This is a genomic window from Bacillus cereus group sp. BfR-BA-01381 (assembly GCF_022663555.1).
In the GTDB taxonomy this organism is placed as follows: domain Bacteria; phylum Bacillota; class Bacilli; order Bacillales; family Bacillaceae_G; genus Bacillus_A; species Bacillus_A pacificus.
Window position 1 is genome coordinate 1 of record NZ_JAKUFR010000024.1, and the last position, 57671, is coordinate 57671.

The window sequence follows — 57671 nt, forward strand, 5'->3', positions numbered from 1 at the left end:
TGATTATGGATTTATTCAAAATCGTTGTACCTGGCTCAACATTCATTTATATCGCAGTTGTTTTAATTGTTCTATACTTAACAATTAAAGAAGTTCCAAAGCCGAACGAAAAAAATGCCTAAATAGGCATTTTTTTTTTGGACAAGCATATATTCCTAGCAAAGGAGTGAAGAATATGAAGAGATTAGGTATATTCTTATTCGTGCTTGTGCTTGGTTATATATTTTATTACGATATAAAAATCGGCACTTTACCGATGTTAAGTTCATATAAAAAGACAAATGCGGCCGAAACGATAAAACAAGAAAGTACAAATACAAAACAAAAGAAAGAAAACAAAGCGGAAAAAGAAACAGATGTCACTTATAAAACAATTGAAGTCAAAACAGGTGATACGGTTCTTTCCATTACAGAAGCGATCAATAAGAAGAAAATTCCTTCTATCGAAAAAGTAATTGATGATTTTAAACAATTAAATAAAAATACACCTGCTACAAAAATACAACTTGGAAAGTCTTATAAATTCCCGTTATATCAATAAGCAATCACTTAATCCTTGTCAATTACATAAAGGCGCTGATACAATAGTAAAAGTGAAACCGAGCACTTCGGTTTCTATAGCCCTGTATCACGTATACTATCATTGATATAAGGGACTAAATAAGAAACTTCTTTTATAAGGAGAGCGATCTATTCGTGAATGAAATGACTCATCGTACAAAAACACGTCCAGTTAAAGTCGGTAATTTAACAATTGGCGGTAATAATGAATTAATTATACAAAGTATGACAACAACAAAAACACATGATGTTGAAGCAACAGTTGCTGAAATTAAACGTTTAGAAGAAGCTGGCTGTCAAGTCGTGCGTGTTGCTGTTCCAGACGAACGCGCAGCAAATGCTATTGCTGATATTAAAAAACAAATCAACATTCCACTTGTTGCTGATATTCATTTTGATTATCGCCTTGCTTTAAAAGCAATTGAAGGCGGCATTGATAAAGTACGTATCAATCCAGGTAACATTGGTCGTCGCCATAAAGTAGAAGCTGTTGTAAATGCAGCAAAAGAACGTGGTATTCCAATCCGTATCGGTGTAAACGCAGGTTCATTAGAGCGTCACATTTTAGAAAAGTACGGATACCCAACTGCAGATGGTATGGTTGAGAGCGCCCTACATCACATTAAAATTTTAGAGGACTTAGATTTCCATGATATTATCGTATCTATGAAAGCCTCTGATGTTAACTTGGCAATTGAAGCATACGAAAAAGCTGCACGTGCTTTTGATTATCCACTACATTTAGGTATCACAGAATCTGGAACGTTATTTGCCGGAACTGTAAAAAGTGCCGCTGGTCTTGGAGCAATCTTAAGTAAAGGTATCGGAAATACACTACGTATTTCATTAAGTGCTGACCCAGTTGAAGAAGTAAAAGTTGCGCGTGAACTATTAAAGTCATTCGGCCTTGCATCTAATGCAGCAACACTTATTTCTTGTCCAACTTGCGGTCGTATTGAAATTGATTTAATTAGTATCGCTAACGAAGTGGAAGAATATATTTCTACACTACAAGTACCAATTAAAGTTGCAGTACTTGGCTGCGCTGTAAATGGTCCTGGTGAAGCTCGTGAAGCTGATATCGGTATTGCCGGCGCACGCGGAGAAGGACTATTATTCCGTAAAGGGCAAGTCGTTCGTAAAGTACCAGAAGAAATAATGGTAGAAGAACTGAAAAAAGAAATCGACGTAATTGCTGCTGAAATGGCTGCTGAACGAGAAAAAGAAAAAGAAACACAAGAACAATAAAAAGAAGGTTGCCCACTATATTTGTGAGCAACCTTCTTTTCTACGTAAAAAAGCTCGTCAGTTATAGAACTGACGAGCTTTTACTTTGCACATTTTGGACAACGGCCGTATATTTCAAACTTATGACCAGTTACTTCATAACCGTTAAAATCTTTATTCATAAAATCCATCGGGCAAGAAGTAATCTCTTTCGTCCCTCCGCAATCTAAACAAATGAAATGATGATGATGTTCCATAATAGAACATGTAAAACGAAAATGTTTTTCACCGTTTAATTCCGTTTGTTCTAAAACACCGATTTCAGCAAACACCGTTAAGTTACGATAAATCGTGTCAAAACTAAGACCTGGATAATCATCCTTCATATGCTCTAAAACGTCCTTCGCCGTTAAATAACGATTGTGAGCTGCAAATAACCTGAGCATTTCTTCCCTTTTCCCAGTATGTTTGTATCCTTTATCTTTCATTAGGCGTAAAGCTTCTGTTAGATTCATATCTATCCCTACTTTATGCAGTTTTTTTCTTTTTCCATAAAATCGCACCAATTAAAATAAGAACCGCTATCATAACAATTGTACCACCTGGTGCTAAATCAAGTTGATACGAAGCAAACATTCCACCAATTACTGCAATTTCACCAAATAAAATGGAGAAGAAAATTGTTTGTTTAAATCCATTCGCAATACGAATACTTGCTGCAACTGGTAACGTCATTAATGATGATACGAGAAGAACCCCTACTACACGCATTGATACCGCAATGACAAGCGCAACCAATATAATGAAAATAAAGTGAATCCACTTTGCACTCAAACCGGTTGATACAGCGTATTCCTCATCGAACGATAGTAAAAACAGCTCTTTGTATAATAAAGTAATCGTTACAATAACAACAATTGCTACAATGCCAATGATTATTAAATCCGTACTTGTTACAGCACTTACACTACCAAATAAATAACTAAATAAATCTGTGTTAAATCCATTTGCAAGTGAAATAAAAATAACGCCAATCCCCATTCCTGCTGAAAGAATAATTGGAATTGCTAATTCTTGATAATGTTTATATACAGTACGTAGTTTTTCAATAAGTAACGCCCCACCCATAGAAAAAATCATACCCATATATAACGGATTTAAAAATCCTCCTGTGAAAATTGTTTTTTCTAGTAATAAACTTGCAGCAATACCCGATAATGTCACGTGACTTAACGCATCTGCAATAAGCGACATACGACGAATGACAACAAATACACCGATAAGCGGCGCAACAAGTCCTATTAAAATCCCTGCATATAAAGAGTTACGTAAAAAGTCATATTGTAAAAAATCTTGTATCATTATATCCTCCCGTGATGCTCATGCTCGTGTTCTAAACGATGAACATGATGTCCATATAAGACGGACATTTCTGCATCTTCTAACTCTCGGAACTTTTCTACATTTCCATGGAAATGTAAATGTTGGTTTAAGCATGCAACATGTGTTACCTTCTCGGTAACAGCCCCCATATCATGCGTAACGAGAATTAATGTAATTCCTAGCCTTTTGTTTAAATCCTCTAATATCTCATAAAAACTTTCTACATTCTTCACATCGATTCCAACAGTGGGCTCGTCCAAAATAAGTAATTCAGGATCACTAACGAGCGCACGGGCAATAAATACGCGCTGTTGTTGTCCACCAGAAAGTTCTCCAATATTACGTCCTTGAAACTCACTCATTCCTACATCAGCAATCGCTTTTTCTACCTTTTTCTTATCGTTTTTCGTAAAAAAGCGGAACAACCCTTTTTTCGAAACGAGTCCCATTGACACAACTTCAAACACAGTTGCCGGAAAACCAGAATTAAAGCTATTTGCCTTTTGCGACACATAACCAACTTTGTTCCATTCTTTAAACTTCTTACTATCAACACCAAACAAACGAATGCTTCCCTGTTTTGGCTTTAAAACGCCTAATAAACATTTTAGCAAAGTTGATTTCCCTGAACCATTTGGCCCAACTAAACCTAAAAAAGCTCCCTTCGGAACTTGCAAATTTATATCTTCTAACACATTTCGATCTTCATATCGAAATGACAATCCTTCTATTTCTAATATATTGTTCATAGCATCTCACCTATTTTAATTCAGAATGATTCCGATTTATATCTATTTGAATTATAGTACAGCTTATTATAGTTGTAAACCAATCTGCCTAAAATATATCTACTTTTTCAAGAAACCTTACTATTATAACAAAAAGCAGAGAAAAATTCTCTGCTTTCAAAAGATATTATAATTAATTTTTTAGTGAATAGCTGATTTAAACTTACCACCATTTGTCTCTTGTGTACTCATAATCGTAACAAACGCATTCGCATCAATTTCATACACAATTGATTTTAACTTTGTCACTTCTAGACGTGTTACAACTGCATAAATCACTTCTTTTTCTTTATCCGTGTAACCGCCTTTCGCTACAAGCTTTGTAGTTCCACGACCAAGACGATGCAAAATCGCATTTGATACTTCCTCATATTGATCTGATACAATTAAAACAGCTTTCGTTTCATCTAAACCTTGAATGACTGTATCAATTGTTTTGAATGCAATGTAGTACGTCATAACAGAATACATCGCTTGTTCAACACCAAATACAAATGCTGCCCATGCAAAAATAAATAAGTTCACAAACATTACAAATTCGCCAACGGAGAAAGGTAATTTCTTCGTTAATAAAATACCCATAATTTCTGTTCCGTCCATTGATCCACCATGACGAATAACGAGCCCTACACCAAGACCTAAAATAAGACCACCAAACACTGTAGCTAAAATTGGCTCTGTTGTAAATGGCGGCACAGCATGTAACGTTGATTCAATAAACGCTAAAGCTACAATACCGAACGCCGAAGATAGCATGAACGTTTTTCCGATTTGCTTATAACCCGAATACATAAATGGGATATTGAGAATAACGACCAAAGTAGAAAAACTTAACCACCAAATGTTAGGAGTAAGATAATCTAATATAAGAGAAATACCAATAATTCCACCATCAATAATTTTATTTGGCATTAAAAACAATTCAATTGCTACCGCTGCGCATGCTGCCCCAAAAATAATCATAACTAAACGATAAATAAGATGGATAACACTTTCTTTTCGATGTTGCTTTTGCTCCATAAGTCCTCCCTATACTCTTTTTCTATAGTTTTGTCCTTATATTATAACATACGCTTCTTTTTCTCATGAAAAAAGAAACTCTATACGAATATGTACAAGCTACGTACTCATATATTTCGATAGAAGAACGTGTGAAGGAGGATACCTCGATGAACCTCATTAAACAACTTGTAAATAAAAAATTAAATCATATTTCTACAAAGGAATTATTGAAATATAGTAAAGAATATGACGTTCCAATTACGACTGCACAAGCTGATCAAATTGTTGGACTTATGAAAGGAAAGAATATTAACATTTACGATAATGACGAACGACTAGCGCTCTTAAAACAAATAGCTCAAGTAACCTCGCCCGCTACTGCCCAACAAGTAAATACTTTATTTCAGCAACTACTAAAATAAGGAGGGGATATTCCCCTCCTTATTGCGCTTTAATTTTTTCAAGAAGTCCTTCATCAAAAGTACCATTTTTCAGCATTTCGATTTCTAATTTATACGGTGGCTTCTTATCTTTTTTATCTTCACCTACATATGGCGTTTCCAGAATTTTTGGTACGTGCGTTAATTGCGGATGATGCACAATATGATGCAACGCTTTATAGCCGATATGACCGAAACCAATATTTTCATGACGGTCTTTTCCTGCGCCGCGTACATTTTTACTATCATTAATATGAAGTACTTGTAAACGATCGATACCAACAATCTTATCAAATTCGTTTAATACACCGTCAAAGTCATTTACAATGTCATATCCTGCATCGTGCGTATGGCATGTATCAAAGCATACTGATAGTTTTTCATTATATTTTACACCATCAATAATTTTTGCAATTTCTTCAAAGCTACGGCCGCATTCTGTTCCTTTTCCTGCCATCGTTTCTAACGCAATGTTCACCGTCTGATCTGGCGTTAATACTTCATTAAGTCCTTTAATAATTTGTTGAATACCAGCGTCTGCCCCTGCACCAACGTGCGCACCTGGGTGAAGAACGATTTGTTTTGCCACACCTAATGCTGATGTTCTCTCAATTTCCATCCGAAGGAAATCTACACCTAATTGGAATGTTTCTGGCTTCGTCGTATTTCCAACATTAATAATATATGGCGCATGTACGATAATCTCTTCGATACCGTTTTGTTCCATATGTTTTCTTCCTGCTTCTATGTTCAATTCTTCAATTGGTTTTCTTCTTGTATTTTGCGGTGCACCTGTATAAATCATAAACGTCGTTGCACCGTATGAAACAGCCTCTTCACTTGCTGCTAATAACATTTTCTTACCACTCATAGAAACATGAGATCCAATCTTTAACATACAATCACCTCTTCAATATACAATAGATATAATGATAGCATAATTTGTAGAAATATGTAGTGAATTGTTTGTTCACAAAAAACGCACTACACAAATTTATATGACTATTTAAACAGACTATACTCTTCATTTACATTATCTAGATGAAGCGAAACTTTAATCAATATTTTCTATCCATATTGATTACGGCTCTCACAAATAGCTGAATAAAAAAAGATAAGGGAAATCCCTTATCTTTTTTTATTGCTATATTTTCTCTTCACTTTGTCACGTTCAGTTGCAAGTTTACGTTTATAGTTTGGTTTTACTTTTTTCGGCTTTTTAATAACTTTCGTTGCCATAACGTCAAGTTCATCATTTGGTTTTTTACGGCTCTTACGACGACGGCGTTCACCTAAATCCGCCCACTCATCTCCGCGTAAATCTACATGTTTAAACTCAATATGACGTTGTTTTTCTAAACTATCTAGCGCTTCTTCGTTTGCTGGATCATAAATCGTCACTGCAATACCTGAATGCCCTGCACGTGCTGTTCTTCCAACGCGGTGAACGAAGAAATCTAAATCTGATGGAAGCTCATAGTTAATAACATGACTAATTCCTTCAATATCGATACCACGTGCCGCTAAATCAGTTGCAATAATATATTGGAATTCTAGGTCACGAATTTGTTTCATCATTTTTTTACGATCACGCGGTGATAAATCTCCGTGAATTCGTCCAACTTTTAAGCCGCGCTCCATTAATCCGTCAGCAACCTGATCCGCCATCTTCTTCGTATTCGTAAAAACAACTGCTAAATACGGTTTAAATTGTAGCAACATTTTATTCACTAAATCGATTTTGTTACGATGTTTAGACGGAACTAAATAATGTTCAATATTTCCAGCTGCAACTTGTTTTGGATTGATATGAATATGCTCTGGATTCTCCATATATTTCTTCAGAAACGGTTTTAGTTTTTGAGGAATTGTTGCAGAGAAAACTAGCATTTGCAAGTTTTTAGGCATGCGTGCTGCAATTTTATCTACATCATGAATGAATCCCATATCAAGCATTAAGTCTGCTTCATCGACAATAATCGTATTTGCTTTATGAACAAACAGTGCTTGTTCTTCTACTAAGTCTTTAATACGTCCTGGTGTTCCAACTACAATATGAGGTTGTTTTTTCAACTTTTCAATTGATCGTTGTTTATCAGTTCCACCAATTAAACAACGCGCTGTAATCATTTGATCTTCCGCACAGAACTTTGTTAATTTCACGATTTCTTCGTAAATTTGTTGTGCTAACTCACGAGTAGGCGCTGTAATAACAAGTTGTACTTCTTCACGACCTGGGTTAATTCTGTTCAATGTAGGAAGTAAGTATGCATGTGTTTTCCCAGAACCTGTTTGGGATTGTCCAATTACACTTACACCTTTTTTCACGACCGGGAAAATTTTCTGTTGAATTCCTGTCGGCTCTGTAAAGCGTAGTTCACGAACTGCATCTATTAAAAATGGTTTAAAATCATACTGTGTAAAAGTTTGTTGTGTCATAAGTTACACCTTCTTTCTAAATTTCTACTGCGCGCACAAATCAGTCAAGTCTACATTATATCGAAATCTACAAGTAAAATCCATCTTTAGTTTAGGTTTTTACTTCAAAAACTAACCTTCTTCCCACTTATTGCATATTGTATGTGTATATACCTAACTGAAGAAAGGAGGATTCCTCACATGTTTCCAAAATCCCCCATGAGGCAAATGTATCCGAATCCAGGGCAGCAACCTTATACCCCATATCCAATCCCACAACTACCACCAATGGCACAAAAAAAGAAAGGGTTTCTTGCTAAACTCTTTAAAAAACACGATCCAACCGAACCTTTCATGCAAATGGTTCCGCCTTATCGACAAATGGAAGGACCGCCGCCAATGATGCACCAGCAATCGCCACCCCAATATCGACAGCAATATCAACAGCAATATCAGCAACAATATCAGCAACAATACCCGCAGCAATATCAACAGCAACAGCAATATCAACCATACATGCAGCAGCATCCCGAGCAAATGATCCCTCCTCAAATGTATGAATCAAACGAAACGCGCGGCGGTGCAGCAACTCCAGCCGCATCAAGTAGCGGCATCGGTAGTTTTTTTTCGAATTTAATTTCGAATCCAACTAATATGATAAATAATATCGAAAAGGTATCACAAGTCGTTCAATCTGTAAGCCCTGTCGTCGAACAGTACGGTCCTATTATGCGTAACCTACCAACCATTGTTAAAATCCTCACCTCTGGAAAAAGTACGGAAGAAAATCCAACCGAAAATCAAACTGAAGATTTAACAGAAAAGGTTGAGGTAGCAACTCCACCTCCTCCACAAAAAAAAAGAAAAAGAAAAAAAATGGTGATTGAGCCAGTCATAGAAAAAGAAGTACGAGAGGAGCCTGTTCAAAAAATAGCAACAAAACCAAAACTATATGTGTAACAATCCTTTGTTTTCTATCCACTCCTCCTTTATAATGTAAAGGACTATGCACAAAAGTATCCCTTGTTTAGAAGGAGAGGATTACTCATATGAAAATTGTTAAAATTTCCCCTCGTGGTTATTGCTACGGTGTTGTGGACGCGATGGTTATTGCACGTAACGCCGCATTAGATACATCATTACCAAGACCTATTTATATTTTAGGTATGATTGTTCACAACAAACATGTAACAGATGCATTCGAAGAAGATGGCATCATTACATTAGATGGTCCAAGTCGATTAGACATTTTAGATAAAATCGATTCTGGTACTGTTATTTTCACTGCACACGGTGTTTCTCCAGAAGTTAAACAACGTGCAAAAGAAAAAGGTTTAACAACAATTGATGCCACTTGCCCAGATGTTACAAAAACACATGACCTTATTGAAGCAAAGAAAGCTGAAGGTTACCATGTCATTTATATCGGCAAAAAAAATCATCCAGAACCAGAAGGCGCAGTTGGTATCGCACCTGATATCGTTCATCTTATCGAAAGAGCCGATGATTTAAAAACATTAGAAATTCCAACCGATAAAATTTTAGTTACAAATCAAACAACGATGAGTCAATGGGATGTTCAACATTTAATGGAGGACATTCAGAAGAAATTCCCAACAGCAGAATTCCATAAGGAAATTTGTTTAGCAACTCAAGTTCGCCAAGAAGCGGTTGCCAAACAAGCTGATGTTGCAGACTTAACAATTGTTGTTGGTGATCCGAAAAGTAATAACTCAAACCGTTTAGCACAAGTATCACAAGAAATCGCTGGTACGAAAGCATACCGCGTTGCAGACGTAAGTGAAATCAAATTAGAATGGCTACAAGGTGTCGAGAACGTAGCTGTTACAGCAGGTGCTTCTACTCCAACACCAATTACAAAAGAGGTTATCGCTTTCTTAGAGCAATATGACCCAATGAATCCTGCTACATGGGAAAGGGTTCGAAAAGTACCATTACAAAAAATATTACCTCGTGTAAAAGTGAAAAAAGAACAATAATAAAAACCGTTGCCTATATGAGCAACGGTTTTTATTTTTCTTATACAAATGTAAATGGATCTGTATGTAACTGCGAAGCATGAATATGTACATTCAGTTTCTTTGCATCTGCTTTTTCTTGTAATTGCTTTTGTACACCTTGCTTCATTACCTTTTCAACGTTATGTCCTGGGTCGACGATATTTAAACCGAGCATCATCGCATCATGAGCCACGTGATAATACATGTCACCTGTTACATATACATCCGCACCTTTAAATTTAGCTTGATTGATGTATTTGTTACCATCGCCACCAAGTACAGCTACTTTGCGCACTTTATCATCTAATTTCCCAACAACTCGCGCACCCTTTACATCTAACGATTGCTTTACATGTTCCGCAAACTGTCCAAGTGTCATTTCTTCTTGTAAATACCCTATTTTTCCAAGCCCTAACGTTTCACCTTTGTTATCAAGTGGATACACATCATATGCTACTTCTTCATATGGATGTGCCGTTACCATTGCTTTAATCACTTTTCGCTGGAATGAAGCTGGAATAATCGTTTCGATTCGCACTTCTTCTACGCGTTCTAACTGCCCAGTTTCCCCGATATAAGGATTTGTTCCCTCTTGAGGCATAAACATGCCTGTACCCTCACTGCTAAACGTACAGTGGCTATAATTGCCGATATGACCAGCACCTGCATCTCCTAATGCTTTTCTTACTTCTTCTGCATGAGTTTCAGGCACAAACACTACGATTTTTTTCATTTCTTCTGCGTATGTCGGTGCCAAAACTTCTGTATTTTGCAATCCTAACGCCTCAGCAAGTAAATCATTTACCCCGCCCTTAGCAACATCCACATTTGTATGCGCTGCATAGATTGCAATATCATTTTTCATACACTTTTCAATAATTTTCCCATACGCCTTATCTGTATGAATCGCTTTTAGTGGGTTAAAAATTAAAGGGTGATGCGCAATAATGACATTCGCTCCTAATTGAATTGCTTCATCCACAACTTCTTCCGTTACATCTAACGCAATTAATACGTGCTGCACGGGTTTATTAAGCGCCCCAATTTGCAGGCCAATCTTATCTCCTTCCATCGCCAAATGCTTCGGATACATACTTTCAAATAACGAAATAATTTCATGGCCATTTGGAATTTTACTCATGATAAAACCTCCCCTATCATTTTCATTTTCGCTTCTACTTCCGCACGCTTCGCTTTTGTTTCTTCAGAATCAGCCGCACGTTCTAACTGCTTTAAAATATTTTGGAAGTTTTTTAATTCTCCTTCCCACTTTTCAACGAAAGCTTCACTTTTTTCTTTCATTAAAAATGGTCCCATAAATAATTCAGCCTGTTTATTTTCAGAGTAAGGAACCATGATATTTCCTCGCTCCCCTACTAAAATCTCGTAAATTTTCCCATCTTCTTTTACGATTTTTTCATGGATAAGCTCCCATCCATTCTCAATAAACCATTCACGAATGTGATGCGCTGCAATATTCGGCTGTAAAATTAAACGTGTTACACCTTCTAATTTTTCTTTACCACTTTCTAAAATATCACGAATTAACGCTCCGCCCATTCCGGCAACCGTAATTACATCTACTTCTCCTGGCGCGATAACAGCTAATCCATTCCCTTTACGCACATCTACTTTATCTTGTAAGCCACTTTCAGCTACAGTTGCCTGCGCAGAACGAAATGGTCCATCTACAACCTCTCCAGCAACTGCTTTAGTAGCAATATTATTTATAATTGTATAACACGGTAAATACGCATGATCCGATCCAATATCAGCAACTGTAGATCCTACTGGTATTTCACGCACAACCTCTTCTAATCGTTTCGAAAGTTTTACTTCATTCATGTATTTCCATTACTCCTTCTCTTGTCAGTCTGTCTCCATGATAATGAATTTATAGTAGTTGTTGCAAGCCCATAACAACAATTCACTTCTCTATCATTCATCGTATTTTAGAAAATATAGAAAAACAAGCCTTTTGCTTAAGCAAAAGGCTTGTCATACGGAACTTTATTTTTTCTTCGATAACCAATCAGCTACTTTAGCAGCTTGATCAGCTGGAACTATATTGGCAGGCATATTGCCTTTTCCTTTCGAAAGAATTTCTTTAATTTCATCCTTTGAAAGTTTCCCACCAATTTTTTGTAAATTAGGTCCTACCGCCCCTTGTAATTGATCACCGTGGCAGCTCGTACAGCTTTGCTTCACAATATCCTCTGGCTTGGATGCTGTTTGTGCTGGTTTCCCGCCATTTTTTGCATCAGCTAACTCTTTAGATTTATTTAGCCCCTGAAATGAAAATACAAACATAACGATAATACCCAATGCTGCAATAAGAGCGAACGGAATCAGCGGATTACGTTTCATATCTCTTCTCCCCCCTCTATACCCCTAAATAGTTAGATGATTCAGTCATTTCCATTGTACTTGAAAACGCTCTATCAGAAAAGAGTAAACTACTAATCGTTAAAAATATTCCATAAATTCAGTTTATTGTTTTTTATTGTTATATCGCTTATTATTTCGATAATTACTAACGTTTCTCATCATATTTTTCACTTTTCTACATATATTTTTGTATAGAATAAACAAAATTAATCGAAAAATCGAAAAATGAGCATTTGCAAATCAAAAGACAATTCTGTAAAATAAATTACAAGAAATTGTAATCGTTGCTGACAGTTAAAGTTTAACAAAAATTAACAAAATAAAAAAGTTTACTTCACAAAGGTGAAGTAAACTTAAAGGTAGCCTATTCTAAGAAATCCTTAAGGCGCTTACTACGGCTTGGATGTCTCAATTTACGTAATGCTTTTGCTTCAATTTGACGGATACGTTCTCTCGTTACGCCGAATACTTTCCCAACTTCTTCAAGCGTACGAGTTCGTCCATCATCTAAACCAAAACGAAGACGTAGAACATTTTCTTCACGATCTGTTAGTGTATCTAACACATCTTCTAATTGTTCTTTTAGCAATTCATACGCTGCATGGTCCGCAGGTGATGTTGCTTCTTGGTCTTCAATGAAATCACCTAAATGGGAGTCATCTTCTTCACCAATCGGTGTTTCAAGAGAAACTGGCTCCTGTGCAATTTTTAAGATTTCACGTACTTTTTCTGGAGCAAGATCCATTTCTTCACCAATCTCTTCAGGAGATGGTTCACGTCCTAAATCTTGTAATAATTGACGTTGTACACGAATTAACTTATTAATCGTTTCAACCATATGAACTGGGATACGAATTGTTCTTGCTTGGTCTGCAATCGCACGTGTAATTGCTTGGCGAATCCACCAAGTTGCATACGTACTAAATTTGAAACCTTTACGATAATCGAACTTTTCAACCGCTTTAATTAGACCCATATTCCCTTCTTGGATTAAGTCTAAGAAAAGCATGCCACGGCCCACGTAGCGCTTTGCAATACTTACTACAAGACGTAAGTTTGCTTCTGCAAGACGACGTTTCGCTTCTTCATCGCCTTCTTCAATGCGCGTTGCAAGTCGAATTTCTTCTTCTGCAGATAGTAAATCTACACGACCAATTTCTTTTAAATACATACGAACAGGATCGTTGATTTTAACCCCTGGTGGTACGCTTAAATCATTGAGGTCGAATTCTTCTTCCGATTTTGCTATTTGGCGATTATTAGGGCCTTCGTCGTTGTCATTGTCACCAACTAAGTCAATCCCTTGTTCACCTAAATATTCATAGTATTCATCCATTTGATCGGATTCAATTTCAAATCCATTCATGCGTTCTGCAATCTCTTCATATGTAAGAACGCCACGTTTTTTTCCGAGCTCAGTGAGTTGTTCTTTCACTTGCTCAAGGGTCATTTCAGTTTCAATTTGTTTAGAACGAGCTGGTTTGTCAGCCATCTGTTCCCCTCCTTACGCGAGATACAAACATTCATTATACTAAAAATTTATCAAAAAAGCTATTTTCTCGCTTTTTGATTTTGTAAATATGCTACATAATATTTAGCAGCCTCTACAGGATCTGTCTTTTCCATTTGTTTTATCTTGAAGATGATTTCCATCTTTTCAAGTTTTTCTTGATGACGTCTAAGCGTCTCCAAATGGCCTTGTAACACTTCTTCTGTGTATTCTGGATTAATAAATTCATCCGTCGAAATATCAGTAATAATATTTTTCAACTTTTCATCAGAGAGCCAACTTAAAAATGTTCCGACTGAAGGTTCATTTCCCTTTTCATAATATGCGTATAGTTCATATAAAATCCCTTTATGTTCTTCTGTATGAAAATCTTCTATGTGGGATTCCATACGAACGGCCACTTCTGGACTTTGCAACATATGGTAAATAATTTCTCTTTCAGCCCTTTCAAAACCTGTTAACTTCGGTTTTGTTTGAACAATTTGAGACGGCTTAGAAACCTGCTTTACTTGTTTTTGTTGTACCTTTTGTTCTTTGCGATATTGGTGCAATTGATTCAAAAGTGTTTCCATTGAATACGAAAATTCTTGCGATAATGACTTCAAATATGATTCTGCCTGCATCGCATCCTGTAACAACGATAACTCTTTTAAAACACTTTTCACATACTCTTCTTTGCCCGACTCATCTTGCAAATTTTTCCCTAAACGCAAATGATTTATTTTAAAACCAACAAAACTTATACTTGATTTCACAAGATTTTCAAAAGCAGTTGTCCCATATTGTTGCACATATTCATCAGGATCAAGCTTATCTGGCAAGGATGTAACTTTCACTTGGCAACCAACTTGCAACAATAATTGCCCTGCTTTCATCGTCGCTTCTCGCCCTGCTTTATCACCATCATAGCAAAGAACAACAGTTTCAACGTTACGTCGCAGAAGTTTTGCTTGTTCTTCAGTTAAAGCTGTTCCCATTGTCGCAACAGCTTCTTCCACACCACTTTTTACCGCAGCTAGTACGTCGGCATACCCTTCAAAAAGGACCACTTGCCCACGTTTTCTAATAAACGGCCTTGCTTGATGGAAGTTATACAACAATTTACTTTTGTGAAAAATTGGTGTTTCTGGACTATTTAAATATTTCGGAGTGTCATCTCCTAACGCCCTTCCACTAAACGCTATCACTTTACCTTGTAACGTATAGATTGGGAACATAACTCGTCCACGGAAGCGATCATAATGACTACCATCCTTCTCGCTTCTTATGAGAAGACCAGCTTGTTCCATACTAGACAACGATAAACCTCTTTTTTGTAAAATTTTCGTTGCTGCATCCCAAGCAGGTGACGCATAACCAATTTCAAACTTCTCAATCATCTCTTTTGTAATACCACGTTTTAACAAATACGAAAGTGCTTCATTTCCTTCTTCTGTATTTACTAATAAATGATGATAATACTTTTTTAAAAGTTCATGAGCCTGTTGCATGATGACAGTGTCATCAGATATGTCTTCTTGTTGTCCTTGCCCTGATGTATACTCTGCAACCGCAATTCCATTTCTTTCACCTAGCTTTTGAACAGCTTCGGTAAAAGCCAGTCCTTCCATTTTCATTAGAAAGGAAAATACATTTCCACCTTCTCCACATCCGAAGCAATGAAAAATTTGCTTATCAGATGAAACAGAGAATGAAGGAGAATTCTCACCATGAAACGGACAAAGGCCGAAATAGTTACGTCCCTGTTTTCTAAGTTGAACGTATTCACCAATCACTTCGACAATATCGGATGACGTCCGAATTTGTTCAACAACTTCTTCAGGAATTCTGTTCCCCATAACTCCATCTCCGTGTCGTATTTTGTATTCGATATAAATTAAAAAATTCCTTTATAATTCGACAATATTTTTTCTAAACTTATTAGAAAATGTTGTCGATCACGTTATCCAGCGATTTTGCAGACTCTTTTCTGCGTAATTTCGCAGATACGTACCTAATTATATAAAATTGTATCCATTTGCTCATCTATTACAAATGTACCTCATGGAGACAATACATATGCACTTTTTCACAAGAAGACTAGCAAGCACCATATCCTATGTGATCACGAGATCTGTTTTTTTGCATGTTGATACATATAAAGAAATCAACTTTTGCTTATTCAGCATCTACATAGATCCAAATTCCCTCGCTGCTTCCTTAAACGATGAGCATACGATGTGACAAACAACATTTTGACATGAAAATTCGTTCCAACTCGCACAATTGTCAGCTTTCACAGTATATGCATCTGCATCAACTCATACCATATTGATGTTTTGCATATTTCTGTATTCTACATCCCTTCTGCGAATCCTTCCATAATGTGCGTTTTCTTGTATAGATTTTGTCGATTTAACGTAATTACATGTCATTTCTTAAATCATATCCCTAGTTTATTCTGAAAAATTAAAGTCTAAACGTAAAATATAGGTTTTTATCACAATTTTTTATTATAATATATTTTCTTCAACTACGCTACATATCCCTTTATTTTTTCATCTTCTATTTCAGGATAGCGAAACCCTACTTTTAACATAATAAAAAGACAGAAGAATATAAGTATAACCACTTCACTATCATCTATTACGAAATCAGCAGGCACTGTGTTTCTCACGAGCGAAAAAAGCACATTCACCTTTGGCAAATGTGCTAAAACATTTTTTGGTTTTGCACTGCATTCACAATAATGTTAGCTGTTTCTTCAATCGCTTTGTTCGATACATCAATTACTTGACAATTTATTTTACTAACTACATTCTCAAAGTGATCAATCTCTTCTTTAATACGATTAATATTGGCATATGTTGCTCCGTCACTTAGTCCAAGTGATTTCAATCGCTCTTTTCGAATATGATTTAACTTCTCTGGCGTAATTTTCAAACCGAAGCATTTTTCTTTAGCCACTTGATATAATTCTTCAGGCGGATCTACTTCTGGTACTAGTGGTACGTTGGCAACTTTCAAACGTTTGTTATGAGCTAAATATTGAGAAAGTGGTGTTTTTGATGTGCGCGAAATCCCAATTAACACGATATCTGCTTTTAAAATACCACGTGCATCTCTACCATCATCATACTTCACAGCAAACTCAATCGCTTCAATCTTTTTAAAGTATTCTTCATCTAATCTACGAACAACACCAGGCTCATATCTAGGCACTTGCCCTGTAATTTCTTCAATTTGATCGATTAGAGGGCCGATAATATCATATGCCTCTACACCTTCTTTTGCAGCCTCTGTCACTAAATATTGGCGCATGTCAGGCTTTACTAACGTAAAACAAATAAGTGCTTGATTGCTCTTAGCAATCGAAATCACTTCTTTTAATGTCCCTGTATCTTCTACATACGGCACACGTCTAATATCAGGAGCAAATGGGAATTGCCCCATTGCTGCTCGAACAACCAAATCAGCCGTTTCTCCTACAGAGTCAGATACGACATATACGATTTTATTATCCATTACATTACCTCACTTTAAACAAATTACACTTATTCGTTATTTACTAAGTTTACAAACGCACGTGTAATATTTGTTTTTGTAATTCGTCCAACCACTTCTAAACCTTGTTTCGTATCTTTTACAACTGGCATCGCATCAATCTGTCTTTCTATTAATTCCATCGCAATATCATATAAAGAATCTTCTCTACGACACATCGCAATGTTTGGCATCCTTGTCATGATAATATTAACCGGAAGTGAGGTTAAATCCTGCTTCCCTAAGCTAGCTCGTAATAAATCTTTACGAGATACAACGCCTACTAATAGAGTCGATTGATCTACAACGAATAATGTACCTACATCCTCTAAAAACATAGTACAAATCGCATCGTATACTGATACATTTTTATCAATTACAACCGGTCTAGATTGATAATCTTGTACTTTAATTTTCTTAACAGCTTCAGATAATAACTGCCCCCCAGTTTTACCCGTATAAAAATAACCTACGCGCGGACGTGCTTCTAAATAACCAGCCATCGTTAAAATTGCTAAGTCTGGTCTTAGCGTTGCACGTGTTAATCCCAATTGCGCAGCAATTGACTCCCCTGTAATAGGACCGTGATCTTTTACAATCTGAATGATATGTTCTTGCCGTTTATTCAGCTCTATGATAATCACCACCTTTAATGCACAACGAAAAAAGTTATACTATCTCTTAAATATTATATACTAAATATGCTATTCGAAAAAGAAAGGATGTAAAAAGGACCGTATACGGCCCCAAATTATATTTGAAACTTATCAAGTTGTTCTAAGAAACGTCTTGATTTCAAATAAATCCCGCAATATTCATCATAATATGTATTCAATACTAAACGCATTTGTTTTTTTGTGCTATCCTTCACTGATACATTGCCAAGTCTATGTAAATCGAAGTGGTAGAAAAGACGTAATAATTTATGAACGGCTTCCCCCACTGGTATACGATACTGATCTTGCTCAGCATGACGTGAGCACAGAAAACCGCCCTCCCTAACAGAGAAGGCGACAAAATCTGTTTCTTGATGACAAATCGCACATGTATCAAAGTACGGGCGCATCCCTAATACCGGAAGCATTTTCGTTTGATAAATTAATGATAATACTTCTGGATCAACACCCTCACACATATAATGCAACGTTTGATATAACATTTCAAATAAATATGGATTATGTTTTTTATCTTCTGTTGCTTTATCAGTTAACTCAACAATAAATGATGCATAAGCAGTTAAAAATATATCCTCGCGAATTTCTTTCATAGTTGAAATAATCTCGCCTTGTTGCAAAGTTCCAAGTCCAGATCCCATTTGAATAAGAAAATGACCATGTGTCATAAGTTGCGAAACAGATGCTAACCGGCTTTTCGGTTTTTTCGCTCCTCTTGCCATTGCACTTACCTTACCCAATTCTCTTGAGAATATTGTAACAATCTTGTTCGTTTCTCCGTAATCTGTCGTACGGATAACGATGCCCTCAACTTTTTGAAACATGTTCGTCACCATCCAAGGTTTGAACAAAACGGGTCAAGAAATTGGAGAGTCTAGATGCGCTAGCTCCTCTTCATGTTGATCCATCTCATCGTTTACGTCTTTTTCCATTTCTTTCAAAAGCAAATACGTCTCAATGCTTCCTGTTTTGGAGAAAAACTTCCAGGTAAAATCTAGCATAAGAATCCACCTTTCTCAATAAGCGTAGCCTATAAACCAATTTCTTTTGTTGTTATTAAATTGACCCATTTTGTCCATTTTCATGTGAGAAAAATTTTTCCTAATTTATCAAAACTCATAAAAACCAATAATCAGCGGATGAACAAAACATCCGCTGATTACAGCTTTACTCTATTTTAATACTCGTCTTCGCGGAAACCAAGGTCACGAAGCTGAGACATTTTATTTCGCCAATCTTTTTGCACTTTTACCCATACTTCTAAAAATACTTTAGAACCAAGTAATGCTTCAATATCAAAACGAGCTCGCTTACCGACTTCTTTTAACATCTTCCCTTGTTTTCCGATAATAATCCCTTTTTGCGACGGACGTTCAACAACAATAGTTGCATTAATATAAACCGCCCCGCCCTCGCGTTTTTGAATTGCATCGATAACAACAGCCACAGAATGCGGCACTTCTTCACGTGTTAAATGTAGTACTTTCTCACGAATAAGCTCTGCAATAATAAATCTCTCCGGATGATCCGTTACTTGATTATCTGGGTAGTATTGTGGTCCTTCCGGTAAATACTTTTTAATTGTTCCAATTAGAGCTTCCACATTATTACCGTCTAATGCAGAAATTGGTACGATTTCTGCAAAGTCATGTAATTTGCGATATTGATCAATTAGCTCTAATAATTGTTCTGGGTGAACTTGGTCAATTTTATTAATAACTAAAAATACTGGTTGTTTCGTTTCTTTTAACTTCTCGATGATGAATTCTTCACCACGACCAAAGCCTTCAACAGCATTAACCATAAACAGAACAATATCAACTTCTTTTAATGTCGTTTGCGCCATCTTCACCATGAAGTCGCCTAGTTTATGTTTAGGTTTATGTATTCCTGGTGTATCAATGAAAATTACTTGTGAATCATTTTCTGTATATACGCCTTGAATTTTATTACGAGTTGTTTGTGGCTTGTCACTCATAATAGCAATTTTTTGACCAATAATACGATTTAAAAATGTAGATTTCCCAACATTCGGTCTGCCAATAATAGAGACAAAACCTGATTTATAACCTTTTCTATTCATGTAAATCCTCCGCTAAAAATGCTCCTGGTAACAATTCTCCGACTGTTGTCTCTTGAACGTCACCATGTAAATTTGATAGGTATACTTTCGTATCCTGTTTACATAATTCTACCATAACTTGTCGACATGCTCCACAAGGAGGTACTGGACGCTTCGTATCCGCCACAATTGCGATAGCTACAAACTCTTTACCTCCTTCAGAAACCGCCTTAAATAAAGCTGTTCTTTCTGCACAGTTACATAAACCATATGATGCATTCTCAACATTACATCCACGATATACTTTTCCATCCTGTGTTAATAATGCTGCACCTACTTGAAATTTAGAATATGGTACGTACGCTTGTTTACGCGCTTCGATTGCTTCTTGAATTAATTGTTTACTATTCATATTCCCGCATCCTTCCTGTTCCCAGCTGTGAATAGATACACTCTCTTATTAAAGGCCTTTACGGCACCTTCAAAGCTTAATAAAAGCTTTGGAATGCAACTATACCACATACGGTAAAAAGATAATAGCACCAATTATAACGGCTATTATCGCAAACAACAAAACCGCTCCTGCTGCGACATCCTTTGCGACTTTCGCAAACGGATGTATATCAGCAGTCGCTAAATCTACTGTTTTTTCCACAGCCGTATTTACCATCTCTAAGCTCATTACAATTCCTATTACAATAAGTAATATCATCCACTCTACCTTCGTAATATGGAAATAAAAGCCGCAGCATATAACAATGACTGCGGCTACATAATGAATTTTCATATTTCGTTCATGACGAAGACAAAAGAATACACCTGCTATAGCATATCCAAAACTATCTATAAGTTTTCCTTTTTTCATCGTCCTAATCCAAATGCTTCTAAAATTTCTTTTTGTCTTCCAAACATTTCTTTTTCATCCTCTTCTGTCATGTGGTCATAACCAAGCAAATGTAAAAAGCCATGTAACGCTAAAAAGCCAAGTTCACGATCAAAAGAATGTCCATACTCTTCAGCTTGTTCTTTCGCTCTCGGAATAGAAATAATAAGGTCACCTAACATACGCGGCATTTCTGCGCCCACAATTTCCATTTCCCCTTCTCCCATTTCTTCCATGGCAAAGGAAATGACATCAGTAGGCTGATCTTTATCTCGGTAATCACGATTAATCTCGCGAATGCGTTCATTATCTACAAATGTCACTGATAACTCCGCACCATCCTCTATTTTTTCCATTTGAGCTGCTTTTCCTAATATCTCACGAATTAAATTCACATATTCTTCTTTCACTTCTTCTGTTTCATCAATGAAATCAATTAATAAACTCATTCTTTCTCCTTTTCTTCCGGTGGTTCCGGATATGTAATACGCGAATGGAAAATACCATTTAACGTTTCACATAACGTTTTTCCAACGATTTGTAGTTCCTTAAATGTCAAATCACATTCACTAAATTGCCCATCTTGCAGGCGATCTTTAATAATACTTTGTACTAAATTATTAATTTGCTCTGGCGTTGGGTGATTCATAGAACGTACCGCCGCCTCAACACTATCCGCAATACCAACGATTGCCGATTCTTTAGAAGTTGCTTTTGATCCCGGATATCGGAACATCTCTTCTGTATATTTTTCTTTATCTTCTTTAATCGCCTTATAATAAAAATATTTAAGAAGCGTTGTACCATGGTGTTGCCCAGCAATATCAATAATTTCTTGCGGAATATGGTATTCTTCGAGCATCTTTACTCCATCGGTTACATGAGCAATGATAATGTCTTTACTCGTCACAGGATCTAATTTATCATGTGGATTCTCAATTCCCATCTGGTTTTCAATAAAGAATTGCGGTTGTACTGTTTTTCCTACATCATGATAATACGCCCCTACACGCGCTAATACACCATTTGCTCCAACTGCTTCACAAGCTGCCTCAGAGAGATTCGCTACCATTACACTGTGATGATATGTTCCTGGCGCTTCTAATAAAATTCTACGCAAAAGCGGATGATTCGGACTTGATAATTCCATAAGCTTCATACTTGATACAATTCCAAGTCCACTTTCTAAATATGGTAATATCCCCATAGCCAAAACGGATGAGATAATTCCTGAAAGGGAAGCCATTAATAATTGCGTACCAATTTCAAGAGGTGAAAAATTCCCATTACGTAATAATAATAACGCCGCCAAGACGACTACATTTAAGATAGATACGAGTATACCAGCTTGTAAAATCATCGTACGACGATTTTTTTCTCTTAAGAAAATACTCACTGATAATGAACTTAATAACACATAAATACCCACACTATAATTCAGTGTACTTGTTACTCCTTCATTAAACATAATACTTCCGCACACAGAAAAAATCATACTTGTTAAAAATACAAATCGATCGCCAATCATTAGTTTTACAAGTATCGTTCCCATCGCAACTGGGACAACATACGCAATTCCTGCATATTCAAGCTTTTGAAACAAACTAATAATTTTCATTAAAACAATCGTGATAGACAAAATTGTAATATACGCTAAAATGTACGGTTTGTCTTCTCTTTTCCGCTGTAAAAATACTTCAAACTGTTTATGCATAAAGTATAGTAACACACCAATGAGCACCGCTAATCCAACATAAGGCTGAAAACTATTACCTTTTTCTAATAAACCGACTAATTTCAACTGATTATACATATCACTTGAAATTGTTTCACCTTCTCTAACAATAACTTGTCCTTGGAGAATATAAACAGGTGGAACTAAATCTTCTTCTGCTTTCTTCTTCTCTTTCGTTACAGCCGGATCATAGAAATAATTTGCTGTAATCGCATATGATCCTAGCGCATTCACAGCTTCTTTCAATCCGCTATTCACATTCAGGCTTTTCATTTCATTAACAAATCGCTCTTTCGCTGCCATTTCTTCGGACATTTTAATATTTCCACCCATGATAACGCTAACAGACGTTAAAGCCGCATTCTTCGCTAATTCTAATTGATCCGGTTCTGCATTAATAAAGTATAATAAATTCTCATCCGATAATTCCTTCGTTAAATTAGATGGCAACTTCTTCTTCAACTTTTCTAATTTATTCGCATCGGTCATCTTTTTTTGCTCTTCAGGTCCAGCAGCTTTCATCTCCTGAATTACTTCATTCACCTTAGCAAAAACATCATTTACAATATCTACTCTATTTTGTTTATATTCACTTCTATATGTATATTGATCCCCGACTTTTTGAGCGGCCTCTTGTTTTTTTCTTTCCGTTATAACCTTATCTTCAATTTTAATAGGAGAATGAATTGTTTTTTTCGCAATAGAATACATATCAACATCTAATTGCTCTGGTTTCACATTATTCATAAGTGCAAAAAACAGCACTGCCCCTAATAAAACGTAAGAAATCCAACTTAGTTTTTTCGAATGTTGTAAATTACGAAACCACTTAGAAATTTCTTGAGATCTTAACATGATTTCAATACCTTCTCCTCTCTAGAAATAAAGTGAAACTATTTATAGCTTTCATTTCTTCTAGCCAACGATACTTTTAGGTAACATTTTTATACACCAGTACCTATAGTTTATTTCTCTTATCTTTTATGATAGTAAAAAATATGCCGTTCGCCAACCTTAATACAAAAAGAAATGATCCTGACAAATAGGATCATTCCATTTTATCATATGCCTCAATAATACGTTGTACCAGTGGATGCCTTACAACGTCCGTTTGTTCTAACGTAATGAATGAAAGACCTGATACACCAGATAAAATGTTAGAGGCTAGCGTAAGCCCTGATTTTACCCCTTTTGGTAAGTCTACTTGTGAGGGATCCCCCGTAATAACCATTTTAGAACTAAAACCTAATCTTGTTAAAAACATTTTTATTTGTGCACCCGTTGTATTTTGCGCTTCATCTAAAATAACAAATGAATCATCGAGCGTACGTCCTCTCATATAAGCAAGAGGCGCGATTTCAATTACACCTCTCTCCATCATACGCTGCGTATATTCTTGTCCAAGAATATCGTGCAGAGCATCATACAATGGACGTAAATACGGATCTACCTTCTCTTTCAAATCACCTGGTAAAAATCCTAAACTTTCTCCAGCTTCTACAGCCGGTCTCGTTAAAATGATTTTCTTTACATACCCTTGTTTTAAAGCTCTTACAGCCATTACTACAGCTAAGTATGTTTTCCCAGTCCCGGCAGGTCCTATTCCAAATACAATATCATTTTTCTTCATTGCATGAATATATCTTCTTTGTCCCATCGTTTTTACACGAATGGATTTACCTTTTGCCGTTTTAAAGATTTCTTCTTCATATAACTCTTCAAATTGAGCAATTTTTCCTTGTTGTGCGAGCTGAATTGCATACGCAACATCTCTTTCTGTAATTGACACACCTTTTCGAATAACAACAAGTAATTGCTGTAAGATTTTTTCTACGAGTGTCACAGTTTCAACTGCTCCAGATACATGAACAGTTTCACCTCTAGTTACAATCGATACATTCAGTTCCCGTTCAATTACTTTCAAATGAGCATCATTAACTCCAAAAAGAGCGATTGCTTCGTTAGTATTTTCCAATTGTTGGTTCATTTCTACTAATTGTTCTGCCATTACTCAGTCTCCTTGAATATCGGATTCGGATATTGGTTGTGGCTCTGCAATATTTTCAATCACAGTATAATGCAAAGTGACTTTTAGTTGATCCGCCTCAACCTCTTTACTCAAAATCTTATCACTTACAATCATAGCATGTTCATCCAATTTTTTCTTTAGTTCTTTTTCAGCCATTTCTTTCGCTACTTTCATTGCCTGTTTTTCTGTATATTCTCGGTTCGCCTCTTCCTCTTCTCGCACTATATCTTTTTCATATGCAATCGGCAGTGTAAAACCAAATAATTTCACATCATGTTTTACACTTTCCGTACGGGAGCGTTTATACTTATCATGCTGAAATCCCCATATTTTTATTTTCGTACTCCCAAATGTAAGATAATGCTCATTATACGTATTACCAGTATATACTTGAAATTGCGTCTTGAGTGGTACATTCACCTCAGATGTGTACCACGTTTCTCCATATACGATACCTTTCGCCGAAACAATCGTTGGACTCTCCTCATTACCGTATATCCCTGATACGAGAAGCTGCCCTTTTTCTACATGATCATTTTTTAAAACGACTGGTTTTCCAACTTCAACAAATGTTTTTGTAACAATCGCTTCTTTTTTTGCCACTAAATTTTGCGGCCTTTGTTCTTTTTCTTTTTTTGGCTCATTTTTTTCAACAATTTTAAAATGGTACGTCGTTCCCCTTACTTCTAGTCCTGCCCAAGTAATCGCATTAATATTGTCCGTCAAATGACGTTGTACATCTTCTACACTAGGCATTTGGAATTGTAATTTTCCTTTTTTAATACCCATTTTGTCCAATTCTTTCATCAATATATATTCTGTTTCAGGTTTCGCTCCTGTAATTTCAATTTTCCAAACCATATTCGATAATGCAATCATACCAAAAAAGAAAATTAAAAACCCAATTAAGAATCCACTATTTTTAATTAGGCGCTTATTCCAAAAAGGAAAACCGTAACGCCCAATAAAATATAGTTTACACTCATTTTTTCTATAAATCGGCTTTATTTTTTTCACATCTCGTAATAGCATACAGAAGACTAACGTTTCATCGGCAATTTTCTTAACATCCCAAACTAATAATTTCCTACGCACACATTCATTAACGAACCGTTCCGCTCCTCTACCTTCAATTCGTACCTTTACATATCCAAGCCACTTTATAAACCATTTATTTTTCATCTACTACCTTCACTACCTTTCCAAAAGTAGACACACTACTTTTCACTTTAATTAGTAAAATAGCTCGTACGAAAATGAAATAAAGAGTTTTATTTTCCATAAATAGCGGGATAAACTACATAGTAGGGGTGAATCATTAGAATAAAGAAGAAAAACTTCACATACGGAAGTTTCCCTTACTTCTCTTTCTGTTCGTCTTCTAAAAATGTCACTTGCTCAATTATCCCTTCAAGCAAAAGTTCTTCCGGAAGGATTGTTTTAATAACAAAGGACTGCCCCTTAATTAATAACTGACCATGCTTTAACAACAATCTTACTTCTTTATCTGAAAACACTAATAAACCTCGATGATTTTCTATATAGATATGCACTTGCCCAACAAGCGTGATCCGAGGTAGATCCATTAGCACATCCACTGGCAGGTCTATTTGCTTCGTTAACCAATTCTTCATTTGTTCTAATTTTTTCATCCCAAAAGACCCCCTCTCATCCCATATGTATGAAAAAAGAGCTTGTAATATCACGTCCAAACTGAAAAAAAGCATAAAAAAACGTCTCATACGAAATGAGACGTTTTTTTATGCTAATAGCTGGATAACCAACTTATTCACAAGCGATCCATCTGTTTTACCTTTTACTTTCGGCATAACAGCAGTCATCACCTTACCCATATCCGCTTTAGAAGTCGCACCAACTTCAGAAATAACTTGCTTGATTATATCAACTAGCTCTTCTTCCGTTAGTTGCTTCGGCAAATATGCGCTTAAAATCTGAATTTCACTTTGCAGTTTATTAACAAGGTCTTCACGACCAGCTTTTTTAAATTCAAGGAGGGAGTCCTTATGCTGTTTTACTTCACGAGCTAAAACTGTTAGTTCCTCTTCTTCAGTAAGAGTATGCTGTAGTTTAATACCTTCATTTTGTAAAGCAGCCTTAACCATACGAATGACGGTTAATTTTTCTTTTTGTTTATTCTTCATCGCTTGTTTCATATCATCGTTTAAACGACCGAGAAGACTCATAACTTACACCCTCTCTTAGAATTTACGCTTTCTTGCCGCTTCAGATTTCTTCTTACGTTTTACACTTGGTTTTTCATAAAACTCGCGCTTTCTTGCTTCAGCAAGTGTACCAGTTTTAGAAACCGATCTTTTAAAACGGCGAAGTGCATCCTCCAAAGACTCGTTTTTACGAACGACTGTTTTTGACATTCTCTTTCCCTCCCTCCGAAACATCACACTTACATACTAACTTCAGCATGCAAAAAGAAACACTTCTTCAGCATGTCTTTTACGATTATAATACATTTTATCACTTCAGGTCAACTATTTGGCAGAATAAAAGAAGAATAGATGCTCTTCCTTTTTCAAAAACTATGCAGATAGCTGTTATCCTTTCCCCTGAAGGCAACTATATTTTTGTCATTACACCTTTTTTCATGCAGGAACGTACGAAACAACTACTCATTTCATACATTTTCAGTACTTAACTTCTCCACTAAAAAAGAAAGCATGCAAATCGTTTCCGTTTGCATGCTTTCTTATCCCGATTGGTGCGGGCTAATAATGAACGGGGAATGAATCCCACGCTCATTAAAGTTTCACTTTATGCGCTTGCTGATTCCTTTTTCACATCATCTTCAAGGACACGAACAAATTGCGCTTCGTTATATGGATAACCAGCTTTTGTGATTTTTACTTTCACTAGTTTACCAATTAATTCTTCTGATCCTTCAAATACAATTTTCAAGTAGTTATCTGTATAACCTACATATAGGCCTTCACGGTCGCCCTCTTTAAATTGTTCTTCTGGAATAATTTCAAGTACTTCTCCTTCAAACTGTGATGCATACTCTTTCGCTAATTGATTTGATAGTTCAATTAAACGGTGAACACGATCATTCTTCACATCTTCAGGAACTTGATCTTCCATACGCGCTGCAGGTGTTCCTGTACGTTTTGAGTACGGGAATACGTGCAACTCAGAGAAGCGATTCTCTTTAATGAAATTGTATGTTTCCATGAATTCTTCTTCTGTTTCACCTGGGAAACCAACGATTACGTCTGATGTAATCGCAAGACCTGGTAACGCTTCTTTCAAACGATCTAAGCGCTCTTGGAAAAATTCCATCGTATACTTACGACGCATACGCTTTAATACAGTATTAGATCCAGATTGCAATGGAATGTGTAAGTGACGTACAACTACTTCAGACTTATCTAACACTTCAATTACTTCATCTGAAATCTGACTCGCTTCAATAGAAGAAATACGAAGACGTTTTAATCCATCTACTTCCGCTTCCATATCACGAAGTAATCCAGCTAAGTTATAATCTTTAATATCTTCACCGTACCCACCTGTATGAATACCCGTTAATACGATTTCCTTATAGCCTGCATCTACTAATTGCTGCGCTTGTTTAATAACTTCTTTCCCATCGCGAGAGCGCATTAAACCACGCGCCCAAGGAATAATACAGAATGTACAGAAGTTATTACAACCTTCTTGTATTTTTAAAGATGCACGTGTACGGTCCGTGAAGTAAGGTACATCAAGTTCTTCATATACACGTGTTTTCATAATGTTACGCACAGCATTAATTGGCTGACGCTCTTTACGGAATTCTTCGATGTATCCTAACATCTTTTCACGATCTTGTGTACCAACTACAATATCTACACCTGGAATCGCCATAATTTCCGCTGGAGATGTTTGTGCATAACATCCTGTTACACAAATAACCGCATCTGGGTTTTGACGAACAGCACGTCTAATAACTTGACGACTTTTCTTATCCCCCGTATTCGTTACTGTACATGTATTAATAACATATACATCAGCTTTTTTTTCATATTCAGTTCTTTCATATCCACCTTGTTTAAACAATTGCCAAATGGCTTCTGTTTCATAGTGGTTTACTTTACAACCTAACGTATGGAACGCAACAGTTGACATTGATCATCACCCCATCAATTCAAAATGATACGAAGCAGCACTTAACGCGTATAACGGCGCCGTTTCTGTTCTTAAAATTCTTGGTCCTAAACTACATGGTACAAATTTATGTTCACGAAGCGCTGTAATCTCTTCCTCAGCCAAACCGCCTTCTGGGCCAAATACAATCAATAACTTTTGACCTGGTTTCATCATCGTTAAAGCTTTCGCAAAATTAGATTTCTCGCCTTGTTTCGCTTCCTCTTCGTAAGCAACAAGGCAAACATCATACTCACCACTCATTGACAGCAATTGTTTAAACGATGCTGGGGCGTGTACTTCTGGAATTTCACTTCTATGTGATTGTTCCGCAGCTTCTTTCACAATTTTTCTTAAACGCTCAACTTTTTTATCAGCTTTTTTTGCATCCCATTTTACGATAGAGCGAGATGCTTGAAATGGTAAGAATGCAGCTGCCCCAAGCTCAGTTCCTTTTTGAAAAATTAACTCTAGCTTGTCTCCTTTCGGCAGTCCACTTGCAATCGTCACGAAAACAGGAAGTTCACTTGACGCCTCTACCCATTCTACAATAGCCGTATTAATAAATTCACTGGTAATTTCATCAATTGAACATACGGCTGTTTTTCCGTTTACACAGCAATAAATGTGATCTCCAGCTGACATACGCATTACTCTTGCGATATGATGGACGTCATCACCTACAATGCGAATACTTGTCTCATTTACATATTTCTCTTCTACAAAATAACGTTGCATATAATCACCTTAGTAGAGTTTCGTTCCTTTCGTAAGCCAATACTTACGAAAAGAACGAAACGTTATCATTTTTCATATAACAAACGGCAAGTCCCTCACCTTATAGTGAGAGACTCCCCTTTTCATTATAGACTAAAATCTATATTACGCATTTCGTGCAATAATTGCTACCCAATCTTCCATTCGTAACACTTCTTCAATTGTAAATCCAGCTTTTTCTAACGCTTCAGAAATTACTTTTTCCTTCGCAGCAATAATGCCCGATGTAATAAATAATCCGCCTGACTTCACAACTCTCGCTGCATCTTCAGGGAATAATAGAATAATTTCTGCTAATAAGTTAGCTACGATTAAATCAACAGGACCTTCAATACCTTCTAAAAGACTATTTTGTCCAACAGATACAATATCATCTGTTTTATTTAAACGTACATTCATTTCTGCACTTTCAACCGCAACCGGATCTAAATCATATGCTTGAACAGAAGACGCACCTAATTTTGCTGCTGCAATACTCAGTACACCAGAACCTGTTCCTACATCAATGATAGTATCACCTTGCTGTACTGTTTTTTCTAAAGCACGGATACACATCGTTGTTGTCGGATGAGTTCCCGTTCCAAATGCCATACCTGGATCTAATTCAATAATTTTTTCTTCCGGAGAAGATGGTGTATATTCTTCCCAAGTCGGCACAATTGTGAATGTATCAGAAATTTGTACTGGATGGTAATATTTTTTCCAAGCAGTAGCCCAATCTTCTTCATTGACTTCGTTAACGGTAATATTTCCAGTACCAATTTCGATGTCGTAAGATGGAAGCACATCAATAGATGATTTTACACCTGCAATTGTTTCATGTAAAGAATCCGTTTGCGGGAAATATGCTTTTATTAATACACCTTCCGCCGGATACTCATCTGGGTTCAATGCATAAATTTCACCATATTGTTGCTCGCGCTCTTTCGTCAACTCTGCCGGATCCTCAATCGCAACTCCACTAGCACCAGCTTCATGTAAAATATGAGAGACAGCTTCTACTGCTTCTTCTGTTGTATGAATACTAATTTCTGACCATTTCACAATTTACCAACTCCATTTTTTATTTCCATTATTCCCCTTTGAAAGCACGTTTAAGCTTTCCGAATAAACTATCATCCTGCTCTTCTTGTCCCGCAAATTCACGCAATAAATCTTTTTGATGTGAAGTTAATTTCGTCGGTACAACAACACGAACGACTACATATTGATCTCCTTGACCATATCCACGTACGTTCGGAGCACCTTTCCCTTTTAAGCGGAATTCTGTTCCTGTTTGTGTGCCTGCTGGAATTTTCAGCTTCACTTTCCCATGAACAGTAGGAACTTCCACTTCAGCACCAAGTGCCATTTGCGCGAATGTTAATGGCATTTCGCAAATAATGTGATCTCCTTCACGTTCAAAGAATTCATGATCTCTTACATGAACAACAACATATAAATCTCCTGCCGGTCCGCCATTTACGCCCGCTTCACCTTTTCCAGATACACGGATTTGTTGACCATTATCGATACCTGCTGGAATTTTAACGTTGATTTTTTTACGTTTACGTACTTTACCAGAACCGTGGCATGTCGTACATTTTTCTTTAATCATTTGACCAGTTCCTGAACAATGACCACAAGCTTGACGGTTTACGATACGACCAAATGGTGTATTTTGTTCTACACTTACTTGCCCTGATCCTGAGCAATGTTTACATGTTTCTTTTGAAGTTCCTGGTTTTGCCCCGCTACCTTTACAAGTATCACATGGATCTTCTACCGGAATCTCGACATTTAATTCTTTACCAAAAATCGCTTCTTCAAAATCTAAAGTGACTTGATATTGTAAGTCAGCACCTTGGCGCGGAGCATTTGGATCACGACGTCTGCCGCCACCGCCGCCAAAGAATGAACTAAAGATATCTTCAAAACCGAAGCCACCGCCGAAGTCTCCTCCGCCGCCAAAGCCACCGAAGCCTTGATTAGCACCAGCATGACCAAATTGATCATATTGCGCACGCTTTTGATCGTCGCTTAATACTTCGTATGCTTCTTGTACTTCTTTAAACTTTTCAATTGCATTTTCTTCTTTACTTACGTCTGGATGGTATTTTTTAGCCAAACGACGATACGCTTTTTTAATTTCATCTTTTGAAGCACCCTTGCTAAGTCCAAGGACCTCATAATAATCTCGTTTACTCATAAATTTACAACCCCCGAATCTTTCACATAAACGTAATTTTAACACCGAAAGAAAGTGCTTTGCAACAAAGTTTCCTCACTTACAGTATGCAAAGTTAAAAACTTAAGACCCTCACACATTCCTTCTCATTCGTGAAAAAAGCCAAAGCCAAGGCACGCTTGACTTTGACTTTTTGTCATCTTACTTATTATGTTTAAAGTTGAATTACTTATCTTCTTTTACTTCTTCAAACTCAGCGTCTACTACATTGTCTTTCTTCGCGCCAGCATCTTGTGCTCCTTGTGCACCTTCTGCTTGCCCTGCAGCTGCTTGAGCTTGCTCGTATAATTTAACAGTTAATTGTTGTACGATTTCTTGTAAAGCATCTTTTTTCGCACGGATTTCCTCAAGCTCGTTCTTCTCAATCGCAGCTTGTAATGCTTCTTTCGCTTCTGTTGCTTTTGCAACTTCAGCCGCATCCACTTTACCTTCTAAATCTTTTACAACTTTATCAGTTTGGAATACAAGTTGGTCAGCTTCGTTACGAAGTTCAACTTCTTCCTTACGTTTTTGGTCAGCGTCAGCATTTGCTTCTGCTTCTTGTACCATACGCTCTACCTCTTCATCAGAAAGACCTGAAGAAGATTGGATTGTAATAGCTTGCTCTTTGCTTGTTCCTAAATCTTTCGCACGTACGTTAACAATACCGTTTGCATCAATATCGAATGTTACTTCGATTTGTGGAATACCACGTGGTGCCGGTGGAAGGTCTGTTAATTGGAAACGACCTAACGTTTTGTTGTCAGCTGACATTGGACGCTCACCTTGTAATACGTGAATATCTACTGCTGGTTGGTTATCAGCAGCTGTTGAGAATACTTGTGACTTACTTGTTGGAATTGTAGTGTTACGCTCGATTAATTTCGTGAATACGCCACCCATAGTTTCAATACCTAAAGAAAGTGGAGTTACGTCTAATAATAGTACGCCTTCTACATCACCAGTAAGTACGCCACCTTGAACTGCAGCACCTAATGCTACAACTTCATCCGGGTTTACACCTTTATATGGTTCTTTACCAGTTTCACGTTTAATAGCTTCTTGTACAGCTGGGATACGAGTAGATCCACCAACAAGGATAACTTTATCTAATTCACTTGGAGCAAAACCAGCGTCTTTTAATGCACGGCGAGTTGGCTCTAATGTTCTTTCAACAAGACCTGCTGAAAGCTCTTCGAATTTCGCTCTTGTTAATGTTAATTCTAAGTGTAATGGACCAGCAGCTCCAGCACTAATGAATGGTAATGAAATTTGTGTTTGTGTTACACCAGAAAGATCTTTTTTCGCTTTTTCAGCTGCATCTTTCAGACGTTGAAGTGCCATTTTATCTTGGCTTAAATCAATGTTATTTTCTTTTTTGAACTCAGCTACTAAGTGGTCAATAATAACTTGGTCAAAGTCATCTCCACCAAGACGGTTGTCACCAGCAGTTGAAATAACTTCGAATGTTCCGTCTGCTAACTCAAGGATAGATACGTCAAATGTACCGCCACCTAAGTCATATACTAAGATTTTTTGCTCTTCATCTTGTTTCTCTAAACCGTAAGCAAGCGCTGCTGCTGTTGGTTCGTTAATGATACGCTCAACTTCTAAACCAGCGATACGACCAGCATCTTTCGTTGCTTGACGTTCTGCATCGTTGAAGTATGCAGGTACTGTAATAACAGCTTTCGTTACTGTTTCACCTAAGTATGCTTCAGCAGAAGCTTTTAGGTTTTGTAAAATGATTGCAGAAATTTCTTGAGGTGTATAATCTTTACCTTCAACTTCTACTTTGTAGTCTGTACCCATATGACGTTTAACAGACATGATTGTATTTGGGTTTGTAATTGCTTGACGCTTTGCAACTTCCCCAACTTGACGCTCTTCATTTTTGAAAGCTACAACAGAAGGTGTTGTACGGTTTCCTTCTGGATTTGGGATAACCTTTGGCTCTCCACCTTCCATAACAGCTACACAAGAGTTTGTTGTACCTAAGTCAATACCGATAATTTTACTCATGGCGAATCCTCCTACTTTTATGTAAATTATTGATTTACTTTTACCATTGACGGGCGAATCACACGGTCTTTTAGTTTATAACCTTTTTGGAATTCTTCAACTACCGCATTTGATTCAAATTCACTGTCTTCCACTTGCATAATAGCTTGGTGTTCATTAGGATCAAACTGTTTACCAACAGCTTCAATCACTTCAACACCTTCTTTATTCAACGCTTCTAGCAATTGACGATGCACCATTTCCATACCTTGTAACAAGGATTTCGTTTGCTCATCAGTTGCTTCCACTTGCATCGCTCTTTCAAAATTATCAAGAGCTGGCAAAATATCTGAAACTAGACTTTGTGCTCTATATTTTTCAGCAGCCTGTTTATCCATTTGGACACGGCGCTTATAATTTTCAAAATCAGCTTGTAGACGTAATGTGCGACCTTCCGTTTCCGTTAGTTTCGCTTGTAACTCATCTACTTTTTCTTGTAAAAGAGCAGCCTCACTTTTTTCTTCTACAGTTTCTGCACTGTTTTCTGGCGTGACAGCTTCTTCAACTTGCGCTTCTTTTACTTCTTCTACCACTTGTTCGTTACGCTCTTCCACAATATTCACCTCCTTAAAAGGTATTAGGTACTATGTTAAACACAATTACCTAAGCATTATATATTACACACAGCAATGAAAAGTTCATCACTTGAGCGAATGTATTACTCTCATTTACTTTTTAAGTCCATCTGTAAATTGTCTCGTAAATAACTGTAATAAACTAATTACCCGAGAGTATTGCATTCTTGTCGGACCTAAAATAGCAATTGTTCCAAGCTGTTCTTCTCCAATCGAATATGTTGCAGAAATCAAACTACAATCTTCCATGGCTGTCGCAGAGTTTTCCCTACCAATTTTCACTTGAATACCTACTTGTTTATGACGCAAAATATCATAAAACTCGGCTTCGTTATCAATCATTGTCAGCAAGGATCTTACTTTGTGAATGTCATGGAACTCTGGTTGCGAAAGCATATTTGCTTTTCCTCCAAAGTATATCTTTTCCGATAAAGGAACTTGAAATGTACCATCTAACATTTTTATTGCACTATCGTAATTATGAACATACCCGCGCAATACCGTAACAATCTCCTTAAAGATTTTATTATGGAGTTCCGACATTGGTACGCCCGATAGCTTTTCATTTAAAATATTAACCATTTTTTCTAAATCTGATAAATCAACAGATTCCGGAACGGTAATCGTTTTGCTTTGTACATGCCCTGTATCCGTTACAATAATAGCGACTGCAGTTTGACGATCAAGCGGAACAATTTGTACGTTTTTAAGTTTATTTGTGCTTAACTTCGGTCCAAGAACAATGGCCGTATAATTTGTAAGCTCTGATAAAATTTGAGCCGATTGTTGTGCAATCTTTTCAGCTTCAAAAATTCTTTCAGCAAACAAATCTTTAATTTGTACAATTTCATCTTTCGGTAAGTTTTGCGGCGCTAAAAGATGGTCTACATAAAATCGGTATCCTTTTTCAGAAGGAACACGTCCAGAAGAACTATGCGTTTTCTCAATAAATCCTAGTTCCTCTAAGTCGGCCATTTCATTTCGTATAGTAGCTGAACTAAATGTAATTTCATCTTTTTTAGCCAACGTCCTTGACCCAACAGGTTGCGCTGATCCAATAAAGTCATCAATAATTGTTTGTAAAATTAAGAGCTGACGTTCCGTAAGCATCTCATCATCACCTCTGTTAGCACTCTTTGTCTTCGAGTGCTAAATCTATTAATAACTTACCAAAATTGACATTCAATTGTCAACGGAAACGTCACGAAATAATGAAACTTTTTCACGTTAATGGAACATTTAATTAGTCAATCAAAAATGATTGGAATACTTCATTCCCTAATAATTTGCCTTTTCGCGTTAAACGAACATATCCATCGCTCTCTTCAAGCAATCCTTGTTCTTGGTTGTTTTGTAACTGCTTCGCGAAAACTTGATCCATTTCCATATTAAATTTCTTTTGAAACGCTATTTTAGATACACCTTTTGTTTTTCGGAGTCCTAAGAACAACTCTTCTTCCATTTTTTCTTTCTCCGTCACCACATGAACATCTAAATACGGAAATCCGGTTTCATCGATCTTATTGAAATATTGCTTGAGCGGCCCTACATTTTGGATACGTTCTCCATTTACATAACTATGCGCTCCAGCTCCAAATCCATAATACTCTTCATTATTCCAGTATGTGAGATTATGTCTACTTTCATTATTACCTTTTGAAAAATTACTAATTTCATACTGAGTATAGCCATGTTTCTCCATTTCATCCATTACCATTTCGTACATTTTCGCTTCATGATCTTCACCTGGAAGTCTTAATTTCCCTTTATTCATTAAGTTATAAAATACTGTTTTCGGTTCCACAATTAATGAATATGCCGAGAAATGTTGTACACCAAGCGTAAAAGCAATGTCTAATGTCTCTTTTACATCTTCTATCGTCTGCCCTGGCAGAGCATAAATAATATCTACATTTATATTTTTAAAGCCTACTTCCTGCGCTTCTCTAATTGCTACAAACGCATCTTCTCTCGTATGCTTACGTCCAATTTTCTCAAGCAATTCATCTCGAAATGTTTGCACCCCAAAACTAATTCGGTTCACTCCACCTTCTAGCAATACATTTAATTTCTCTTTCGGCAAATCACCTGGATTCGCTTCAAATGTTAATTCACAATTCGGGGCAAACGGACGTAAACGACGATTTATAATATCTAATAATTTCTTTGTCTGTTCCATATTTAATGCTGTTGGAGTTCCCCCGCCAACAAAAATCGTTTTCATACTATCAAACGGTACCTTTTGAACTGTATTTATTATTTCTTTCTCTAAATACTCTAAATATTGATCGACCGGCTGGCGTTCAATAAACACTTTATTAAAATCACAATAGTGACAAATATGCTGACAAAACGGAATATGAATATATGCAGCTTGCACCAAAAATAACTCCTACCTTTCTAAAAAGAAAACCTCCGCGCTCGGGAGGCTTCTTTTACTTCTCTAACGTATTACGAATTTGTTCCATTCGCATTTTTCCCCAATCATACATCATTTCAACGATTGGTAAAAGCGACATGCCTAATCCCGTCATATAATATTCCACTCGCGGTGGAATTTCTGGGTATACTGTTCGATCAACAATCCCATCTTCCATTAACTCTTTTAATTGGTTTGACAAAACTTTATGAGAAATGCTCGGAAATAATCGCTGTAATTCACTAAAACGATGAGGCCCTTCCACACCAAGATGCCACAATATTACAACTTTCCACTTTCCACTAATAATAGAAAGCGTCAATTCCTTTTCACAATTAAAATTGCCATTTTGTATTTTTTCTTGAATATCTTTTCGAATATTTTCGGACATTAACAAACTCCTAACTCTATATGAACTAAAAAGCTCTCTCACTATTGTAAATGAGAGCTACTCAGATGTCTAAAAAGTAATTATACGTAAAAAAGAAGCCGCATAAACGACTTCTTTTTTCATTCCAACTATTAGTTGTCATCCATTTTCAGTACAGCCATGAATGCTTCTTGCGGTACTTCTACAGAACCAACAGACTTCATACGTTTTTTACCTTCTTTTTGCTTATCAAGAAGTTTACGCTTACGAGAAATGTCACCACCGTAACATTTCGCAAGTACGTTTTTACGCATCGCCTTAATTGTAGAACGCGCTACAACTTTGTTTCCGATCGTCGCTTGAATTGGCACTTCGAACTGCTGTCTTGGAATTAAATCTTTTAATTTTTCTACAATCACTTTACCACGGTCATACGCTGAATCACGGTGTACGATAAATGATAGAGCATCGACTTGTTCATTATTTAAAAGAATATCCATTTTCACAAGTTTAGATGGTTTGTAACCAATTAACTCGTAATCAAATGATGCATATCCTTTCGTATTTGATTTCAACTGATCGAAGAAGTCATATACGATTTCTGATAATGGAATTTCATATGTCAATGTAACACGTGTTTCATCTAAATATTGCATATCAATAAACGTTCCACGTTTACCTTGGCAGATTTCCATTACAGCTCCAACATAGTCATTCGGAACCATAATTGAAGCCTTCACAAACGGCTCTTCTACACGATCGATAGACTGTGGATCTGGCATATTAGATGGGTTATCAACAATAACATCTTCACCGTTTGTTAAATAAACTTTATAAATAACGCTTGGCGCCGTTGTAATTAAGTCAATTTTAAATTCACGTTCAATACGCTCTTGAATGATTTCCATGTGAAGAAGTCCTAAGAAACCACAACGGAAACCAAATCCTAGCGCTTGAGATGTTTCTGGTTCAAACTCAAGAGCAGAATCGTTTAACTCTAACTTTTCTAATGCATCACGTAAGTCGTTGTAACGTGCAGAATCAATCGGATATAAACCACAGAATACCATTGGGTTTAATTTACGATAACCTGCTAACGGCTCAGCTGCTGGACGTTTCGCGTGTGTAATCGTATCACCAACGCGTGTATCACCAACATTTTTAATCGATGCTGCTAAGAAACCTACATCACCTACTGTTAACTCGTCACGTTGCGTAGTTTTCGGTGTAAATACACCTACTTCTGTTACTTCAAATTCTTTACCAGTTGCCATCATACGTACTTTATCGCCAACTTTTACCGTTCCATTTACAACACGGATATAAGCAATTACACCGCGGTACGGATCATATAAAGAGTCAAAAATCATACATTGTAAAGGCTCTTCAGAATCACCTGTTGGTGCTGGTACTTTTTCAACGATTTGTTCTAAAATATCTTCAATACCAATCCCAGCTTTTGCAGAAGCAAGTACAGCTTCTGATGCATCTAAACCAATTACATCTTCTACCTCTTGGCGTACACGCTCTGGGTCTGCACTTGGTAAGTCGATTTTATTAATAACCGGTAAAATTTCTAAATTGTTATCAAGCGCTAAGTATACGTTCGCTAACGTTTGCGCTTCAATACCTTGCGCTGCATCTACTACAAGAATCGCACCTTCACAAGCCGCTAAACTACGAGATACTTCGTACGTAAAGTCGACGTGTCCTGGTGTATCAATTAAGTGAAGAATATATTCTTCGCCGTCTTTTGCTTTATAGTTTAATTGTACTGCGTTTAATTTAATTGTAATACCACGCTCACGCTCTAAATCCATAGAGTCAAGCAACTGAGCTTTCATTTCACGTTGTGTTAACGCGTTTGTTTTCTCTAAAATACGGTCTGCTAACGTTGACTTTCCGTGGTCAATATGAGCAATGATAGAGAAATTACGAATTTTGGACTGTCTTTTTGCTCTTTCTTCTTTGTTCATCTATGTTCTCAACTCCTAATAGTCTCGCCAATATACACTAGCACTGATTATATCAATAGAGCAGCAAAGATTCAATGAAAACTCGTGCTGCTTACAATACAAATCATTCTATTTATATCTTATGCGAACAAACCATAAGAGACAAACCTTTTTCAAATTAAAAAACGGCTGTCTTACAAACCTGTAAAACAACCGTCCTCCGTTTGACTCTTAACTAAAAATCCCTCTTACTTTCCCAACAACTATATCTGTTCCAAACTTTGTTATTTCATAGGCAACGCTTGCTATCGCCATACCCATTCCTTCTACAATATTAAAACTTTTTAAGCTTTCTAATTGTTTTTGTTTTTCAGTAGCGGAAAACGAACCTTCCAAAGTTTCTGATTCAGCGGCCTCACCTTTTGTTCCTGTCATATGAGCAATTTGTTCATACGACATTTGCTGATAACCCTTCATACTTTTCAATCCATGATTTGCAAGTGCCACCCCTGCTATTACCATAAGTAAGCATATAGCCACACTACATATACATAAAAGCGAAAAGCGGCTTACATGATTATCGTCACTTCCCATCAATGTGTATATGCTCCTGTATTATCTTGGTCAATTTGATGATGCAGCGCTGCATTTAAACCACTTGCTATTACATTTGCCATATCCTCTATGAAGGCATCTACTTCTTTCGGAGTCACCATTAAATTATGACCAAGAGGAGATAACACTTCATAAATTAATTTTCTCTTCTCTTCATCTTCCAGTGTACCTACAGCACCTAAAAACATATTTCGGCTCTTTTCATCTGGCATATCCTCTTCTGTTAATTTTTTCTTTTCTCCAAATGTAAAACCAGCCGGTAACAAAGATCGGGAAGGTTTGTTCCCTTCTTTCATCTCCCGTCCAAAATGTTTCAAAATAAAATCAATTGTATCGCTTGTAATCGAAACGGCATCCACCACAGTCGGCACACCAATTGCGATAACAGGAATTCCTAATGTTTCTTTACTAAGTTCCTTACGTTTATTCCCAACACCCGACCCAGGGTGAATTCCTGTATCAGAAATTTGTATCGTACTATTTACCCTTTCAATAGAACGAGCAGCTAATGCATCAATTGCAATGACAAAGTCTGGCTTTGTCTTCTCAATGATTCCATAAATGACATCGCTCGTTTCAATTCCTGTAATCCCCATTACCCCCGGCCGAATTGCACTAACAGGCCTAAACCCTTCTTCTACACTTTCAGGCTGCAATTGAAACAAATGTCTCGTTACCAATACATTTTCTACAACTATCGGTCCAAGCGCATCCGGCGTTACATTCCAATTTCCAAGACCAACAATTAAACAACTCGCTTCTTTCGTAACGCCAACCTCTTCTAAGAAATAAGAAAATTCTTTTGCAAAAATACGCTCTACTTTTTGTTGCAGCTCCGTATCTTGTTGACGTATACCTTGTACTTCAAGCGTTAAATAATTTCCAGGTTTTTTACCCATCGATTCAGAGGCAGTTTCATCAATTGTAACTTTTGTAACGGTAATACCTTCTTCTTCCCTCTCTTTCACAATAACTCCTTGTATCCCTTTTTGCTCTTCTTGACGCTCTTGCAGCATTTGATGCGCCTCTACAGCAAGGTCCGTTCTAACACTATATTTACTTAAATCTAATGGTTCTTTCATCGTATCTCCTCCGTCATTCATAGTAAATATCGTTAGATTTCCCAAAGTTATATAAGGTCATTCTTTCCTTTACGTGAAATTTCATAGATATACTATTGCAATTCTCTTCACCGTTTGATAGAATATCACTTGTTCTATGTTAAGAATCGAGTCATTCGATTGCACCAGGGAGGTGAAAAGTATGGCAAACATCAAATCTGCTATCAAACGCGCTAAACTTAGCGAAGAGCGTCGTGCACATAACGCTTCTATCAAGTCTGACATGCGTTCTGCTGTTAAAACTGTAGAAGCTTTAGTTACTAATAACGATCTTGAAAATGCTAAAGAAGCTTTCAAAACTGCTTCTAAAAAACTTGACAAAGCAGCTCGTAAAGGTCTTATCCACCAAAACGCTGCAGCTCGTCAAAAATCTCGCTTAGCGAAACAAGTAAACGCGTAAGGCGTTTAAAAAACGATCCATTCGGATCGTTTTTTTATATACAAAAAAGTTCACGTTCTTAGCACGTGAACTTTTTTGTTTCATCACATATGATTTAACCGCATTAAGAAAAACTCAAGCACAAGTTTCTTATCCATTTTTCCCGTTTTCATACTATAATCAGCTTCCGCTAATTCTATTATCACTTTTTTTAATTCTTCAAAAGAGAAAAACTTCGTTTGATTCATCGCTAATTTTACACGATATGGATGCACACCAATATGGGACGCAATTTGATTTTGGCCGTAACCACGCTGCTGTAACTCTTTCACTTGATGCAGTAAACGGAATTGACTTACTAATAACGCAAGCAATTTAATAGGTTCCTCCTGTTGCGTAAATAATCCATCCAAAATTTGCATTGCACCTGCGATATCTTTTTTTACCACTTTTTCTGTCAAAGCAAACACATTTTGTTCAACTGATTTTGGCACAAGCTCTGCAACGAGTTTCGGTGTAATGTCTTCGCCCATACCGACATATAACGTTAACTTGTCCATTTCCTTCGCCAACATCGTTACATTACTTCCCACAAGCTCTAACAATAAACTAACAGCTGCATGATCAATATGCACATGCACTTCATCTGCCCGAGCAACAATCCACTTCTGAACATCCTGCACTTGCATTGCATTCGCTTCTACTACATCCGCTGTTTTCTTTAATAGTTTTGTAATTTTTTTTCGTTCATCCAGCTTTTCGTAAGGCGCAACAAAAACAAGAATAGAAAAGGGAGAAGGTTCCCCGATATATTCTTCTAAAATTTTTATATTTTGTTCTAACTTTTCTTTTTGTGAAGTTAAAAAGAGTGGTGATTTTATTAATAACACTTTACGTTCTCCGAAAAAAGGAAGTGTACGTGCATCCTCAATCACATCTTCTAAATATGCTTCTTCTAAATCATATGTCACAACATTAAACTCGCGATCTTCCTCTTCAAGCGCTTCTGTTGTAATAAGCTTTATCGTTTCATTTATAAAAAACTCTTCTGTTCCATACAGTAAATATAACGGAGCAAACTGCTTCTTTTTAATCTTTTTATGTATATCACTCATACTTTTTCCTACTCCCTAACTTGGCAATATATATTTATACTAATGCCCTAGCTTTTGTTTTACAAGTACAAAGGAACAGGCAATATAACCCGTCCCTTTATTTATATTAAACGCCACGCAATAAGCCCCGGGTTTCTTATTGGTGTGCGGTAATCACCTTCCCTTTATTATTCGCAATAAAAATTCGAGTATAAGTGCCAACTGTTAACATGCTTGGAAACAAAAACTCACGTTACTTCATGATCTAAAAGTAGTAAAAACGCTCTATTTCTCTTCATATGGAAATTGTAGATTTTTTTCTGACAATATTTTATACTAAAGTGGAATGTTGGGGAGGGATTCTAAATGAATGATTTTGAACAAAACGTTCAAAGTAAACGCAATGACGCTATTGATTCAGGGGTAGGATTTATCGTCTCATTTGGTTTTTTCGCAACACTTTTCATCATTGCAACTGTTATTAAATTTATCGGTTCTTAAAGACTGCTGCTTACTGGCAGTCTTTTTTATCTATTATGTGTTTCATCATATGTGATTTTGCTGAGAAAGGTTCCGTTTTCCCCTTTAAAAACATAGGAGATAGCCCCTTGCTTATCCGTACGCCATATTTCAATCCCCCTCTTCTCAAAACGCTCTATAACGTCCTTATGAGGGTGCCCATACCTATTACGCTCACCGACAGAAATAATCGCTATATTAGGCTGTATGACGCTCAGAAAAGGTGTTGTAGATGACGTATTACTCCCATGATGAGCAACCTTTAAAACATCCGCTCGCAACTCTGGATACGTAGCTACTAAAAACTTCTCGCCTTCTTCTTCTAAATCACCTGTAAACAACCACGTTAGTCCTCCTAATTTTGCCAACATTACAATTGAAGCGTTATTTTCACTGTTCTCCTTTCCTATTGGCGCTAATACGAAAAATTCCGCTCCATTTATGCTCCAACTTTCTCCTTCTCTCACTTCTCTTATTTTCACTTCCTTTTCTAAAGCCTGTTTCTTTACTATTTTTTCCAATTCCGCATCTTGTTCCTTTCGGCCAAATACAACTTCTTTTACGGTTATATTTGATAATAACTCTTGCGCAGCACCTATATGGTCCGCATCTCCATGCGTTATAATTAATTTATCGATCTTTTTAATACCTTCCTTTTGTAAATAAGGGATCAAAATATCATTTCCGACAGAAAATTCATGCTTTTTCCGTTGCCATTCTTCCTTGTTCGGACGAATTGTTCCACCAGTATCAATAAGGTAAATCTCTTGATCATACGGGAGGCGAATTAATATTGCATCTCCCTGTCCAACATCGAGAAAGGTAACACTCCCACTTTCTCGAAAATACGGATATACATAATGGCATGTACTAATAAAAAGAAATACACCCGCAGATATAAACAGAATCCCCTTTGCCATTCGCCTTTCCCAAACCATCAAGATACTAATAATACTCACGCAATATAAGGCTACAAGAAGTATAGGTGTTTGTCCGAAATTAAGACGGGTAAATGGTAAGTTTTCACAATAACTTAAAAAATCATTAGAAAGATTCAAACCTATTGATAGTACATTCGCAAGCCTTTTTGCAAGAAACGGGATGATCGGTATACATATCAAAATAACAATACTGCACGGCAATACAACGAGAGATAAAAACGGAACGTATAAGATATTTAAGAAAATACTATATGGAGAAAAATAACCGAAGTGATATAACAAAATCGGAGTACTAACGAGCTGTGAAATGAAAGAAATATAAATAGAATTTCGAATTACTCCATTACCACTCTCTAGTAAAAGCGGGGCAGATAAAAGTAAAGCAAAACTACCGACGAAAGAAAACTGAAAGCCAATATTAAACACGAGATATGGATCAAACATAAGCATACATATAGCTGTTATACTTAAAGCATCTAAGCTAGATAAACGAATAGAACACATAAAAGCAATTAACATGAAAACTCCTGTTATAGAAGCTCTTATAACAGATGGTGACGCTCCTGCTAAAATCATATATAGAGGAATGCAGAAGATAAGACATACTGTTGCTACCTCCCTTGTCACACCGCTTCTTAGCAAAATAAAATACACGATTACCATTAACAATACGATATGCGATCCTGAAATCGCCAACAAATGCACGAGACCGAATTGTTGATATTGCTCTTCAACTTCAAATGTCATTTGTTGTCTATCACCAAATACTAATGCATTCATAAAAGCGCCTGATTGCTCTGGAAACATTTCTGTAACTTCTGAGATTGCTTGTTGCCTCAAAAGAAGAATCCATTGCACGAGTGACAACGATGTTTTATGGCATTCAGAAATATATGTAGCGTCCAATATGAAATGAATATTTTGCTTATATAAATAATCACGATAATTAAACCCATGGAAATTCCGAGCTATTTGCGGTTCTTTCCTCTCACCTTCGAATACACATGATACTCCTGCATGTAATTGTCGCATTTGTTTCTTTTCCAAGGCTGATTTCATTTTGTAACTTAACTGCACTATATTTTTATTCTGATCTTCAACTTGAAATGAGAGGCGATCTCCGTTAATAAGAGGTGTATTATGTATCACTCCTCTTGTAGCTTCGTAGGACTCTCCCAGAGGCTTGTTTTGCCCTTGAACATACGTGGTGTACATAGCGCCACTTAAACACGCTACCATACAATAAAAGAAAGTTTTACGCGGAGTACGATACAAACAAAAGAAAACATTTAGAACGAGACAACAAGTCAGCCATACAACTGAAGAGGAGAAGGCAATTGCAATCCCTATTATAAATGAGATTGCAACATAGCCCCATTGTCCTTGCAACTCATACTCACTCCTTATAGCATCATTTTTGCTTTCGTGAATACATGCTGTAATTCTTCCATTGATAAGTTCTCTTTTTCTAAAGATGCAAATAGTTCTTTCAACTCCATATGACGCTTTTGATCCTCTAATGCTGCAATATCATATTCTAGTGGAACGTGTTTCACCGTTACATTCGCTTTTTCAAATAACTCTACGGCATACGGATGATTTTTATAATCCTGTGCATAATAAACTGCTGTAATACCACTTTGAATAATCGCCTTACAACATTGTAAACAAGGAAAATGCGTAACATAAATTTCCGCTTCCTCCGTTTTCACGCCAAATTTTGCACACTGTAATAAAGCATTCATTTCTGCATGAATTGTACGAACACAATGATTATCAATAACGTAGCATCCATCATCTATACAATGTACGCCACCTTTAATTGAACCATTATATCCACCAGCAATAATTCGTTTATCACGAACGATTGTCGCTCCTACTGCAAGCCTTGTACATGTACTACGTAAAGATAACAAATGGCTTTGCGTCATAAAATATTGATCCCATGAAATTCGTTCCATATTCTTCACCTACTTTTTTGTCTACTTGTAGTGTAGCGAATGAAGAAAAACTTCGTCAATCTTTTACGGAATAATAATTTGATCTTTTATTTTCTCCAAAGACTTCACACCAATCCCATCAATCTCTAACAAATCTTCTATTTTTTGAAACGGACCATGTTCCTCTCGATATTTCAAAATACTTTCTGCTTTCCGAGAACCAATACCTGTAATTTTTTCAAGTTGTTCTTTAGAAGCTGCATTTATTTGAATTTTTCCCTCTCCCTTTGAAACAGCAGCTACTTCTTGCACTTGTTCGTTTTTATTCGGTACGTAAAGAATCATTTGGTCTTGTACCATTTGTGCTAAATTTACCTTCATCCTATCTGCCTCAGGCAAAAAACCACCTGCTTTTTCAATAGCATCCTTGACCCGGTCCCCTTCTTTCATTTCATACACCCCCTCTTTAACAACAGCCCCTTTCATATCAATTACAATTATTTTTTTCTGCTGCTTTGTATCCGATATTTTCGGTTTACTTTTCTTCTCTATATCTTTCTCTTGAACATCCGTTGCAATAACTGATCGCTCTGTATGCTCGTTCGTTTTCCAAAAAAGAAGAAAAAGCACAGTTCCAATAATAGCTGCTAATCCTAACCATTTCTTTGGAAAATCCCACATCATTTTTCACCTCTAATCATAAATTTATAACATCATTCATATTGTTTAGGAGAAAGCTGTTACGAAGGAGGGATGAAACATTGAACATAGGAATTATAGGGACAGGAAACATGGGGAATATACTAATCGATGCATTTTTAGAAACCCGTGCTGTCAAACCTTCGTGCCTTACGATTATTAATCGAACGCCCGCCAAAGCATATCATATAAAGGAAAAACACCCTTCTGTTCATATAGCCAAAACTATTGATGAGGTAATCGAACGATCACATCTTATTTTTATTTGCGTAAAGCCGATAGATATATACCCGATCTTGCAAAAATACGCTGAACATTTTTCTGATGAAAAGTGCTTAGTTTCTATCACAAGTCCAATATCTCCATCACAATTAGAGACACTTGTACCTTGCCATGTTGCTCGTATTATTCCGAGCATTACAAACCGCGCCCTATCCGGCGCATCACTATTTACATTTGGAAGTAACTGCTCTGAAGAATGGCAACAAAAACTATTTCGCTTATTCAAAAACATTTCTACTCCCCTTGTAATAGAAGAAGATATAACGCGCGTTTCATCTGATATAGCAAGCTGCGGCCCCGCATTCTTTAGTTATTTATTACAATGTTTCATTAATGCTGCTGTAGATAAAACAAATATTACACATGAAGAAGCCACTACTTTAGTAAGTGAAATGGTCGTTGGAATGGGGAAACTACTCGAAAAAGGGATTTTCACATTGCCTACTTTACAAGAAAAAGTATGTGTAAAAGGCGGCGTTACAGGAGAAGGCATTCGGGTTTTAGAAGAACATGTTGGGGATATGTTTCATAAATTAATCGAGCGGACACACGAGAAATTTGATGAAGATTTAAAATGCGTTGATCAGCAATTCAATAAACACACATAATAAATACGTCATCGTCATTCCAAATCCTTTTTATAAATACTTAATTTTTCACATTACATTTTTACTTAAACTAGCATTTTCACAATTCACGTATGTCATTTTCTTATTATCCTAGAACTTAAATTACAGCTTCTTCACAAAATAAAAGCAACCTTCTCGGTTGCTTTTATTTTATCCGTTTTTCTTCGCCATGAAGAAAATACGCTCTGTTTGTTCTGTAACTTCAAGTCGCTCAAAGTCACCAGTTACACGAAGCACTGTAAAACCAGCTCCTTCAAGCCATTTCGTTAACTCTTCAACCGGATATGCACGTTGTACGTGACATTCATCAAAACGATGGTACACATCTTCTTCTGGGTCTTGAACAAAGAATGTTAAATCATGTTCTACACTGTTTGAATCTTCACCAGGGAAGCAATTCCAAATAAGAGATATTTCTTCTCCATTCACTGTGTATGTTTCATTTTGAAATACATGATGTATTTTATATAAAGAATGTACATCAAATAAAAACAAACCATCTTGACGTAAATGATGAAACACTCTTCGGAATGTTTCTTGCACTCCATCTTCTTGCAATACATAGTTTAATGAATCACAAAAGATCGTTACACAGTCAAACTCACCTGGAACATCAAGCTCTCGCATGTCTTGTTGGTAAAAAGGAATAAAATATCCTGCCTCGCCTAGTTTTTGCTGTGCGACTGCTAACATTTCTTCCGAAAGATCGACACCGATTACATCGTAACCCTTTTGTACAAGCGGAAGCGTTACATTACCAGTACCGCATGCTACATCAAGAATCTTCGCCTCTTTCATATCCGCTTGCTGTAAGCTTTCCTCTGTGAATTCCACCCATTTATCATAAGGGACATCATTCATTAGTTCATCGTACAGCAACGCAAATTGCTCGTAGTTCATTGGCCTAACTCTTCTGTAATATCTTCACGTGGCACATCGCCCCATAGACGCTCTAAATTATAGTGATTACGCTCATCTTTATGGAATACATGAGCAACTACATCTCCAAGGTCAACTAATACCCAGCGAGCTTCGTCAAATCCTTCCATACGTTGCACGTCGATTTGGAACTCGTGTGCTTTCGCTTTAATTTCACGTGCAATTGCTTGCACTTGCTTATCTGAGTTACCGTGACAAATAATGAAATAATCTGCAATTGGTGAAATACCTTGCATATTTAGGACAACCATATCTTCTGCTCTCTTATCATCAGCTGCTTTTGCTGCTAATACTAATAAATCTTTATCTTTCATTTACTCATTTCCTCCTTGATAACTGCATTGTATGTTTGGAATGTTAATGGATAAATCGTTTGATCTTTTTCCATTAAAAATTGAATTGTTCTCTTTAGCGCAAATAATAAAGCTTGATCTATATCCGTATATGCGAGTTTACGAGCTTCCTCCACCCCTGGAAACTTTCGCCCAGGCTCAATGTAATCAGCTACATAAATTACTTTATCTAACATCGTCATTTTCTCATGACCACTTGTATGATATGTAATAGCTTGCAGGATTTCAGGATCTGTAATACCTACTTCTTTTTCTACTAAGTATGCCCCAACAGGTGCATGCCATAACTCTTTGTTATAACAAAGTAAATCTTTCGGCAAACCTTCACTTTTAATGATCTCTTCCATCTCTGAAATCGCTCTACACTTCGCATAATCATGAAATATAGCTGCAACTTCAGCCTTTTTTTCATCCACACCGTATAACTTAGCAAGTTCAATTGCTGTTTCCATTACACCAATTGTGTGTATATAACGTTTTTCATGCATTTGTTGTTTGACAATATGAAGTGCTTTCTCACGATTCATACAACCCATTCCTCTCGATATATACCTGTACTTTTTCAGGAAGTAAATATTTACATGTTTTCTTCTCTTTATATCTCTCACGTAATAAAGATGAAGAAACAGCAAATTCCGGAATTTCCACAATGGTGATAGGATAAGGTGTATGCAATGTATACCCAGGTCTTGCAACCCCAACAAACGTTACAAGATCAAGTAACATTTCAATGTTATACCACTTCGGTAAATACTCAACCATATCTCCACCAATAATAAAATGAAACTGCACATCCGGATGCTTCTTCGTCAATTGTAGCATAGTGTCATACGTATAAGATGGGCCCTTCCTGCTTAGCTCTTCTAAACAAATAGAAAAATGTTTCTCTGCCTCAGTCGCAAGCTCTAACATTTGTAAACGACTTTCTACACTTGTAATATTCCGCCCTTGTTTATGCGGCGGAATTTGGTTCGGTAAGAACCATACTTCTTCTAAATTCAAAGCATGATATACTTCATTTGCAATGAGCAAATGTCCATAATGTGGCGGATCAAATGTACCGCCAATGATGCCAATTTTCCTCAAAAGAAACGCCCCTTCCTTTTACGTACAGCAACTCTCTTCATTCCTAACAGAAGAGAGTTGCTATTAATAAAAGTTCAATTGGTTTCGCTCTCTACATCATTACGCATCAACGATAAAAATAGCGCATGCTAATCTTTTTATCGAGGAAGCTTAATTTGTTTATTTTCTCTTGACTCTTTGTATAAAACGATTGTGCTTCCAATTACTTGAACGATTTCAGCACGTGCACCTTTTGCAAGTTCTTCGGCAACTTCACGGCGATCGAATTCACAGTTTTGTAGCACACTTACTTTAAATAGCTCACGAGCTTCTAAAGTATCTGCGATTTGTTTAATCATATTTTCATTTACTCCGCCTTTTCCTACTTGAAAAATTGGTGTTAAATGATGTGCCTGTGCACGTAAAAATCTTTTTTGTTTTCCTGTTAACATATATGTTAGCCTCCAAGCTTTCTTATAACTAATTGTTTCATTCGTTCGATATTTGGCGTGCGCCCTGTCCACATTTCAAATGCAAGCGCTCCTTGATAAACAAACATATCAATACCATTTTGAATCATTGCACCTTGCTCTTTCGCCTCACATAAAATTTTCGTTTCAAATGGGTTATAAATTATATCTGATACAATCGTTCCCTTTTTCAACGAAGAAATTTGTAACGGCGTATGTTCGACGCGTGGATGCATACCTATTGTTGTCGTCTGAATGATAATATCATAATTCTCTTGTTCTTCTGTTGCTTTCTCTAGCGATAGAGCAACAGAATGGACAGTAGCCGTACATGCAGCAAGAAGTTCTTTCGCCTTATCTACTGTACGATTCGCTACATCAATCTCTTTCACACCTACATCAGCAAGTGAAAAATAAATAGCTCGACTAGCACCACCTGCGCCAAGCAATAAAATACGTTTCTCTTGAAGTGGTTCACTACTAATTGACTGTAGCGCTCGGACAAAACCAATTCCATCTGTATTGTAGCCAATCAATTTTCCATCCTTATGAACCACCGTATTTACTGCACCAATTTGTTTTGCTAGCGGGTCAATCTCATCCAAATAATCCATAATCGCAACTTTGTGCGGAGTTGTTACATTAAATCCTGAAATACCTAACGCTTTTAAACCTCTTACTGCTTCCCCTAGCACTTCCTCTTTAACAAGAAAGGCATGATAATGGGCATCCATATTCAAGTGTTCAAATGCATCGTTATGCATAACGGGTGATAATGAATGTCCAATTGGATTTCCGATTACACCATATAATTGTTTCATAAATCCCTCTCCATATTAAATTAAAGATTTACGCAATGAAACACTTACTCCTTTTGGTACGTGTGCAACAATTTTTGCTCCCGGTTCGTTCACAGTAACCCACCCTAATCCAGAGAATACAACATCCGTTTTTGGTTCACGAATATTAAACTCGTATTTCACTAGCTCTGGCATATTTTCTAATTCTTCTGGTGTTGGCGGGCTTAGTAAATCCCCTGCATGATTTTTATACAATTCATCTGCTTTCTCAAGCTTTGTACGATGGATTGTTAAACGATTTGAGAAGTGACAAGTAAATGCGCGACGACCGCCACTTACGTAATCAAAACGTGCCAGTCCGCTAAAGAACAATGTTTGTTCTTCATTTAATTGGAATACCATTGGCTTAATTTCTTTTGTTGGTGTAATAAGCTTTAAGCTTTGTTTTCCAACATAATGAGCCATTTGATGGTGGTTAATAATACCTGGCGTATCATATAAAGAAGATTCTTCGTCTAACGGGATATCAATTAAATCAAGCGTTGTTCCTGGGAAATGAGATGTTGTAATTACATTTTCAGTCTCATCACTAAATTCTTTAATCATACGATTAATAAATGTTGATTTCCCTACATTTGTACATCCAACAACGTAAACATCTTTTCCGCCGCGGTAATACTCAATCGCATCTGCCAGCTCAGCAATCCCTTGTCCCTTTGCTGCACTAATTAAAAAGACATCTTCTGGCTTTAATCCTAGCTGCTTTGCACTATAGCGCATCCAATGCTTTACTTTATCATGTTTTACTGACTTAGGAATTAAATCAGCTTTATTCCCAACAAGTAATACTTTATTATTTCCCACGAAACGATGTAAGCCAGGTAACCAGCTACCATTAAAATCAAAAATATCTACAATCTTAACTACTAACGCATCTGATTTTCCAATACCGTTTAGAATACGTAGGAAATCATCATCTGTTAATGATACATCTTGAATTTCGTTATAATGTTTCAATCGAAAACAACGTTGACAAATGACTTGTTCTTTTTCTAAAGATGAGGCAGGAGCATATCCCACTTCATTTTTATCTTCTGTTTGAATTTCTACACCGCACCCAATACATTTAATTGTTTCAGTCAAACTTTATTCCTCCCAGTTAATTAAACCTTTTTTCTTCATGTTTCTCATAATTCTTCGCTCAATTTTTCGATTAAAGCGCGTTACTAATCCGTCCGTTTGTGCTACTGGTACAACTAAAATTGTATGAAGTCCAACTCGGTTTCCACCTAGCACATCCGTTAGTAATTGATCTCCAATTACTACAACTTCATCTGGCTGCAACTGCATCTCTTGTATCGCACGCTTAAACGCACGGACAAATGGCTTACGTGCACTATGAATAAATGGAATGCCTAATGGATCAGCAAAGTCTTTCACTCGTTGCTCATTATTATTTGAAACGACCGTTACTTGAATGCCTTGCTCTTTCATTTTCAAAAACCATTCTTCAAGTTGTGGCGTTGCATTTGGACGATCCCATTCAATTAAAGTGTTATCTAAATCAGTAATAACACCTTTAATTCCACGTTTTTTCAAATCTTCTGGTTGAACATGATATACATTTTTCACATATTCATTTGGTAAAAATAGTTTCAATTTCTTTCACCTCTTTGAGGAGTTTTCATAAAAATTTTTCGACAACATATTTCGATATATGGCCTGTGGATAAAATTGTACACATTTTCCACATTAATTTTTCAGTTAATTTGGAATTTACTAACAATCTATACACATTTTATCCACCTAGGTATGTGGATAACCACTCGTTTGTGACTGTCATATTTTTTTGGTACATTAAATGCAACAACGAATCAATCCTTATATTATTAGGAGGTGACTCACCTTGAAAACAAAACATATGGAACAGTTATCTACTGAGTTACTCACTGAGTCTTATTATAAAGCAAAAGAACTAAAATTAAATCCCGACTTCATTTTACTTATAAAACAAGAAATTATTAGACGCTCATTAGAGGACAAGCTTGTCAAATCGTCTTGATTACATATAAAGTGAAATTTCAAGTAACTAACTTGTAAAAAGAGCCATCCTGCGATGGCTCTCGAATAAACAAGTACTCCCATCTAGGGAATTTCATCATTACGCATCTTTGTCCATAAATCTTACTTACAGTTATGAAATCTTTTTTACTTATGAGCCAATCGAGTAGCAATCTTTTCACCAAGGCGAAGCTCTTGTCCACTCTTCAATTCTTGCACTACTTCTATCATATCTTTTTCAAACAATAACACAACTGTTGAACCGAATGTAAAGTATGCCATTTCTTCACCTTTTTGAACAGTGTCTCTTTCATGCAGCAGCTCAATACTATTTACAAACATAGCTCCTACTTTTACAAGCGCCATATGTTCACCGTCACTATTCACTTCTGTAACAGAACGATAATTTTTGGACAATGGTTCTTTCCCGTATTCCATACCAGCTGCATTTACCGGATATGATTTTCTACCGAGTACAAATCTTTCAGTCACAGAACCAGAAAGCGGACTATGAATACGATGATAATGACTTGGGCTTAAATAAATAACCATGTATGTACCACCTGCATATCGCTGTGCACGTTCTTCATTACCTAGCATATCCACAATCGAATAACGCTTGCCTTTAATATCAAATGTTTTTGTGTCCTCAATAGGACCGTGATCAGCAAAAACACCATCAACAGGACTAACAATACTCGATGCATCTGTATCAATACTACGCTTTCCTTCTTTTAGCTTACGCGTAAATAATTCATGCAATGTTCTATATTCCTTCAAACCCTTTTCCATCTCATCTTGATTAATTTGAAACACTTTCGCATACGATGGAATAATGATAGAGCTTAAACGAGATTGTGCAAATTTACGTAATATATAAGAAGTAAAACGACCATTTGTAAGTTCGATCATAAGTCGATATAATGTACGTCGCAAATTGCGGAACCTCCTAATTAGTCTATAACTTTAGCTTCCCCTTCTTTTCCTCCTATATCATATGTAAAATTGGTTCTTATTCCCACATATCATATAGAACTGTTTCAGTATACATGCGGAAAGCTAAGTATGGTATTATTCTTAAATTGTTTAGCACCTTCTAATATTACAGATAGAATCCGTCATTTTCAACAGTGAACATGGATTTCTTCTGAACACAACTCTTTTTCTTTCCTTATTTACAAAAAGAAAAGCAGCCCATTTTAAAATACGGCTGCTTGCAATGTACATTATTCTTTTGCTTTTTTCTCTTTCTCTGCTCTTACAAATTCATGAAACATTTTCATTAAAGCGCGCTTTTCAATTCTTGATACGTAGCTTCTGGAAATACCAAGCGCCTTTGCAATCTCTCGTTGCGTTTTCTCCTTATCAAGCCCCAGTCCAAAACGCTTCACGATAACTTCTTTCTCTCGTTCGTCTAAAATATCGATATACTCTTTAATCTTTTCTAACTCCATACTCAGCTGGATCATATCAATTACATCTTCAGACTCTGATTTTAATATATCAATAAGCGATATCTCATTCCCCTCTTTATCTTGCCCGATCGGGTCATGAAGTGAAACGTCCTTTTTCGTTTTCTTTAGTACACGTAAATGCATCAAAATTTCATTTTCAATACAGCGTGCTGCATACGTCGCAAGTTTTGTTCCTTTTCCTGCCGAATAACTCTCGATCGCTTTAATGAGCCCGATTGTACCAATTGAAATTAAATCTTCTGCATCTTCCCCTGTGTTTTCAAATTTTTTAACGATATGAGCTACAAGCCGTAAATTATGTTCAATTAACAGATTCCTCGCTTGAGCATCACCTTGCTCCATTAACTCTAAGTACTTTCTCTCATCGTCTGATGATAACGGCTGCGGAAACGCATTGTTCTTCACATAAGAAACAAAAACAAACACTTCTCGAACCATATATCCAATTGCGGCGAATAGACTCAAACCTTTCACCTCCGCCAAAATAGTGGTCTTTACTAAGTGTATGTGGGCGTGGGGTTGTTTGTGTCTGTACAGTTTATTTATAAAACTCAACACTTCCAATATTTAAAATATTTTATTGTTATATTATAATTATATAAAATTGTTATTTATATATGAATATGCTATTAAAGGGGACACTATTCATGCTTACATTAGATCGATTATTAAATGTAACAATTTATTTAGGGGTATTTTTACTTTTCATTTCATTCATTACTTTTGTTATTAAGAGAGGGCCTGATTTATTATTTTTTCAATCTGGAATTTCCTTGTTTTTTGGAGCTCAAATTATAATTGGAATGAAATTTTTTCATAACTATGGTTTCTCCTTTCACTCAAAACTAGAACTACTTATCTTTATTTTCTATGTAATTGGATTTATTACATGTATACTATTGTTCTTTCACTTTCAAAATCCCTATCGAATTTTTTTATTAATTTGTAGTTTTTTATTTTTAACTGGATCCAATTATTACTTTAAAGAAACATTAAAGTTTAGTGAAAAAATTCCAAAGCAACATAAAACTTTTTTAAGTACACAAGAAGAAGACTCTTTCCCAAAAGAAGTCCGTAAATTTTCAGAGGATTACAACAACATAATAAGGAATGATTTTTATGAAATACCGATGATTCCTACTGAATTACAGATTACAAGTAAAAAAGATTCTTCCCATAGTACATCTTTCTTAGTTGAACTTCATAATATGGAGGATGAAATTACTGATGACTCTGTACAATTAACTCCATCAGACCGTTTTTATATACTGTTAAATACACAAAAAACAAAAATATCAAAAATAGTATATGAAGGGCGAAATTTTTTCACATTAACAGTCACACTAAAGGCTCTTAATTTACAGCAGGAACCAGAAATTCATAATATGTTTTTAGAAATAGATAAACGTAGAGCAATGAATCTTCTTGATTTCGAAATTAAAGCCCACTCTAAAGAATGGAAAGTAACATTTAAAAGTGATAGTTCTCCTTCCAACCTTCCTATCACATTTACATTTGAAAAACGAACAGGCAAATTATAAAAATAAAAAGAGTTATTTTCTTTGAAAAATAACTCTTTTTATTTTACTTGCTCCAAATTTTCTCCCCAGTATGCGCATCAATATAACGAATTTCTCGACTACCGTCGAAGAACTCTTTATAATTCTCATCCGTTGTTTGTTTATACAGCAATTGATATACCGTTTCCTCTACATCATGATCTATAGACCATTCTAATTTAACTCTAATAGCACCTCTGTATATTTCTAACGCTTCTTCTTTCGTTACTTTTGGTGTTGTTTCGTATGTAAGTAATTCTTTTATAAATTTGCTAGACTCTCCAGAGTAATGCATCACTGCACCATTTTTCGTGTTGATATTGATCATAAAGTGCTTATACTCTGCCGGAATACCATTCACATATAAGGAAAAGTTAAATCTTTCAATCCCATCTTCTGCTTCTTCACGTTCCTCCCAAAGACGAAGATATTGTGTGATATCCGGAATAACACACTCTAAAAATTGAATTGCTTTTTGTAAACATTCCTCTCTAGACAGTATTTGTTTTCCTTCTTTATCTTCTGTCAGTTTTATAAAGCCAATTAATTCATTGGTTAATTTGTCAACCGTAATACCAATCAAATTATTATATTTTAACATCGGTAAATGCTTTTTAAAGAATTCATTCATTAAATATGGATTCTTTTCTTCTTTCTGTTTTTGTAATTCCTCTTTCGGAACAAATTTCATCCTTATTTCATTATCATTTTCCGTCTCATCTACTTTTGCAAAACTTTCTTTATCCCAGTCAAATAATTCGAATATGTCATCTTGCCGGCTACCTTTTTCTATTTTTTCAACAACTATTGTTGGCGGTAATTTATAATGTTCTGGCCCATATAAATCTTTACCTGTACTTGCATCAATAAATGCATGACTAGGCTCTGGTTCATATACAAGATGGTACCCTTTTACTTCTTCCCCGTTTTCATACTCACATGAAGAGTATGTTAAATCTACAAATACAAGTCTCATATCTTGTCTAGCTTTCAAATTTTCTAAAACGACGTTCTCCTCAACAATTTCACTTGGCCATGATGGCTGTTTCTCTATCGCTTTTTGTCCATTATAATGGAAATTCACAACATTTCCTGAAGGATGAACTCGCACAACACACCCCGTATTCGGCAATGGATAGCTATTCACTTCTTGCATATAATTTACTTCTTTCCAACCGCGCCAATCATCCTTAACAGTTACATATGTATAAAATTCATATCCTTCTTTTGTATATTTTTTTAAGAATGTATTTGCAACCTCTCTTGCTTTATTCTCTTCTATCGCTTCCTTACCGCTCGAAAAAGCTTTTTCATCCTCTATCCTAAAGTCAATTAAATTACCAGTATATCTATTCAACGTAATCTGTATTGTTCTCTCCCCATCCCCTTTATGTTCCCACCATAATAGATGATATGGGTCATCCACACCTTCTTGATCATCTACAACAAGCCTATAATCATCTGGAATGTCAATAATATGAGCCACTTGCTCTTTTCTTTCTTTATCTTTTTGATTCATCATACCGCTCCTTTTATTACAATTTAAGGTAATTCCAACAAAAAAAC

Annotated in this window: 62 protein-coding genes and 1 pseudogene; 11 read left to right on the forward strand and 52 right to left on the reverse strand. The window is 36.3% G+C overall.

The window, feature by feature from the left end:
• The 3 genes and pseudogenes from MR079_RS10600 to ispG form a co-directional block, all read left to right on the forward strand.
• A pseudogene (locus tag MR079_RS10600) lies at positions 1-122 on the forward strand (DUF1189 domain-containing protein); the annotation flags it as partial.
• 53 nt (positions 123-175) lie between these two features.
• Positions 176-541, forward strand: coding sequence for a hypothetical protein (locus MR079_RS10605; RefSeq protein ID WP_000825406.1), 366 nt, complete (start codon positions 176-178; stop codon positions 539-541).
• Positions 542-705: 164 nt separating this feature from the next.
• A complete protein-coding gene (gene ispG, locus MR079_RS10610; protein ID WP_011040674.1) occupies positions 706-1809 on the forward strand; it encodes a flavodoxin-dependent (E)-4-hydroxy-3-methylbut-2-enyl-diphosphate synthase in 1104 nt (367 codons plus the stop codon).
• Positions 1810-1889: 80 nt separating this feature from the next.
• Here the strand turns inward: ispG and MR079_RS10615 are convergent, their stop codons facing one another.
• From MR079_RS10615 to MR079_RS10630, 4 genes are all read right to left on the reverse strand, one after another.
• Positions 1890-2303, reverse strand: a complete 414-nt coding sequence (locus MR079_RS10615; RefSeq protein WP_001054512.1) for a Fur family transcriptional regulator — start codon at positions 2301-2303, stop codon at positions 1890-1892.
• Between the two features lie 13 nt (positions 2304-2316).
• Positions 2317-3150, reverse strand: coding sequence for a metal ABC transporter permease (locus MR079_RS10620; protein ID WP_000613827.1), 834 nt, complete (start codon positions 3148-3150; stop codon positions 2317-2319).
• Entirely contained in the window at positions 3150-3920 is a 771-nt protein-coding gene (locus tag MR079_RS10625) for a metal ABC transporter ATP-binding protein (RefSeq protein ID WP_001059653.1), read from the reverse strand. The genes MR079_RS10620 and MR079_RS10625 overlap by 1 nt, the downstream gene beginning before the upstream one ends.
• A gap of 180 nt (positions 3921-4100) precedes the next feature.
• Entirely contained in the window at positions 4101-4979 is an 879-nt protein-coding gene (locus tag MR079_RS10630) for a YitT family protein (protein WP_000435958.1), read from the reverse strand.
• Between the two features lie 149 nt (positions 4980-5128).
• On the opposite strand from MR079_RS10630, the gene MR079_RS10635 reads away from it, so the two are divergent.
• A complete protein-coding gene (locus MR079_RS10635; protein ID WP_001048963.1) occupies positions 5129-5383 on the forward strand; it encodes a DUF2624 domain-containing protein in 255 nt (84 codons plus the stop codon).
• Between the two features lie 19 nt (positions 5384-5402).
• Here the strand turns inward: MR079_RS10635 and MR079_RS10640 are convergent, their stop codons facing one another.
• Positions 5403-6299, reverse strand: coding sequence for a deoxyribonuclease IV (locus MR079_RS10640; protein ID WP_000912466.1), 897 nt, complete (start codon positions 6297-6299; stop codon positions 5403-5405).
• A gap of 230 nt (positions 6300-6529) precedes the next feature.
• Positions 6530-7840 (reverse strand): DEAD/DEAH box helicase, encoded by a 1311-nt coding sequence (locus tag MR079_RS10645; protein ID WP_242293983.1) that lies wholly within the window; start codon positions 7838-7840, stop codon positions 6530-6532.
• Positions 7841-8020: 180 nt separating this feature from the next.
• On the opposite strand from MR079_RS10645, the gene MR079_RS10650 reads away from it, so the two are divergent.
• Positions 8021-8779, forward strand: coding sequence for a YqfQ family protein (locus MR079_RS10650; RefSeq protein ID WP_242293984.1), 759 nt, complete (start codon positions 8021-8023; stop codon positions 8777-8779).
• 89 nt (positions 8780-8868) lie between these two features.
• Positions 8869-9819, forward strand: coding sequence for a 4-hydroxy-3-methylbut-2-enyl diphosphate reductase (locus tag MR079_RS10655; protein WP_000706669.1), 951 nt, complete (start codon positions 8869-8871; stop codon positions 9817-9819).
• A gap of 40 nt (positions 9820-9859) precedes the next feature.
• On the opposite strand, the gene MR079_RS10660 is transcribed toward MR079_RS10655, so the two are convergent.
• From MR079_RS10660 to gpr, 31 genes are all read right to left on the reverse strand, one after another.
• A complete protein-coding gene (locus tag MR079_RS10660; protein WP_139866637.1) occupies positions 9860-10981 on the reverse strand; it encodes a Nif3-like dinuclear metal center hexameric protein in 1122 nt (373 codons plus the stop codon).
• Positions 10978-11685 (reverse strand): tRNA (adenine(22)-N(1))-methyltransferase, encoded by a 708-nt coding sequence (locus MR079_RS10665; protein WP_139866635.1) that lies wholly within the window; start codon positions 11683-11685, stop codon positions 10978-10980. The genes MR079_RS10660 and MR079_RS10665 overlap by 4 nt, the downstream gene beginning before the upstream one ends.
• A 165-nt stretch (positions 11686-11850) precedes the next feature.
• Positions 11851-12207: a cytochrome c550 gene (gene cccA, locus MR079_RS10670; protein WP_000828141.1), complete on the reverse strand. Its 357-nt coding sequence runs from the start codon at positions 12205-12207 to the stop codon at positions 11851-11853.
• A 385-nt stretch (positions 12208-12592) separates the two neighbouring features.
• On the reverse strand, positions 12593-13720 hold the full coding sequence (rpoD, locus tag MR079_RS10675; protein ID WP_000764060.1) for an RNA polymerase sigma factor RpoD: 1128 nt from the start codon (positions 13718-13720) through the stop codon (positions 12593-12595).
• Positions 13721-13779: 59 nt separating this feature from the next.
• Positions 13780-15576 (reverse strand): DNA primase, encoded by a 1797-nt coding sequence (gene dnaG, locus MR079_RS10680; protein ID WP_048550869.1) that lies wholly within the window; start codon positions 15574-15576, stop codon positions 13780-13782.
• 853 nt (positions 15577-16429) lie between these two features.
• On the reverse strand, positions 16430-17242 hold the full coding sequence (locus MR079_RS10685; RefSeq protein WP_000368943.1) for a pyruvate, water dikinase regulatory protein: 813 nt from the start codon (positions 17240-17242) through the stop codon (positions 16430-16432).
• 29 nt (positions 17243-17271) lie between these two features.
• Positions 17272-17904, reverse strand: coding sequence for a transcriptional regulator CcpN (locus MR079_RS10690; RefSeq protein ID WP_000583759.1), 633 nt, complete (start codon positions 17902-17904; stop codon positions 17272-17274).
• A gap of 107 nt (positions 17905-18011) precedes the next feature.
• Positions 18012-18758 (reverse strand): DNA repair protein RecO, encoded by a 747-nt coding sequence (gene recO, locus MR079_RS10695; RefSeq protein ID WP_000487010.1) that lies wholly within the window; start codon positions 18756-18758, stop codon positions 18012-18014.
• Positions 18759-18791: 33 nt separating this feature from the next.
• Positions 18792-18935: a YqzL family protein gene (locus MR079_RS10700; protein WP_000883924.1), complete on the reverse strand. Its 144-nt coding sequence runs from the start codon at positions 18933-18935 to the stop codon at positions 18792-18794.
• A gap of 176 nt (positions 18936-19111) precedes the next feature.
• Entirely contained in the window at positions 19112-20017 is a 906-nt protein-coding gene (gene era / locus MR079_RS10705; RefSeq protein WP_001080241.1) for a GTPase Era, read from the reverse strand.
• Entirely contained in the window at positions 20010-20408 is a 399-nt protein-coding gene (locus MR079_RS10710) for a cytidine deaminase (RefSeq protein WP_242293985.1), read from the reverse strand. The genes era and MR079_RS10710 overlap by 8 nt, the downstream gene beginning before the upstream one ends.
• Before the next feature lie 99 nt (positions 20409-20507).
• Positions 20508-20861 carry a diacylglycerol kinase family protein gene (locus MR079_RS10715; RefSeq protein ID WP_000715476.1) on the reverse strand — a complete coding sequence of 118 codons (354 nt, stop codon included), beginning with the start codon at positions 20859-20861 and terminating at the stop codon, positions 20508-20510.
• Positions 20858-21328, reverse strand: a complete 471-nt coding sequence (gene ybeY, locus MR079_RS10720; RefSeq protein WP_000054691.1) for an rRNA maturation RNase YbeY — start codon at positions 21326-21328, stop codon at positions 20858-20860. The genes MR079_RS10715 and ybeY overlap by 4 nt, the downstream gene beginning before the upstream one ends.
• On the reverse strand, positions 21325-23469 hold the full coding sequence (locus MR079_RS10725) for an HD family phosphohydrolase (RefSeq protein ID WP_016718495.1): 2145 nt from the start codon (positions 23467-23469) through the stop codon (positions 21325-21327). The genes ybeY and MR079_RS10725 overlap by 4 nt, the downstream gene beginning before the upstream one ends.
• A gap of 193 nt (positions 23470-23662) precedes the next feature.
• Entirely contained in the window at positions 23663-24622 is a 960-nt protein-coding gene (locus MR079_RS10730) for a PhoH family protein (protein ID WP_139866633.1), read from the reverse strand.
• Positions 24623-24625: 3 nt separating this feature from the next.
• Complete coding sequence (gene yqfD, locus MR079_RS10735; protein ID WP_000792484.1) at positions 24626-25825, reverse strand: sporulation protein YqfD; 1200 nt, start codon at positions 25823-25825, stop codon at positions 24626-24628.
• Between the two features lie 176 nt (positions 25826-26001).
• Entirely contained in the window at positions 26002-26295 is a 294-nt protein-coding gene (gene yqfC / locus MR079_RS10740; RefSeq protein WP_000732266.1) for a sporulation protein YqfC, read from the reverse strand.
• A 108-nt stretch (positions 26296-26403) separates the two neighbouring features.
• Positions 26404-26847: a GatB/YqeY domain-containing protein gene (locus tag MR079_RS10745; protein ID WP_139866629.1), complete on the reverse strand. Its 444-nt coding sequence runs from the start codon at positions 26845-26847 to the stop codon at positions 26404-26406.
• 15 nt (positions 26848-26862) lie between these two features.
• A complete protein-coding gene (gene rpsU, locus MR079_RS10750) occupies positions 26863-27036 on the reverse strand; it encodes a 30S ribosomal protein S21 (protein ID WP_000048061.1) in 174 nt (57 codons plus the stop codon).
• 394 nt (positions 27037-27430) lie between these two features.
• Entirely contained in the window at positions 27431-28783 is a 1353-nt protein-coding gene (gene mtaB, locus MR079_RS10755; protein WP_000108677.1) for a tRNA (N(6)-L-threonylcarbamoyladenosine(37)-C(2))-methylthiotransferase MtaB, read from the reverse strand.
• Positions 28784-28789: 6 nt separating this feature from the next.
• On the reverse strand, positions 28790-29539 hold the full coding sequence (locus MR079_RS10760) for a 16S rRNA (uracil(1498)-N(3))-methyltransferase (protein ID WP_001190157.1): 750 nt from the start codon (positions 29537-29539) through the stop codon (positions 28790-28792).
• Positions 29540-29683: 144 nt separating this feature from the next.
• Entirely contained in the window at positions 29684-30622 is a 939-nt protein-coding gene (prmA, locus tag MR079_RS10765; RefSeq protein WP_000872110.1) for a 50S ribosomal protein L11 methyltransferase, read from the reverse strand.
• A 28-nt stretch (positions 30623-30650) separates the two neighbouring features.
• Entirely contained in the window at positions 30651-31766 is a 1116-nt protein-coding gene (gene dnaJ / locus MR079_RS10770) for a chaperone protein DnaJ (protein ID WP_071757255.1), read from the reverse strand.
• Positions 31767-31970: 204 nt separating this feature from the next.
• Positions 31971-33806 (reverse strand): chaperone protein DnaK, encoded by a 1836-nt coding sequence (gene dnaK, locus MR079_RS10775; RefSeq protein WP_000034700.1) that lies wholly within the window; start codon positions 33804-33806, stop codon positions 31971-31973.
• A gap of 26 nt (positions 33807-33832) precedes the next feature.
• Complete coding sequence (grpE, locus tag MR079_RS10780) at positions 33833-34399, reverse strand: nucleotide exchange factor GrpE (RefSeq protein ID WP_048550889.1); 567 nt, start codon at positions 34397-34399, stop codon at positions 33833-33835.
• Positions 34400-34513: 114 nt separating this feature from the next.
• Positions 34514-35530 carry a heat-inducible transcriptional repressor HrcA gene (gene hrcA / locus MR079_RS10785; protein ID WP_061687119.1) on the reverse strand — a complete coding sequence of 339 codons (1017 nt, stop codon included), beginning with the start codon at positions 35528-35530 and terminating at the stop codon, positions 34514-34516.
• Between the two features lie 133 nt (positions 35531-35663).
• Positions 35664-36803, reverse strand: coding sequence for a radical SAM family heme chaperone HemW (hemW, locus tag MR079_RS10790; protein WP_016718498.1), 1140 nt, complete (start codon positions 36801-36803; stop codon positions 35664-35666).
• A gap of 52 nt (positions 36804-36855) precedes the next feature.
• Positions 36856-37230, reverse strand: a complete 375-nt coding sequence (locus tag MR079_RS10795) for a winged helix-turn-helix transcriptional regulator (protein ID WP_139866624.1) — start codon at positions 37228-37230, stop codon at positions 36856-36858.
• 131 nt (positions 37231-37361) lie between these two features.
• Positions 37362-39185 carry an elongation factor 4 gene (gene lepA, locus MR079_RS10800; RefSeq protein WP_029439954.1) on the reverse strand — a complete coding sequence of 608 codons (1824 nt, stop codon included), beginning with the start codon at positions 39183-39185 and terminating at the stop codon, positions 37362-37364.
• A 210-nt stretch (positions 39186-39395) separates the two neighbouring features.
• Positions 39396-39758, reverse strand: coding sequence for a YqxA family protein (locus tag MR079_RS10805; protein ID WP_139867101.1), 363 nt, complete (start codon positions 39756-39758; stop codon positions 39396-39398).
• Positions 39758-40861 (reverse strand): GPR endopeptidase, encoded by a 1104-nt coding sequence (gene gpr / locus MR079_RS10810; RefSeq protein WP_139866622.1) that lies wholly within the window; start codon positions 40859-40861, stop codon positions 39758-39760. Before gpr ends, MR079_RS10805 begins: the two co-directional genes overlap by 1 nt.
• Positions 40862-41042: 181 nt before the next feature.
• Here gpr and rpsT point away from each other — a divergent pair, with 181 nt between their 5' ends.
• The gene (gene rpsT, locus MR079_RS10815) at positions 41043-41300 is read left to right on the forward strand and encodes a 30S ribosomal protein S20 (RefSeq protein WP_001274011.1); all 258 of its coding nucleotides are present in this window, start codon (positions 41043-41045) and stop codon (positions 41298-41300) included.
• Between the two features lie 83 nt (positions 41301-41383).
• Here the strand turns inward: rpsT and holA are convergent, their stop codons facing one another.
• Entirely contained in the window at positions 41384-42394 is a 1011-nt protein-coding gene (holA, locus tag MR079_RS10820) for a DNA polymerase III subunit delta (RefSeq protein ID WP_242293986.1), read from the reverse strand.
• A 345-nt stretch (positions 42395-42739) separates the two neighbouring features.
• Here holA and MR079_RS10825 point away from each other — a divergent pair, with 345 nt between their 5' ends.
• Positions 42740-42874: a YqzM family protein gene (locus MR079_RS10825; protein ID WP_000997609.1), complete on the forward strand. Its 135-nt coding sequence runs from the start codon at positions 42740-42742 to the stop codon at positions 42872-42874.
• A 26-nt stretch (positions 42875-42900) separates the two neighbouring features.
• Here the strand turns inward: MR079_RS10825 and MR079_RS10830 are convergent, their stop codons facing one another.
• The 3 genes from MR079_RS10830 to MR079_RS10840 form a co-directional block, all read right to left on the reverse strand.
• Positions 42901-45222 (reverse strand): DNA internalization-related competence protein ComEC/Rec2, encoded by a 2322-nt coding sequence (locus MR079_RS10830; protein WP_139866618.1) that lies wholly within the window; start codon positions 45220-45222, stop codon positions 42901-42903.
• A 14-nt stretch (positions 45223-45236) separates the two neighbouring features.
• Positions 45237-45794 carry a ComE operon protein 2 gene (locus MR079_RS10835; RefSeq protein WP_000439783.1) on the reverse strand — a complete coding sequence of 186 codons (558 nt, stop codon included), beginning with the start codon at positions 45792-45794 and terminating at the stop codon, positions 45237-45239.
• A gap of 63 nt (positions 45795-45857) precedes the next feature.
• Positions 45858-46457: a helix-hairpin-helix domain-containing protein gene (locus MR079_RS10840; RefSeq protein WP_041184493.1), complete on the reverse strand. Its 600-nt coding sequence runs from the start codon at positions 46455-46457 to the stop codon at positions 45858-45860.
• Between the two features lie 77 nt (positions 46458-46534).
• On the opposite strand from MR079_RS10840, the gene comER reads away from it, so the two are divergent.
• Complete coding sequence (gene comER / locus MR079_RS10845) at positions 46535-47362, forward strand: late competence protein ComER (protein ID WP_001020541.1); 828 nt, start codon at positions 46535-46537, stop codon at positions 47360-47362.
• A gap of 171 nt (positions 47363-47533) precedes the next feature.
• Here comER and MR079_RS10850 read toward each other — a convergent pair whose 3' ends face one another.
• The 8 genes from MR079_RS10850 to MR079_RS10885 all read right to left on the reverse strand — a co-directional run bounded on the left by MR079_RS10850 (position 47534) and on the right by MR079_RS10885 (position 52669).
• Positions 47534-48283 (reverse strand): class I SAM-dependent DNA methyltransferase, encoded by a 750-nt coding sequence (locus MR079_RS10850; protein WP_139866616.1) that lies wholly within the window; start codon positions 48281-48283, stop codon positions 47534-47536.
• Entirely contained in the window at positions 48280-48636 is a 357-nt protein-coding gene (gene rsfS, locus MR079_RS10855) for a ribosome silencing factor (protein ID WP_000653200.1), read from the reverse strand. The genes MR079_RS10850 and rsfS overlap by 4 nt, the downstream gene beginning before the upstream one ends.
• Positions 48633-49202, reverse strand: a complete 570-nt coding sequence (gene yqeK, locus MR079_RS10860; RefSeq protein ID WP_087954261.1) for a bis(5'-nucleosyl)-tetraphosphatase (symmetrical) YqeK — start codon at positions 49200-49202, stop codon at positions 48633-48635. Before yqeK ends, rsfS begins: the two co-directional genes overlap by 4 nt.
• Entirely contained in the window at positions 49192-49761 is a 570-nt protein-coding gene (nadD, locus tag MR079_RS10865) for a nicotinate-nucleotide adenylyltransferase (RefSeq protein WP_139866614.1), read from the reverse strand. Before nadD ends, yqeK begins: the two co-directional genes overlap by 11 nt.
• A 137-nt stretch (positions 49762-49898) precedes the next feature.
• On the reverse strand, positions 49899-50192 hold the full coding sequence (gene yhbY / locus MR079_RS10870) for a ribosome assembly RNA-binding protein YhbY (RefSeq protein ID WP_000955224.1): 294 nt from the start codon (positions 50190-50192) through the stop codon (positions 49899-49901).
• A gap of 5 nt (positions 50193-50197) precedes the next feature.
• The gene (gene aroE, locus MR079_RS10875) at positions 50198-51031 is read right to left on the reverse strand and encodes a shikimate dehydrogenase (RefSeq protein ID WP_139866613.1); all 834 of its coding nucleotides are present in this window, start codon (positions 51029-51031) and stop codon (positions 50198-50200) included.
• A gap of 15 nt (positions 51032-51046) precedes the next feature.
• Complete coding sequence (gene yqeH / locus MR079_RS10880; RefSeq protein WP_000140795.1) at positions 51047-52153, reverse strand: ribosome biogenesis GTPase YqeH; 1107 nt, start codon at positions 52151-52153, stop codon at positions 51047-51049.
• Positions 52154-52156: 3 nt separating this feature from the next.
• Positions 52157-52669, reverse strand: a complete 513-nt coding sequence (locus MR079_RS10885) for a YqeG family HAD IIIA-type phosphatase (RefSeq protein WP_000765309.1) — start codon at positions 52667-52669, stop codon at positions 52157-52159.
• Positions 52670-52916: 247 nt separating this feature from the next.
• On the opposite strand from MR079_RS10885, the gene sda reads away from it, so the two are divergent.
• Positions 52917-53072, forward strand: coding sequence for a sporulation histidine kinase inhibitor Sda (sda, locus tag MR079_RS10890; RefSeq protein WP_000850094.1), 156 nt, complete (start codon positions 52917-52919; stop codon positions 53070-53072).
• A gap of 146 nt (positions 53073-53218) precedes the next feature.
• On the opposite strand, the gene MR079_RS10895 is transcribed toward sda, so the two are convergent.
• On the reverse strand, positions 53219-54007 hold the full coding sequence (locus MR079_RS10895; protein WP_001254997.1) for a phosphatidylserine decarboxylase: 789 nt from the start codon (positions 54005-54007) through the stop codon (positions 53219-53221).
• A gap of 290 nt (positions 54008-54297) precedes the next feature.
• A complete protein-coding gene (gene sigK, locus MR079_RS10900; RefSeq protein ID WP_000051382.1) occupies positions 54298-55011 on the reverse strand; it encodes an RNA polymerase sporulation sigma factor SigK in 714 nt (237 codons plus the stop codon).
• A gap of 182 nt (positions 55012-55193) precedes the next feature.
• Between sigK and MR079_RS10905 the strand changes: the two genes are divergently transcribed.
• Positions 55194-56087 carry a hypothetical protein gene (locus tag MR079_RS10905; protein ID WP_139866610.1) on the forward strand — a complete coding sequence of 298 codons (894 nt, stop codon included), beginning with the start codon at positions 55194-55196 and terminating at the stop codon, positions 56085-56087.
• Positions 56088-56130: 43 nt separating this feature from the next.
• Here MR079_RS10905 and MR079_RS10910 read toward each other — a convergent pair whose 3' ends face one another.
• A complete protein-coding gene (locus tag MR079_RS10910; protein ID WP_139866608.1) occupies positions 56131-57624 on the reverse strand; it encodes a YcdB/YcdC domain-containing protein in 1494 nt (497 codons plus the stop codon).
• Positions 57625-57671 lie beyond the last annotated feature (47 nt).

Bases quoted from the DNA above. Each gene is read 5' to 3' on its own strand.
- MR079_RS10605 (WP_000825406.1), top strand. From the start codon at position 176: ATGAAGAGATTAGGTATATTCTTATTCGTGCTTGTGCTTGGTTATATA.
- ispG (WP_011040674.1), top strand. From the start codon at position 706: ATGACTCATCGTACAAAAACACGTCCAGTTAAAGTCGGTAATTTAACA.
- MR079_RS10615 (WP_001054512.1), bottom strand. From the start codon at position 2,303: ATGAATCTAACAGAAGCTTTACGCCTAATGAAAGATAAAGGATACAAA.
- MR079_RS10620 (WP_000613827.1), bottom strand. From the start codon at position 3,150: ATGATACAAGATTTTTTACAATATGACTTTTTACGTAACTCTTTATAT.
- MR079_RS10625 (WP_001059653.1), bottom strand. From the start codon at position 3,920: ATGAACAATATATTAGAAATAGAAGGATTGTCATTTCGATATGAAGAT.
- MR079_RS10630 (WP_000435958.1), bottom strand. From the start codon at position 4,979: ATGGAGCAAAAGCAACATCGAAAAGAAAGTGTTATCCATCTTATTTAT.
- MR079_RS10635 (WP_001048963.1), top strand. From the start codon at position 5,129: ATGAACCTCATTAAACAACTTGTAAATAAAAAATTAAATCATATTTCT.
- MR079_RS10640 (WP_000912466.1), bottom strand. From the start codon at position 6,299: ATGTTAAAGATTGGATCTCATGTTTCTATGAGTGGTAAGAAAATGTTA.
- MR079_RS10645 (WP_242293983.1), bottom strand. From the start codon at position 7,840: ATGACACAACAAACTTTTACACAGTATGATTTTAAACCATTTTTAATA.
- MR079_RS10650 (WP_242293984.1), top strand. From the start codon at position 8,021: ATGTTTCCAAAATCCCCCATGAGGCAAATGTATCCGAATCCAGGGCAG.
- MR079_RS10655 (WP_000706669.1), top strand. From the start codon at position 8,869: ATGAAAATTGTTAAAATTTCCCCTCGTGGTTATTGCTACGGTGTTGTG.
- MR079_RS10660 (WP_139866637.1), bottom strand. From the start codon at position 10,981: ATGAGTAAAATTCCAAATGGCCATGAAATTATTTCGTTATTTGAAAGT.
- MR079_RS10665 (WP_139866635.1), bottom strand. From the start codon at position 11,685: ATGAATGAAGTAAAACTTTCGAAACGATTAGAAGAGGTTGTGCGTGAA.
- cccA (WP_000828141.1), bottom strand. From the start codon at position 12,207: ATGAAACGTAATCCGCTGATTCCGTTCGCTCTTATTGCAGCATTGGGT.
- rpoD (WP_000764060.1), bottom strand. From the start codon at position 13,720: ATGGCTGACAAACCAGCTCGTTCTAAACAAATTGAAACTGAAATGACC.
- dnaG (WP_048550869.1), bottom strand. From the start codon at position 15,576: ATGGGGAACAGAATTCCTGAAGAAGTTGTTGAACAAATTCGGACGTCA.
- MR079_RS10685 (WP_000368943.1), bottom strand. From the start codon at position 17,242: ATGGATAATAAAATCGTATATGTCGTATCTGACTCTGTAGGAGAAACG.
- recO (WP_000487010.1), bottom strand. From the start codon at position 18,758: ATGTTTCAAAAAGTTGAGGGCATCGTTATCCGTACGACAGATTACGGA.
- MR079_RS10700 (WP_000883924.1), bottom strand. From the start codon at position 18,935: ATGCTAGATTTTACCTGGAAGTTTTTCTCCAAAACAGGAAGCATTGAG.
- era (WP_001080241.1), bottom strand. From the start codon at position 20,017: ATGAATAGAAAAGGTTATAAATCAGGTTTTGTCTCTATTATTGGCAGA.
- MR079_RS10710 (WP_242293985.1), bottom strand. From the start codon at position 20,408: ATGAATAGTAAACAATTAATTCAAGAAGCAATCGAAGCGCGTAAACAA.
- MR079_RS10715 (WP_000715476.1), bottom strand. From the start codon at position 20,861: ATGAAAAAAGGAAAACTTATAGATAGTTTTGGATATGCTATAGCAGGT.
- ybeY (WP_000054691.1), bottom strand. From the start codon at position 21,328: ATGAGTTTATTAATTGATTTCATTGATGAAACAGAAGAAGTGAAAGAA.
- MR079_RS10725 (WP_016718495.1), bottom strand. From the start codon at position 23,469: ATGTTAAGATCTCAAGAAATTTCTAAGTGGTTTCGTAATTTACAACAT.
- MR079_RS10730 (WP_139866633.1), bottom strand. From the start codon at position 24,622: ATGGCAGAACAATTAGTAGAAATGAACCAACAATTGGAAAATACTAAC.
- yqfD (WP_000792484.1), bottom strand. From the start codon at position 25,825: ATGAAAAATAAATGGTTTATAAAGTGGCTTGGATATGTAAAGGTACGA.
- yqfC (WP_000732266.1), bottom strand. From the start codon at position 26,295: ATGAAAAAATTAGAACAAATGAAGAATTGGTTAACGAAGCAAATAGAC.
- MR079_RS10745 (WP_139866629.1), bottom strand. From the start codon at position 26,847: ATGAGTCTTCTCGGTCGTTTAAACGATGATATGAAACAAGCGATGAAG.
- rpsU (WP_000048061.1), bottom strand. From the start codon at position 27,036: ATGTCAAAAACAGTCGTTCGTAAAAACGAGTCTTTGGAGGATGCACTT.
- mtaB (WP_000108677.1), bottom strand. From the start codon at position 28,783: ATGTCAACTGTTGCGTTCCATACGTTAGGTTGTAAAGTAAACCACTAT.
- MR079_RS10760 (WP_001190157.1), bottom strand. From the start codon at position 29,539: ATGCAACGTTATTTTGTAGAAGAGAAATATGTAAATGAGACAAGTATT.
- dnaJ (WP_071757255.1), bottom strand. From the start codon at position 31,766: ATGAGTAAACGAGATTATTATGAGGTCCTTGGACTTAGCAAGGGTGCT.
- dnaK (WP_000034700.1), bottom strand. From the start codon at position 33,806: ATGAGTAAAATTATCGGTATTGACTTAGGTACAACAAACTCTTGTGTA.
- hrcA (WP_061687119.1), bottom strand. From the start codon at position 35,530: ATGCTTACGGAACGTCAGCTCTTAATTTTACAAACAATTATTGATGAC.
- MR079_RS10795 (WP_139866624.1), bottom strand. From the start codon at position 37,230: ATGTCCGAAAATATTCGAAAAGATATTCAAGAAAAAATACAAAATGGC.
- lepA (WP_029439954.1), bottom strand. From the start codon at position 39,185: ATGAACAAAGAAGAAAGAGCAAAAAGACAGTCCAAAATTCGTAATTTC.
- MR079_RS10805 (WP_139867101.1), bottom strand. From the start codon at position 39,758: ATGGGAAGTGACGATAATCATGTAAGCCGCTTTTCGCTTTTATGTATA.
- gpr (WP_139866622.1), bottom strand. From the start codon at position 40,861: ATGAAAGAACCATTAGATTTAAGTAAATATAGTGTTAGAACGGACCTT.
- rpsT (WP_001274011.1), top strand. From the start codon at position 41,043: ATGGCAAACATCAAATCTGCTATCAAACGCGCTAAACTTAGCGAAGAG.
- holA (WP_242293986.1), bottom strand. From the start codon at position 42,394: ATGAGTGATATACATAAAAAGATTAAAAAGAAGCAGTTTGCTCCGTTA.
- MR079_RS10825 (WP_000997609.1), top strand. From the start codon at position 42,740: ATGAATGATTTTGAACAAAACGTTCAAAGTAAACGCAATGACGCTATT.
- MR079_RS10835 (WP_000439783.1), bottom strand. From the start codon at position 45,794: ATGGAACGAATTTCATGGGATCAATATTTTATGACGCAAAGCCATTTG.
- MR079_RS10840 (WP_041184493.1), bottom strand. From the start codon at position 46,457: ATGATGTGGGATTTTCCAAAGAAATGGTTAGGATTAGCAGCTATTATT.
- MR079_RS10850 (WP_139866616.1), bottom strand. From the start codon at position 48,283: ATGAACTACGAGCAATTTGCGTTGCTGTACGATGAACTAATGAATGAT.
- rsfS (WP_000653200.1), bottom strand. From the start codon at position 48,636: ATGAAAGATAAAGATTTATTAGTATTAGCAGCAAAAGCAGCTGATGAT.
- yqeK (WP_087954261.1), bottom strand. From the start codon at position 49,202: ATGAATCGTGAGAAAGCACTTCATATTGTCAAACAACAAATGCATGAA.
- yhbY (WP_000955224.1), bottom strand. From the start codon at position 50,192: ATGTTAACAGGAAAACAAAAAAGATTTTTACGTGCACAGGCACATCAT.
- aroE (WP_139866613.1), bottom strand. From the start codon at position 51,031: ATGAAACAATTATATGGTGTAATCGGAAATCCAATTGGACATTCATTA.
- MR079_RS10905 (WP_139866610.1), top strand. From the start codon at position 55,194: ATGCTTACATTAGATCGATTATTAAATGTAACAATTTATTTAGGGGTA.
- MR079_RS10910 (WP_139866608.1), bottom strand. From the start codon at position 57,624: ATGAATCAAAAAGATAAAGAAAGAAAAGAGCAAGTGGCTCATATTATT.